This window comes from Pseudomonas sp. ASL4, assembly GCF_056680395.1.
The window spans coordinates 6605559-6662562 of record NZ_CM155280.1 but is presented as its reverse complement, the minus strand read 5'-3'; the positions used below and the strand labels follow the sequence as shown (position 1 = coordinate 6662562).

At 56.2% G+C, this 57004-nt stretch carries 55 protein-coding genes, 1 tRNA gene and 1 riboswitch (1 of these 57 running past the window's edge); of the genes, 30 read left to right on the top strand and 26 right to left on the bottom strand.

From position 1 onward, the window contains the following. Positions 1-122: 122 nt before the first annotated feature. From AC1MEW_RS30450 to AC1MEW_RS30385, 14 genes are all read left to right on the top strand, one after another. Complete coding sequence (locus tag AC1MEW_RS30450) at positions 123-1415, top strand: ABC transporter transmembrane domain-containing protein (protein WP_480424698.1); 1293 nt, start codon at positions 123-125, stop codon at positions 1413-1415. A gap of 53 nt (positions 1416-1468) precedes the next feature. Further along, positions 1469-1918, top strand: coding sequence for a beta-barrel domain-containing protein (locus AC1MEW_RS30445; protein ID WP_480424697.1), 450 nt, complete (start codon positions 1469-1471; stop codon positions 1916-1918). Between the two features lie 101 nt (positions 1919-2019). Continuing rightward, positions 2020-2844 carry a hypothetical protein gene (locus AC1MEW_RS30440; RefSeq protein WP_201255980.1) on the top strand — a complete coding sequence of 275 codons (825 nt, stop codon included), beginning with the start codon at positions 2020-2022 and terminating at the stop codon, positions 2842-2844. A 122-nt stretch (positions 2845-2966) separates the two neighbouring features. Beyond that, on the top strand, positions 2967-3485 hold the full coding sequence (locus AC1MEW_RS30435) for a hypothetical protein (RefSeq protein WP_201255981.1): 519 nt from the start codon (positions 2967-2969) through the stop codon (positions 3483-3485). 349 nt (positions 3486-3834) lie between these two features. Further along, the gene (locus tag AC1MEW_RS30430) at positions 3835-4251 is read left to right on the top strand and encodes a hypothetical protein (RefSeq protein ID WP_322270725.1); all 417 of its coding nucleotides are present in this window, start codon (positions 3835-3837) and stop codon (positions 4249-4251) included. Positions 4252-4511: 260 nt separating this feature from the next. Further along, positions 4512-4925, top strand: coding sequence for a hypothetical protein (locus AC1MEW_RS30425; RefSeq protein ID WP_480424695.1), 414 nt, complete (start codon positions 4512-4514; stop codon positions 4923-4925). Between the two features lie 300 nt (positions 4926-5225). Then, positions 5226-5546 carry a hypothetical protein gene (locus AC1MEW_RS30420; protein WP_323570567.1) on the top strand — a complete coding sequence of 107 codons (321 nt, stop codon included), beginning with the start codon at positions 5226-5228 and terminating at the stop codon, positions 5544-5546. A gap of 191 nt (positions 5547-5737) precedes the next feature. Then, positions 5738-7249: a hypothetical protein gene (locus AC1MEW_RS30415; protein WP_480424694.1), complete on the top strand. Its 1512-nt coding sequence runs from the start codon at positions 5738-5740 to the stop codon at positions 7247-7249. Between the two features lie 127 nt (positions 7250-7376). Then, entirely contained in the window at positions 7377-8102 is a 726-nt protein-coding gene (locus AC1MEW_RS30410) for a PA3715 family protein (RefSeq protein ID WP_323570566.1), read from the top strand. Between the two features lie 6 nt (positions 8103-8108). Continuing rightward, positions 8109-8525 carry a fosfomycin resistance glutathione transferase gene (gene fos / locus AC1MEW_RS30405; RefSeq protein WP_480424692.1) on the top strand — a complete coding sequence of 139 codons (417 nt, stop codon included), beginning with the start codon at positions 8109-8111 and terminating at the stop codon, positions 8523-8525. Between the two features lie 65 nt (positions 8526-8590). After that, positions 8591-9229, top strand: a complete 639-nt coding sequence (locus tag AC1MEW_RS30400; protein WP_201201413.1) for a LysE family translocator — start codon at positions 8591-8593, stop codon at positions 9227-9229. 90 nt (positions 9230-9319) lie between these two features. Beyond that, a complete protein-coding gene (locus AC1MEW_RS30395; RefSeq protein WP_201201421.1) occupies positions 9320-10669 on the top strand; it encodes a sensor domain-containing protein in 1350 nt (449 codons plus the stop codon). A 116-nt stretch (positions 10670-10785) separates the two neighbouring features. After that, entirely contained in the window at positions 10786-10944 is a 159-nt protein-coding gene (locus AC1MEW_RS30390) for a KGG domain-containing protein (RefSeq protein ID WP_082356627.1), read from the top strand. A gap of 74 nt (positions 10945-11018) precedes the next feature. Then, positions 11019-11522 carry a DUF4142 domain-containing protein gene (locus AC1MEW_RS30385; RefSeq protein WP_201195290.1) on the top strand — a complete coding sequence of 168 codons (504 nt, stop codon included), beginning with the start codon at positions 11019-11021 and terminating at the stop codon, positions 11520-11522. A gap of 48 nt (positions 11523-11570) precedes the next feature. Here AC1MEW_RS30385 and AC1MEW_RS30380 read toward each other — a convergent pair whose 3' ends face one another. After that, positions 11571-11981, bottom strand: a complete 411-nt coding sequence (locus AC1MEW_RS30380) for a low affinity iron permease family protein (protein WP_322270731.1) — start codon at positions 11979-11981, stop codon at positions 11571-11573. Positions 11982-12285: 304 nt separating this feature from the next. Here AC1MEW_RS30380 and AC1MEW_RS30375 point away from each other — a divergent pair, with 304 nt between their 5' ends. Beyond that, on the top strand, positions 12286-13371 hold the full coding sequence (locus AC1MEW_RS30375; protein WP_322270732.1) for a type I restriction endonuclease: 1086 nt from the start codon (positions 12286-12288) through the stop codon (positions 13369-13371). Between the two features lie 51 nt (positions 13372-13422). On the opposite strand, the gene AC1MEW_RS30370 is transcribed toward AC1MEW_RS30375, so the two are convergent. Both AC1MEW_RS30370 and AC1MEW_RS30365 read right to left on the bottom strand, forming a co-directional pair. Beyond that, complete coding sequence (locus AC1MEW_RS30370) at positions 13423-13962, bottom strand: AidA/PixA family protein (protein WP_322270852.1); 540 nt, start codon at positions 13960-13962, stop codon at positions 13423-13425. Between the two features lie 123 nt (positions 13963-14085). After that, positions 14086-14589, bottom strand: a complete 504-nt coding sequence (locus AC1MEW_RS30365) for an inclusion body family protein (RefSeq protein WP_201201424.1) — start codon at positions 14587-14589, stop codon at positions 14086-14088. A 427-nt stretch (positions 14590-15016) separates the two neighbouring features. Between AC1MEW_RS30365 and AC1MEW_RS30360 the strand changes: the two genes are divergently transcribed. Both AC1MEW_RS30360 and tam read left to right on the top strand, forming a co-directional pair. Continuing rightward, on the top strand, positions 15017-15346 hold the full coding sequence (locus AC1MEW_RS30360; RefSeq protein ID WP_322270733.1) for a hypothetical protein: 330 nt from the start codon (positions 15017-15019) through the stop codon (positions 15344-15346). 96 nt (positions 15347-15442) lie between these two features. Next, positions 15443-16213, top strand: a complete 771-nt coding sequence (tam, locus tag AC1MEW_RS30355; protein WP_480424689.1) for a trans-aconitate 2-methyltransferase — start codon at positions 15443-15445, stop codon at positions 16211-16213. A 239-nt stretch (positions 16214-16452) separates the two neighbouring features. Here the strand turns inward: tam and AC1MEW_RS30350 are convergent, their stop codons facing one another. Continuing rightward, positions 16453-17181, bottom strand: coding sequence for a class I SAM-dependent methyltransferase (locus AC1MEW_RS30350; protein ID WP_480424687.1), 729 nt, complete (start codon positions 17179-17181; stop codon positions 16453-16455). A 406-nt stretch (positions 17182-17587) separates the two neighbouring features. Continuing rightward, positions 17588-17851, bottom strand: coding sequence for a short-chain dehydrogenase (locus tag AC1MEW_RS30345; protein WP_480424685.1), 264 nt, complete (start codon positions 17849-17851; stop codon positions 17588-17590). A 498-nt stretch (positions 17852-18349) separates the two neighbouring features. Here AC1MEW_RS30345 and AC1MEW_RS30340 point away from each other — a divergent pair, with 498 nt between their 5' ends. Beyond that, the gene (locus AC1MEW_RS30340; RefSeq protein WP_480424684.1) at positions 18350-18808 is read left to right on the top strand and encodes a hypothetical protein; all 459 of its coding nucleotides are present in this window, start codon (positions 18350-18352) and stop codon (positions 18806-18808) included. Positions 18809-18912: 104 nt separating this feature from the next. Here AC1MEW_RS30340 and AC1MEW_RS30335 read toward each other — a convergent pair. The 12 genes from AC1MEW_RS30335 to AC1MEW_RS30280 all read right to left on the bottom strand — a co-directional run bounded on the left by AC1MEW_RS30335 (position 18913) and on the right by AC1MEW_RS30280 (position 32870). After that, positions 18913-18986 (bottom strand) — tRNA-Gly (locus tag AC1MEW_RS30335). A 180-nt stretch (positions 18987-19166) separates the two neighbouring features. Then, positions 19167-20051, bottom strand: coding sequence for an alpha/beta fold hydrolase (locus AC1MEW_RS30330; protein WP_201201449.1), 885 nt, complete (start codon positions 20049-20051; stop codon positions 19167-19169). Between the two features lie 311 nt (positions 20052-20362). After that, complete coding sequence (locus AC1MEW_RS30325) at positions 20363-21055, bottom strand: pseudouridine synthase (protein ID WP_201201450.1); 693 nt, start codon at positions 21053-21055, stop codon at positions 20363-20365. A 33-nt stretch (positions 21056-21088) separates the two neighbouring features. Then, a complete protein-coding gene (locus tag AC1MEW_RS30320; protein WP_201201452.1) occupies positions 21089-21316 on the bottom strand; it encodes a cysteine-rich CWC family protein in 228 nt (75 codons plus the stop codon). A gap of 10 nt (positions 21317-21326) precedes the next feature. Further along, a complete protein-coding gene (locus AC1MEW_RS30315) occupies positions 21327-22814 on the bottom strand; it encodes a sensor domain-containing diguanylate cyclase (protein ID WP_480424682.1) in 1488 nt (495 codons plus the stop codon). A gap of 205 nt (positions 22815-23019) precedes the next feature. Continuing rightward, positions 23020-24798, bottom strand: coding sequence for an allophanate hydrolase (atzF, locus tag AC1MEW_RS30310; RefSeq protein ID WP_480424680.1), 1779 nt, complete (start codon positions 24796-24798; stop codon positions 23020-23022). A 24-nt stretch (positions 24799-24822) separates the two neighbouring features. After that, positions 24823-28461 carry an urea carboxylase gene (gene uca / locus AC1MEW_RS30305; protein ID WP_480424679.1) on the bottom strand — a complete coding sequence of 1213 codons (3639 nt, stop codon included), beginning with the start codon at positions 28459-28461 and terminating at the stop codon, positions 24823-24825. A gap of 331 nt (positions 28462-28792) precedes the next feature. Continuing rightward, on the bottom strand, positions 28793-29434 hold the full coding sequence (locus AC1MEW_RS30300) for an urea amidolyase associated protein UAAP2 (RefSeq protein WP_480424677.1): 642 nt from the start codon (positions 29432-29434) through the stop codon (positions 28793-28795). A gap of 11 nt (positions 29435-29445) precedes the next feature. Further along, positions 29446-30171 carry an urea amidolyase associated protein UAAP1 gene (locus tag AC1MEW_RS30295; protein ID WP_201255626.1) on the bottom strand — a complete coding sequence of 242 codons (726 nt, stop codon included), beginning with the start codon at positions 30169-30171 and terminating at the stop codon, positions 29446-29448. A 13-nt stretch (positions 30172-30184) separates the two neighbouring features. Next, positions 30185-30973, bottom strand: a complete 789-nt coding sequence (locus AC1MEW_RS30290; RefSeq protein ID WP_322270739.1) for an ABC transporter ATP-binding protein — start codon at positions 30971-30973, stop codon at positions 30185-30187. Further along, positions 30970-31785, bottom strand: coding sequence for an ABC transporter permease (locus tag AC1MEW_RS30285; RefSeq protein ID WP_480424676.1), 816 nt, complete (start codon positions 31783-31785; stop codon positions 30970-30972). Before AC1MEW_RS30285 ends, AC1MEW_RS30290 begins: the two co-directional genes overlap by 4 nt. Before the next feature lie 17 nt (positions 31786-31802). Continuing rightward, positions 31803-32870: a putative urea ABC transporter substrate-binding protein gene (locus AC1MEW_RS30280; RefSeq protein ID WP_201255629.1), complete on the bottom strand. Its 1068-nt coding sequence runs from the start codon at positions 32868-32870 to the stop codon at positions 31803-31805. A gap of 62 nt (positions 32871-32932) precedes the next feature. Next, positions 32933-33033: riboswitch (guanidine-I (ykkC/yxkD leader) on the bottom strand. A gap of 282 nt (positions 33034-33315) precedes the next feature. Here AC1MEW_RS30280 and AC1MEW_RS30275 point away from each other — a divergent pair. The 6 genes from AC1MEW_RS30275 (at position 33316) to AC1MEW_RS30250 (ending at position 42106) form a co-directional block, all read left to right on the top strand. Next, a complete protein-coding gene (locus AC1MEW_RS30275) occupies positions 33316-33591 on the top strand; it encodes a hypothetical protein (protein ID WP_201255630.1) in 276 nt (91 codons plus the stop codon). Positions 33592-33801: 210 nt separating this feature from the next. Further along, positions 33802-34206 carry a hypothetical protein gene (locus AC1MEW_RS30270; protein WP_201255631.1) on the top strand — a complete coding sequence of 135 codons (405 nt, stop codon included), beginning with the start codon at positions 33802-33804 and terminating at the stop codon, positions 34204-34206. Between the two features lie 189 nt (positions 34207-34395). Next, positions 34396-35610, top strand: coding sequence for a glycosyltransferase family 4 protein (locus tag AC1MEW_RS30265; RefSeq protein ID WP_480424673.1), 1215 nt, complete (start codon positions 34396-34398; stop codon positions 35608-35610). A 37-nt stretch (positions 35611-35647) separates the two neighbouring features. After that, a complete protein-coding gene (locus AC1MEW_RS30260) occupies positions 35648-36505 on the top strand; it encodes a hypothetical protein (protein WP_322270745.1) in 858 nt (285 codons plus the stop codon). A 2-nt stretch (positions 36506-36507) separates the two neighbouring features. Continuing rightward, a complete protein-coding gene (locus AC1MEW_RS30255; protein WP_480424672.1) occupies positions 36508-37071 on the top strand; it encodes a hypothetical protein in 564 nt (187 codons plus the stop codon). Then, positions 37019-42106: a calcium-binding protein gene (locus tag AC1MEW_RS30250; RefSeq protein WP_480424670.1), complete on the top strand. Its 5088-nt coding sequence runs from the start codon at positions 37019-37021 to the stop codon at positions 42104-42106. The genes AC1MEW_RS30255 and AC1MEW_RS30250 overlap by 53 nt, the downstream gene beginning before the upstream one ends. Before the next feature lie 82 nt (positions 42107-42188). Here the strand turns inward: AC1MEW_RS30250 and AC1MEW_RS30245 are convergent, their stop codons facing one another. Then, complete coding sequence (locus AC1MEW_RS30245; protein ID WP_480424669.1) at positions 42189-43301, bottom strand: enoyl-CoA hydratase/isomerase family protein; 1113 nt, start codon at positions 43299-43301, stop codon at positions 42189-42191. 132 nt (positions 43302-43433) lie between these two features. Here AC1MEW_RS30245 and ung point away from each other — a divergent pair, with 132 nt between their 5' ends. Continuing rightward, on the top strand, positions 43434-44126 hold the full coding sequence (ung, locus tag AC1MEW_RS30240) for a uracil-DNA glycosylase (protein WP_201201459.1): 693 nt from the start codon (positions 43434-43436) through the stop codon (positions 44124-44126). Between the two features lie 182 nt (positions 44127-44308). Here ung and AC1MEW_RS30235 read toward each other — a convergent pair whose 3' ends face one another. From AC1MEW_RS30235 to AC1MEW_RS30215, 5 genes are all read right to left on the bottom strand, one after another. Continuing rightward, entirely contained in the window at positions 44309-45346 is a 1038-nt protein-coding gene (locus AC1MEW_RS30235; RefSeq protein ID WP_480424667.1) for an AbrB family transcriptional regulator, read from the bottom strand. Further along, positions 45339-46853: a tripartite tricarboxylate transporter permease gene (locus AC1MEW_RS30230; RefSeq protein WP_201201463.1), complete on the bottom strand. Its 1515-nt coding sequence runs from the start codon at positions 46851-46853 to the stop codon at positions 45339-45341. Before AC1MEW_RS30230 ends, AC1MEW_RS30235 begins: the two co-directional genes overlap by 8 nt. A gap of 1 nt (position 46854) precedes the next feature. Then, on the bottom strand, positions 46855-47313 hold the full coding sequence (locus AC1MEW_RS30225; RefSeq protein ID WP_201201465.1) for a tripartite tricarboxylate transporter TctB family protein: 459 nt from the start codon (positions 47311-47313) through the stop codon (positions 46855-46857). A 59-nt stretch (positions 47314-47372) separates the two neighbouring features. Further along, on the bottom strand, positions 47373-48350 hold the full coding sequence (locus AC1MEW_RS30220) for a Bug family tripartite tricarboxylate transporter substrate binding protein (protein WP_201201472.1): 978 nt from the start codon (positions 48348-48350) through the stop codon (positions 47373-47375). 86 nt (positions 48351-48436) lie between these two features. Continuing rightward, the gene (locus tag AC1MEW_RS30215) at positions 48437-49729 is read right to left on the bottom strand and encodes an OprD family porin (RefSeq protein ID WP_201255636.1); all 1293 of its coding nucleotides are present in this window, start codon (positions 49727-49729) and stop codon (positions 48437-48439) included. 235 nt (positions 49730-49964) lie between these two features. Here AC1MEW_RS30215 and AC1MEW_RS30210 point away from each other — a divergent pair, with 235 nt between their 5' ends. Together AC1MEW_RS30210 and AC1MEW_RS30205 are read left to right on the top strand one after the other, a co-directional pair. Beyond that, positions 49965-50636 carry a response regulator gene (locus AC1MEW_RS30210; RefSeq protein WP_054046730.1) on the top strand — a complete coding sequence of 224 codons (672 nt, stop codon included), beginning with the start codon at positions 49965-49967 and terminating at the stop codon, positions 50634-50636. After that, positions 50629-52017, top strand: a complete 1389-nt coding sequence (locus AC1MEW_RS30205; RefSeq protein ID WP_480424664.1) for a sensor histidine kinase N-terminal domain-containing protein — start codon at positions 50629-50631, stop codon at positions 52015-52017. Before AC1MEW_RS30210 ends, AC1MEW_RS30205 begins: the two co-directional genes overlap by 8 nt. A gap of 177 nt (positions 52018-52194) precedes the next feature. On the opposite strand, the gene AC1MEW_RS30200 is transcribed toward AC1MEW_RS30205, so the two are convergent. Further along, positions 52195-53016 (bottom strand): HDOD domain-containing protein, encoded by an 822-nt coding sequence (locus tag AC1MEW_RS30200; protein WP_201201478.1) that lies wholly within the window; start codon positions 53014-53016, stop codon positions 52195-52197. Between the two features lie 36 nt (positions 53017-53052). After that, positions 53053-53994, bottom strand: coding sequence for a CAF17-like 4Fe-4S cluster assembly/insertion protein YgfZ (ygfZ, locus tag AC1MEW_RS30195; protein WP_201201480.1), 942 nt, complete (start codon positions 53992-53994; stop codon positions 53053-53055). Positions 53995-54143: 149 nt separating this feature from the next. On the opposite strand from ygfZ, the gene AC1MEW_RS30190 reads away from it, so the two are divergent. Then, positions 54144-54398 (top strand): FAD assembly factor SdhE, encoded by a 255-nt coding sequence (locus AC1MEW_RS30190; protein ID WP_007944081.1) that lies wholly within the window; start codon positions 54144-54146, stop codon positions 54396-54398. Further along, positions 54382-54834, top strand: a complete 453-nt coding sequence (locus tag AC1MEW_RS30185) for a protein YgfX (RefSeq protein WP_480424663.1) — start codon at positions 54382-54384, stop codon at positions 54832-54834. Before AC1MEW_RS30190 ends, AC1MEW_RS30185 begins: the two co-directional genes overlap by 17 nt. Here AC1MEW_RS30185 and nadB read toward each other — a convergent pair. Further along, positions 54803-56419: an L-aspartate oxidase gene (gene nadB, locus AC1MEW_RS30180; RefSeq protein WP_201201483.1), complete on the bottom strand. Its 1617-nt coding sequence runs from the start codon at positions 56417-56419 to the stop codon at positions 54803-54805. The two genes, AC1MEW_RS30185 and nadB, sit on opposite strands and share 32 nt — an antisense overlap. Before the next feature lie 558 nt (positions 56420-56977). On the opposite strand from nadB, the gene rpoE reads away from it, so the two are divergent. Then, on the top strand, positions 56978-57004 hold the 5' portion of the coding sequence (rpoE, locus tag AC1MEW_RS30175) for an RNA polymerase sigma factor RpoE/AlgU (RefSeq protein ID WP_007944079.1). 555 nt of this gene lie beyond the right edge of the window; only the first 27 of its 582 coding nucleotides appear in the window; the start codon lies at positions 56978-56980; its stop codon lies beyond the right edge, outside the window.

The following is a 57004-nucleotide window of genomic DNA, read 5'->3' as shown; positions in this document are numbered from 1 at the left end:
GCTGACAAGTCGCTCGTTTAGCGGCAACGCTTTTTAAATGTATTCGCCCGCTTAAGATTGGTTCGACGCGCTTGATGTAAGCACGACGCGCTTTCATCATTCGTTAATGCCGTTGAGTTGCTATGCCTGACCCTAACGCAAGGACCCGCGTTTCGCCCGAAACGCCACAACACAATGGAAGTGAAGACAGTGGCATTGCGTCACTCGTCGTCATTGCCCAGTTGTCCGGCGTCGCCATCAGCGCCGACCGCCTCAAACACCTGTCAGGCATGTCCCGGCCTATCGATGCCTTGACGTTGGTGCGTCTGGCCCGGCAGGTCGCGCTCAAGGCCCGCTCTACCACCAGCCACATCAGTCGTATTGCGCAGACGCCGCTTCCCGCTATCGCCGAACTTCGGGACGGACGCTTTCTGGTCGTGGCCAAGTGTGCGAACGACAACGTCTTGCTGCACGATGAAGTGCAACAGCGCACCTTTCAACTCACCTTGGCCGAGTTTGAACAAATCTGGTCCGGTCGTTTAATCCTGATTACTTCCCGCGCCATCCTGGCACAAGGCGGCGGCAAGTTTGATATGTCGTGGTTCATTCCGTCGATTGTCAAATATCGCAAACAATTTCTGGAAGTGTTGGCTGGCTCGTTTTTCCTGCAACTATTCGGTTTGATTTCGCCGTTATTTATGCAGGTCGTGATTGATAAAGTGCTGGTGCACAAATCAATGTCGACCCTGGATGTATTGGCGTTCGGCCTGATTACCATCTCCGTATTCGAAGCATTACTGGGTGGATTGCGCACTTACGTGTTCAGCCATACCACCAATCGGGTCGATGTCGAACTGGGTGCGCGCCTGTTCAATCACTTGCTGGGGCTGCCGCTGGCGTATTTCCAGGCGCGGCGCGTGGGCGACAGTGTGGCGCGGGTGCGTGAACTGGAAAATATCCGCAACTTCCTCACCGGTAACGCGCTGACGGTGGCTATGGATATGTTCTTCACCCTGGTGTTCTTCGCGGTGATGTTGACCTATTCGCCCATGCTGACCTTGATCGTGTTTATCTCGTTGCCGTGCTACATCGCCTTGTCGGTCATCGTGACGCCAGTGCTCAAGGCCCGACTCGATGAGAAATTTCGCCGTAGCTCGGAAAACCAATCGTTCCTGGTGGAGTCGGTGACTGGCATCGAAACCATCAAGTCGATGGCCGTCGAACCCTTGATGCAGCGTCGCTGGGAAGAACAGTTGGCCGGCTACGTGTCCAGCGCCTTCAAGGCTTCCAGCCTTTCCAGTTCGGCCAATCAAGTGGCGTCCCTGATCAGTAAGCTCACCACGGCGGCCTTGTTGTGGTTTGGCGCCAGGCTGGTGCCATCGCGCAATTTCGCCGCGAACAACTCGACGCCCTCAATCAGGCGCAACAGCAACTGACCCAGGACCAGGGCGACGAAACCAAGTCCCGATAACGTCAATCGCAAACCCATTTGACCGCCCCGGTGGGCGGCACCGTTCAGGAACTGGCCGTGCACACGATTGGCGGCGTCGTCACCCCGGCGCAAGCCCTGCTGGTGATTGTGCCGGACGACGCCGGACTGGAAATTGAAGCGCAGATTCTCAATCGGGATATCGGTTTTGTCCGCTCGGGGCAGGACGCCGAAATCAAGCTGGATGCCTTTCCGTATACCCACTACGGGACGATTGCCGGCAAGGTCATGTCGATTTCCCAAGACGCGGTCAAGGACGACAAGTTGGGGTTGGTCTACCCGGTACGGATTCAACTGGGCGCGCATTTGATTGTGGCGGATGGCAAAAGTATTCAACTGGAACCCGGCATGTCGAGTTCGGTGGAGATCAAGACCGAGCAGCGGCGGATTATTGAGTATCTGTTGACGCCGATGTTGAAGTATCAGAGTGAGGCGCTGAGAGAGCGGTGACCCGTAGTCTGAAGAGTATATAAAGAATTTTGGCCAGTCGCGGCCTTCATGGCCGTTTGCGGTCAGTTGATTGTTGTAACTTTTAAACTTAGGGGGATAGATTGAACATCAACGAGATGGCAGTTTTTGCAGCTGCTGCAGCTTTGTGCACAACGGCATTCGCCGGAACAGACGATATAAAAGCATCGAATAATCAGTTTGAAGTCCAGGCCATTTCCACGAAAGTCGATTATAAGGAAACCAACGATGGGAGATTAGGCTCTCGTGCCGGAAAGTTGGATACGGAAAACGGCCATGTCCCCGGCTTTGCGTTATCTTTTTCCATGATGAAGGACGACTTGCTGGACAACGAATACTTTCAATATCAGTACAGTAAAAACGACGGACATACCGGGTATACAGGCGCATTCCAGTCGGGAGGAAGTTTCGGTTCTGTGGTCAGACAGTCTGACGCAACCATTTCCGACTACAGTCTGCGTTGGGGCAAAGGTTTTGCGCTTGACGGGGCGTTCATGATCACTCCCTACGGCGAGCTTGGCCATCATGAATGGCAGCGCGGCATTAATGCAGGCGAAACCTACACCCATAGCTGGTATGGCGCCGGCACGCTTGTCCAATACTCGCCCTTTTCCCGTCTGGTATTTACCGCCAATGCCTTGGTTGGACGCACGTTCGCAGCAGACATTGACGTGAATGGCCCCCATGGCTTTTCTGGTTCGCTCGGAAATTCCAATCTGTATAAAGCCGGGTTATCTACAGATTATGCATTCACGAAAAGATTCCATGGCAATGTGGGCGTCGATTACACGTCCTTTAAATATGGCGCCAGTGCTACGCAAAGAGTTTCGAGCAGATTGGTGTCATGGGAGCCGGACAGTGAGACCAACTACACGACTTTAAAGATTGGGGTTGGCTACGCTTTTTGAGCATGTAGTCCGAAAGGGTACGGTTTTATTAATTAGAAAGGTGTGCTGATAAAATAAATCTGTCCCCTTTCTCGTTTGAGATAGGGTAGTTGCTTTTGAAATTTTAGATGAGGGGAAGGGCAATGAAGAGTGGCGGTAGTTTTATGCGTAGTCGTTATGGTTTGCTTCTACTTGCACTGATAGTCCTTGGCGTTTTGATTTTTTATAAATTTAGGAAGGATGATACTCCTGTAGATACGGGGGGCAGCGAGCTTCAAATACGTGGCAAGCAATTCAGAGCTGAAGTGGACAGCACTTTTTTGAAAATGAGTAAAGTGAGTGCGCAGCGCACATACGACTTAACCGATGTGTGTAAAAAATACTTCCCCACTGCTACTACGTTCTCTGACGTTAAAGTGATTATGCTTGCTGCGGGAACGATCCCTTCAAAGCCTGATGGATTGATTTTAGTCCCGGATTACAATCATAGTCTTCCTGTTGATAGTCCAGACAGGAATGATCTGGGGAGCGGATTTCTTCTCGGAAAGTCATTGATGTCAAATGCGATATTTGAAATCACTTTTAGACCTCTGGATGCAAATGAAACCCCAGAGAAAATAGGTAAAGTCATGTGGTGTTTTGTTAGGGTTACCAATCTTTAGTTTTTTGGATCGCTTTAAAGTGCCAAATTCAGCGTCTTCAATATCGGTTTCAATAGTCCCTGTTAAGTCGCTTTTTGGAGTGGTGACATATCACGAAACTCTCATATACACATCTGCGGATGGGTCATATTATATATCTGTAGAGCCCACTACTTCGCGTGCGAAAGGGGACAGATTTATTTTTAGAACCGTGCGCCAAGAAAACAAATCTGTCCAATTTTTTTGTTTTGAGGGGAAGGTGAGATAGTATAAAATTTTTTTTGTTAGGGTGTTTCTATTGTACAGGTTCCAAAATTTTAGGTTTTTAGTTGCTGCGATGAGCAAGGATTACATATTAAGGAGAGCTGAAATGTCTTTTGTTTATGAGCGGATTGGTATGGATGAAGCAGAAAATAAAATACGCTGGAAAACGCATCCAGAATATCAAAACCTATGGAAGGCTCATCCGGATTTTTGGGTGATAGATCGTGATCTTGATGTTTTTATTTGGCGTGTTCAAGGACGTATGCCTGAATCGCCTAATGAGATTTTCGGGTTGTACTGGAAAGAAAATGGGGAGGGGCGGGTAGAAATAATTAAGACGCTAAAGGTAAGCCCAGGTACAGATAAAAAATTATGCGATGTTTTTTTTGACGTTATACGAATCAAACTTCCCGCGTCACTCGAGTTGGAACGGGGACAGGTTGAGAATGCTCTTAAAGATGCTTTAGAGACTTTTGCAAGTCACGACAGAGGTATTGGGGATGTTCGGGTGTCTATTCGCTAATCAACAAATTAACTGATTTGTTTATTGAGGTTTATATCATGGTGAACTGAATGGCTAGTTATTCATTGTTTGCGGCATTAAACGTTTAAAGCAACTGTCAACGTATGATGAGTATAAACAAAAACGGGACAGATTTATTTTTTAGAATCGTGCGCCAAGAAAATAAAGCTGCCCCATTTTTTTCTTTTTTTTGTTAGTGTCGCATGTTGTTGAATTGTTGTCTAAAATTAAAAGAAGTTACTATTGCTGAGGGAAGTGCAATGTCATTCGTAGCTGAATCAATTAGTGAAGAAGATGGGAAAAAAATGCATTGGGAGCAATACCCTGAATATCAAAATCTGTGGAAGGCTCATCCAAGTTATTGGGTGATAGATCGTGAGCTTGATGTTTTTATTTGGAGTGTTAAAGGGCGGATGCCTGAGTGGCCTAATGAGATATTCGGGTTGTACTGGAAAGGGAATGGGGACAGTAGGATAGAGGTAATCAGGACGCTAAAGGTAAGCCCAGGCACAGATGAAAAGTTATGTGATGTTTTTTGGGATGTTATGCGAATTAAACTTCCAGAATCACTCGAGTTGGAGCGGGGGCAGATTGAGAATGCTCTGAAGAATGCATTAGAGGCTTTTTCAAAGCGCGTCGGCGGCATAGGGGATGTCCGGGTATCTATTCGCTAGTCAATAAATAAATTGGTTTATTAATTGATATTTGTATAGTGGTGATCTGAATGGCTGGGTTCTCCTTATTTACTGCATTAAACGTTTTAAAACAACTGTCAATGTATGATGAGTATAAACAAAAACGGGACGGATTTATTTTTTAGAATCGTGCGCCAAGAAAATAAAGCTGTCCCATTTTTTTTTTTGTTAGTTTCGCATGTTGTTGAATTGTTGTCTAAGATTTAAAGAAGTTACTATTGCTGAGGGAAGTGCAATGTCATTCGTAGCTGAATCAATTAGTGAAGAAGATGGAAAAAAATGGATTGGGAGCAATACCCTGAATATCAAAATCTGTGGAAGGCTCATCCAAGTTTCTGGGTGATAGATCGTGAGCTTGATGTTTTTATTTGGAGTGTTAGAGGCCGGATGCCTGAATGGCCTAATGAAGTTTTCGGGTTGTACTGGAAAGGGAATGGGGGCGGTAGGGTTGAAGTGATTGAGACGCTAAAGGAAAACCCAGGCACAGATGAGAAGTTATGCGATGTTTTTTTTGATGTTGTACGTATCAAACTTCCCGCGTCGCTCGAGTTGGAGCGGAAACAGATTGAGAATGTTCTTGAAGAAGCTTTTGAGGCTTAGTAATTGATCCTTTTGCCTCGTCAACCGATAACGGTCATCTAACTGGCCAGAATTTAACGGATTTTCAGCTGGGCGAGTCGTCGCTTAGTACGGTCGCTGCAGATGGGATCACGTTTGAATCCCTTGCCGGCAAGGATCTCACCGCTCTGGGCGTTGTTGCGATTGGCTACTCATTCTATGAGGCTGAGCAAATGGCTCAACAGCAAGCGGCGAGAGGAAATAGTGCTGCGGCTGAAAAGACCATGATGGATTGGACTGTCAGTACGGAAGGTGGAATAACCGGAGGTGCGTTGGCGGCAGAAAATGCTGCACCACTCCTGCTTGGAGGTCCTGCTGGATGGATTGGCTACAGTGCGCTGGTACTCGGCGGAGGAATAGCTGGCAGTATTGCACCTAGCGCAACGCAGCATTTACTCGATGCGCTTACAGACTCTTCAAGTCCTGTCGCCACCTCCCAAACTACCAATGCGGATGGTAGTTTTTGGAATACGCTAACGTATACGAATGGGATTCAGGCGTCACAACTAACATACTCACCACCCGGTCTAACCCCGCTATACCAAGATACTGTAAAAGTCCTCGATGGCAATGGTGGTTATACCGAGGTTTCAGCGTCGATTTCAAGTACCGGCATAGATACGAAAACAAGCGTTTACGCGTTGGCCAATGGGCAGTCAGCATTGCAAAGCACTACTACACTTTCTGCTGATGCTTTAGGTAATACCCAGGAAGTTATCTCCAATGGGGCAGGTAATCCTACAGAAATAATTTACGACGCCCCACAAAATAGTGGCGGAGATACACAAACCCAATCGATTTTTAATAGCAGTGGTCAAGTTGAAAACTCACAAAGTATCAATACACAAACCAGTGGTTTGGTCTTTGACTCCATTTCTGGTATTGGTGCCGTTGCTAACCTTAACAGTGCTGGGGTTTCTTTGGCTGACGGATCCAGTGCGACGGTAATTGGCTCCAATAACAGCGTTAATGTTGGCGCAGGAAGTCAAGCCACCATCAATGGCTCGGACAATAACATCACTGGCGCAACTAACGCTTCAGTAGATCTGGCAAGCGGATCGAGCTGGGACGTCGTGACGATGATGAAAAATGGCGAAGTAATCATCGCTAGCGCAGACACCGGAACAACTATCAACGCCAGCAATAGCACCGTGGCCATCGGCGCAGATACCAGCGTCTCAATTAACGGCAGCGCTGACAAAGTCACTGGAGGCATTGGTGATACGGTCATCACCCTGGGAACGGGAGAAAACGTCACACTGGGGACAGGAAGTACGCTGGCCATGACCGGCACCAATGAAGAAGCCAATCTGTCGAACGGCACCGTTTGGCTGGGTGCCAACACGACCTTGACCGGTAGTGGATTGACCGGCTCCAACGACACACTGGGCGGCAGCGCCAGCGACTCGGTTGTCGAGTACGGCAACAATGACGTTACGTCATTGGGGCTGGGAAGCACGCTGGCCATGACCGGCACCAACGAAGAAGCGAACCTGTCGAACGGCACCGTTTGGCTGGGTGCGAAGGGTGTGACCGGTATCCTTGAGGTCATCACGACCCAGACGGCATTGGCCAACGCGCTGCAACAGCAGATCAGCGCGCTGGCTGGCTGGCAGAACGCACGCATTCAATTGGCGTCGAGCTTGGGGAGCCTGGATTTGCAAAGTCTTTACTCGACGCCTTGAAGTCCGCTCGGCGTATCCGTACCGTTTTGGTTGGTTTTTTTTCCACGAAAAGCGACTAGCCAGTAGCAATACAAGGCGAATGCAATTAAACACTGAGCACCGTTCGTGCTGATCAGGGAAGAACATGATGACTACAAAGAAACTGCTGAGCTCGATGGTCGTTCTCGGCTTCATGACTGCTGCCGGACAGGTGCAAGCAGGTTGCGAGGATGCACCTTTCGGCACGCAATCGTTCACCATTTGCAAAGTCTGGCCGGCGTATGACGACCAGACGATTGTCGCAACATCGACATTCAAGCCCGATTCCGCCGATGCCAACAATGATGGCGGTAATGTCGATCTCGAGTTGGGGCTCATCCAGTCTTCCAGCTCGAAACGCCTGGCCAGCTACCGTAAAAAAGACGCCTATTATTCGGACGCTGTGGCGTATGAAGGGCTGGCGATTGATACGGCGCGCTACAAGTTGACGCCGGACGATCGCGCGTTTGGCATTCGCTCGAATTTTGAACACAGCTCAAGCGTCGCCCCGTACCACAAAACCGAACTGGCGCTGTATCTCAAGCAGGGCGATACATTGCGTCCAGTGTTGGAAGGGCTGGTCATTTCCACGGGCCGGGGCGAGTGGGACGGTCACTGCGCGGGACAGGGCGAGGAAACTCAAAGAACCGTCGATATCGGCAAAACACTGCATAACGGCTTTGCGGATCTTGTGGTCAGTTCAACGGTGACGGTGACTGAAAACTTCGTCGTTGGTGAAGAGTGTCAGGACACGTCTAAAACGTCGAAAACAACCCGTGTCACCCTGAGCTACGACGGTAAACACTACGTCGTGCCAGAAGCACTCAAAGGTTAATCCCCCATGCTCACCGGCCTCAACCACCTGACCCTTGCCGTCACCGACCTGAACCGCAGCGTGGCGTTCTACCAAGGCTTGCTGCAACTACGCCTCGACGCGAGTTGGGACGCCGGCGCCTATCTCTCGCTGTCGGGTCTGTGGTTGTGCCTGTCACTCGATCCACTGCGCAAACCCGAACCCGCCGCTGACTACACCCATTACGCGTTCACCGTCAGTGCGGCGGACTTCCCTGTGTTCGTTGAAAAGCTGCGCTCGGCCCAGGTTCAGGAATGGCGCGACAACCGCAGCGAAGGTGCGTCGTTCTACTTCCTCGACCCGGACGGCCACAAGCTTGAAGCCCATGTCGGTGACCTGGCCTCACGCCTGGCAGCCTGTCGACAGCGCCCATATGCCGGAATGAAGTTCTTCGACGATCAGTAAGTCGATCCCCGAAAACCTGAGATAGACTTGCGTCCATTCGCCCAAACGCTTCAACAGGACTTCCCATGACCCCATCGCTGCTAATGGCCGTGCTCGCTTCCGGTTTTATCTACGGCATCACACCCGGGCCGGGCGTGCTGGCGGTGTTCGGGATTGGCGCGGCCCGTGGTCGGCGCGCGGGGGCGGGGTTCTTGTGCGGGCATTTGCTCGGGGATGTGGTTTGGTGCAGCACCGCGTTGATCGCGATTGTCGGCGCCCGGGAAATCGGCAGTACCGCGTTCGATGTGTTGGGCGTGCTCAGCGGCCTGTATTTGTTCTGGCTCGGCCTGCGCGCGGTTCGCGCTCGTCGCAGCAGCGCCGAAGCACCGCAAGGGCCGGCGCGGCAGCCGTTCTGGCACGGTATTTTGTTTGGCCTGACCAATCCGAAAGCCTATCCGGTGGCGGTGGCGACCTTCACCGCGCTGTTGTCCAGCCGCGCCGAATTGCTCCATTGGTCGATGCTGCCGTGGCTGATTGCCCTGAGCTTTGTGGGCGGATTGCTGGCGTACGCTATCCTCATTGGCATTGTCGGTGCGCGGCGGGTGCGCACCTTGTATCAACGCCATGAACTGTTGATCACCCGGTTGTGCGGGGTGATGTTTATCGGTTTCGCCATCAATGCCCTCGCGCATGCATTGCCGGGGTTGGTGACGAACAAGGCTTGAGGCTGATTGCAGGGAGGCGTCAGTGACACAGTCATAACGGTCAAGGACGGTTTTTTTATCGCTGCATTCTCCGGACACGCTCCCTGCACCATGGCCACCAGAAATTCCGCGCCTTTGGCGAGTTACATTGACCTGTTGCTGGACGCCGTTTGTGCGGTGGATAAACAAGGTCGCTTTGTATTTGTCAGTGCAGCCTGCGAGCGTATTTTCGGTTACACCCCTGACGAACTGATCGGCCAGCCGATGATCGACCTGGTGCACCCCGCCGACCGTCAGCGCACCCTCGATGCCGCGCGGGAAATCATGGGCGGCGAGCCCAAGCTCAACTTCGAAAACCGTTACCTGCGCAAGGACGGCCGCGTGGCGCATATCCTCTGGTCGGCACGTTGGTCGGAAGTCGATCAACTGCGCATCGCCGTGGCCCGGGACATCACCGAACGCAAACAGGCCGAGTCACGACAAGCGGCGTTGTATGCGATTTCCGAAGCAGCCCATGCAGCGGAAGATTTGCTGGCGCTGTTCAAACGCATCCACTCGATCATCGGCGAATGGTTGCCGGCGCTGAATTTCTCCGTCGCGCTGTACGACGAACACTGTGCGCAGCTGAACTTTCCCTATCACGTCGACGACCGCGAACATCAGCCCGAACTGCCGGGCACCGTCACCGGACGCTTGTGCGCCGAGGTGATTCGCAGCGGTCAGCCGATCCTGTTGACGCCGGACCAGGATGACCCACCCGAGGGCTTCGAAGTGTTGGTGGCGGGGCAGGACTCACCGTGCTGGCTCGGCGTGCCACTGAACTCGCAAAACGGCACCATCGGCGCGCTGATCGTCAAAAGCGTGGCCGGTGGCGAGCGCTACACCGAGCAAGACAAAGAACTGCTGCAATACGTCTGCGCCCAAGTGGCGACTGCCATCGAACGCAAGCAATTGCACGCGCGGCTGCAGCGCATGGCCCAGTACGATCAACTGACCCAGTTGCCGAACCGCGAATTACTCCGCGACCGGCTCAAGGCGTCGCTGGCGCGGGCCCGTTTGGAGGGCGGACGGATGGCGTTGCTGTACGTTGATCTCGACCGTTTCAAACAGGTCAACGACACCCACGGCCATGCGGTCGGCGACATGCTGCTGCAAGCGGTGGCCAATCGGCTCAAGGGTTGCGTGCGCGATAGCGACACGGTGGCACGCATCGGCGGGGATGAGTTCGTGGTGCTGCTGCACAGCATTCATGCGGCCGAAGACGCCGCCAGCGTCGCCGCAAAAATCCGTCAGGTGCTGGTGCAGCCTTTGCGCCTGGACGGCCACAGCCTGAACATCGAACCCAGCATCGGTGCAGCGCTCTATCCCGAGCACGGCACAGAAGAAAAGCAGTTGTTCCGCTACGCCGATGAGGCCATGTACGCAGTCAAACGCCTGCGTCACCCGCCGCTTGAGGTCTGAACGTTCGCTGCCGTTCGTCGCAGCATCCCCAGCTTTTCTAAACCTTTGGGCGGATCTGAATTCAGATTCTTTGCGAGTGTTTGCTCGCCGAAATCATCACCAAGAGGAAGAGAATCATGCCTACTTCAAGAAACTCGAACTCGGGAAACTTCGCCAACGATCGAACGAAGGCATCTGAAGCCGGTCGCAAAGGTGGGAAAACCACCACCACGACTGTCGAGAAAGACCCTGCGAAAACCGATATGGGCCGCAAAGGTGGTCAGAAGTCTCGGTAGTGGTGAAGGATGTTTTGATTGAGCGGCGGGGGCGAAAGCCCCCGTTTGAATTTTTTCAGAAGGAGGGCGCGACCATGAGCCGGATGGCCACCCATTTACGCAACGCCAGTTTTGCCACGCTACTGGGCCTGTGTGCCACCAGCGCCTTTGCGCAGTCGCCTGCCGACTTCATCAACGATGCGTCCGCCAAAGGCATGGCCGACATCGAAGCCAGCCGTCTGGCGCATCAGAAAACTGAATCCAAAGAGGTTAAGGACTACACCATCGTGGTCATCAACGACCTGACCACCGCCAACCAGCACCTGGCGAAAATCGCCAAGAAGCTCGACCTGCCGGTGGCGCCTCGCGAGGACGTGATCGACAAGTCCAAAGCGCTGATTCCGCAAGTTAAGGAAGACGCGGCCTTCGATCAGGCTTATGTCGCCAGTCAGGTGAAAACCACCCAAGAAGCCATCGCGCAGATCCAGCAAGAAGCGCAGACCACCGACGTGCCGGAAATCAAAGCGTTTGCCGAAGAAACCCTGCCAAAACTGCAAAACCACCTGCAGATGGCCAAGGCGTTGCAAGCCAGCCGCTAGGCTGTTCATGTGTTTCGCGAGTGGCCTGAGCCACTCGCGAATACTCATTTAGCACTGATCCAGATTTGGTTTGCGTTTGTCATCGGCAGCCGCGCTTTCCAGTGAAATCGTCTCGTTCTCGCCAATCGCCCGATACATCGCCCTGAGTTCTTCCAGTTCCTTGAGGCTCTTGCCATCCAGTCCGAGCATCGCGTTCTGGGCGTCAGTGGTGGCGCGCAGCAGTTCATCAATTTTCAGATGCAAAATATCGTTGTCGCGGTTCTGGGTGTTTTGAATCACAAACACCATCAGGAACGTGATGATCGTCGTCGACGTATTGATGATCAGCTGCCAGGTATCGTTGTAATGAAACATCGGCCCGGTCATTGCCCAAATAACGATCAGCGCCACCGCGACCACAAACGTCTTCGGACTGCCTGCCCACATCGAAAGAGCCTGAGACATTTTTGCGAATTTCATTGCCGTTTTCCTTATAGAGGATGCGTCTGAATTTCAGACAGCGACGGCTTGTTGAAATTTCTTTTTACAATTCAATCGAAGTGAACGCTAAAAGATCGCAGCCTTCGGCAGCTCCTACGTGGAATGCGATTGGCGTAGGAGCTGCCGAAGGCTGCGATCTTGATGGTCTGGAGGAGGATTGTCCCTCGCCCACGACGCTGTTCCTGAACGGAATCTTTCTTTGTGCCGGTTTGTGTCTAGTATCAATGGCAGTCAAATCGCCAGCATGCGAAATCACGGATCGAAACCAAGTAAGAGGCTACTCATGGAATTCTTTGAAAAGTTAACAAGCCTAGCTGCCAAAGTTCGTTTGCAAAGCGCTGCAATCAAGACCGAAGAGGCGACCAAGAACGCCTTTGTGATGCCCTTTATCAGCACAGTGCTTGGCTACGATGTCTTCGATCCGACCGAAGTAACGCCTGAGTTCGTGTGCGATATCGGAACGAAAAAGGGCGAGAAAATTGACTACGCGATCATGAAGGAGGGCGAAGTTCAGATTCTGATCGAGTGCAAAAAAATCGGCGAGCCACTGCACATCAATCATGCCTCTCAGCTCTTCCGTTATTTCCATGTCACCAGTGCCCGCATCTCTATCCTGACCAACGGCCAGGTCTACAAGTTCTTCACCGACCTGGATGCGCCGAACAAGATGGACGAGAAGCCGTTTCTCGAACTTGATCTGCTGGATATCGATGAGTACTCCGTTCCTGAACTGGTCAAACTCACCAAGTCTGCATTCGATGTCGATTCGATCATCAGCGCTGCCGGTGAGCTGAAGTACGTCAGCCAAATCAAAAAGGTCATTGCCGCGCAGGTCATCAAGCCGGATGACGACTTTGTGAAAGTGTTCGCGTCCCGCGTGTACGACGGGGTGATTACGCAAAAAGTCCGTGAACAGTTTCATGAACTGACGAGAAAAGCGGTTGTGCAGTTCCTGAATGACCAAATCAATGACCGGCTCAAATCGGCCATGAGTGGTGTCATTCAACCTGCGTTGGCTTCTCTACCAGTTTCCTCCAGCGGCGCTGAACAGCCTGATGTGCGAGATGAGTCAGAGGACAAGGTTTTGACAACACTGGAGGAACTCGAGGGCTATCACATCGTCCGTGCCGTGGTTCGTTCTGTTGTAGATGCCAAGCGGATCGTTCAACGAGACACCCAGAGTTATTTCGGCATTTTGCTCGACGACAACAACCGCAAACCGATTTGCCGCCTCCATTTCAATCGCTCACAAAAATACATCGGGATCTTCGACGAAGAGAAAAATGAAACCCGGCATCCAATCGGTTCGATCGACGATATCTACAACTATTCGGATCATTTGAAAAAGACAGTCGGCTATTACGATTAACACAGCGCACAAAAAAACCGGCCCTTTAGGCCGGTTTTTTATGGGATCCGTTCAAGCAGAAAGCTTCGCTTCAACCTTCCAGCTGAAATACCCCACCACCTCGCAACTCTTGTCGACCAGCATGAAGCTCAGTTCGCAGTCGGCTACGCCCGGGCTCAGTTGCGAGCACTCCCAATAGTGATCGTCGGCCTGGTGGCTGCCCGGTTGGGTCGGGTTTGTAGCGTCAGGGGCCGGTACGGTGAGGCCGGCGTGCACCACCAGTTTCGGTGGTGAAAGTGCTTGGGTATCGCCCACGGCCATGTCGTAGAACACCACGCTGTGCTCAGCGATCAGGCTTACGGTTCTACCGCGGATATGAAAGGTTTTTCCGTTGCTGGCGGTCAGGGTTAATTGGCTGTCATTTTTAATACTTTGTGCTGCGTGCACCCCATTGATGACAACGATAAATCCATCGCTGATAGTCGTCGGGTTTTCGGCCTCCAGACTAGGAGTTGGGTACTTGGCGAGCAGCGATTCGGCATCGACGACCAGCAGAACATTGTTGGCCGTCGCGACACTGGATGAAGGCGATTTGATCGGTTCGGAAGTCATCATGGATTCCTTTCATGATGTTGGCACAAGACGGCAGCCGCTTCGGTTCATGCAAGACATCCTGTTCCCGACGAAACGGCAACGATTTGGGAAGGCCCCTTGTTGCCAAGGGGCCAGCCTTCGTCAGTTGCTGATGGTGATGAACGGATCCCACGAGCAGCAGCCGACGATTTTGCAGTCGCGATCAACGATCAGGAAATGGAAGTGATAGGTCACGCTACCGCACGAAAGTGTTTCCGAAGACCAGTAATGGTTATCGACTTTCTGGCAGCTCGGCACCGATGGGTTGCTGGTGTTAGGGACGGCGACGCAGGCCGTAGCCTTGCGTGGCGAAGGCGGGGTGATCAACTCGTTGCCGACGTTGCCAATGAACTTGTAGAAAATCACAGCCTTCTCGAAGCTTTGTGACAGGCTGGTTTCACGCCAGCGAATCATATCGCCCACGCTGGCTTTCACGTTGAGCTCGCCACCGGCCTGGCCATTTATCACGTTGTCCCGGTTTGTCACCATGTACACATGATTAACGTCGATCATCGTTGGCGAAGCGGGGTTTTTGCTGATGTTCGGATAGTTTTTCAGAATGGTTTCAGTGTCGATAGTGACCAGCACATCCGTGAATCGAGACATAGTAAAGCTCCTTGTTCATAGTGAGTGCCTGGCATCTTTCCAGGCGCGACAACGCTTGCTTGCCTTGCGGCCGTTGTTGAAACACTACGGGCGGAACCCACCGATCTCGGGGCATGAACTGGCCTTGCTCCCTGCGTGTAAATTGACAGGTCGGGTTCCTTCCGACTGGCCGCGAGTAGGACTATAGATGCGATATGTAGGCTGTCAAAATTGCTTTACCAATCGCTCGGCGAACGGTCGATTTGGTTATGACTTCCGATGATTTGGCGATTAAAAAGCTGCCTTCTAATCCTCAGGGTTTTGCAGAGGTGAATCGAATCGAGTTCAGGCAATAGACAGATAGGACCTGTTACAAAATCAATTAGCCAGGCAGGAGCATGGCTGTAACAGGGGGCATTTTTTTGCTGGTTCACTCGATGGAGGCAGCATGTTGATACGTTATATGGCGTTGTTGGCGGTGGTTGTCGCCGCTTCTGGTTGCGTGCAAGAGCGGGTCGTTCATGACCGGCGCCCGGTGCAACGCGAATACGTAGAAGTCGTCGCGCCGCAGCCGCCACCGGAGCGCGTTATTGAAGTCGAGCCAGTGGGGCGGCAGGGTTACGTTTGGTCTCACGGCTACTGGCGTTGGGACGGTGGGCGTTATGTCGCCGTTCATGGCCATTGGGAGCCGGAACGTCGGGGTTATCGCTATGTGCATCCGCATTGGGAACAGCATCGCGATGGCTGGCACTGGCAGCAGGGCGGTTGGGTCAACTGACGATACATAAGTCGGATTGGGCAGATGCATCGGTCGGAGTATTGTAGCCAACCGGTTGTCTGCCCAGGCCTGACAACGTACCGCCAGGAGAACGCAATGAGTTGGTCCGCCAAACAATACGTCGCTTTTGAAGATGAACGCACCCGCCCGGCCCGCGACCTGCTCGCGGCCATCCCGCCCATAGACGCGCGCTCGGCCATCGACATCGGCTGCGGCCCTGGCAACTCAACCGAGCTGCTGGTTGAACGCTTCGGCAATGCCATCGTGCGTGGTGTGGACAGTTCGGCCGACATGATCGAAGCCGCCCGCAAGCGCCTGCCTGAAGTGCAGTTCGATACCGTAGACATCGGAACCTGGAACGATAGCGGCCCGTTCGACGTGATCTTCGCCAACGCGGTGTTGCAGTGGCTGCCCGATCACGCAACGTTACTGCCGTCGTTGGCCTCTCGATTGACCAAGGGCGGCAGCCTGGCCATCCAGATGCCCGACAACCTCAACGAACCGTCCCATCGCCTGATGCGCGAAGTCGCCGCCAATGGCCCGTGGGCCAGCAAACTGGCGGACGCCGCCGGGCAACGCACGGAAATGGCCAGTGCCAGCGCTTACTACTCGATGCTGCGGCCGCACTGCAAGCGCGTCGATGTGTGGCGCACGACCTACCACCATCCGCTGGCGGGCGGTGCTTCGGGCGTGGTGGAGTGGTTCAAGGGCAGTGGGTTGCGGCCGTTTCTCGATCCGCTGGATGAGGGCGAGCGGGCGCAGTATCTGAAGCAGTATCTGGCGGAAATTGAACAGGCTTATCCGGCGTTGGAGGATGGGACCGTGTTGTTGCCGTTTCCGCGGTTGTTCATTGTTGCGACCCTGTGAGGGCTGAATGAAAAGGGGCAGGCGACTGCAAATGAATAGGGTGTGGTGAACACAAAACCTGTGGCGAGGGGGCTTGCCCCCGTTGGGGCGCGAAGCGGCCCCAAAACCAGCAACCGAGATGTAACGGGTTCACCGCATGCGATGATTTCACGACTGCTTCGCAGCCGAGCGGGGGCAAGCCCCCTCGCCACAGGTTGAGTCACGCTTAACTGACAGGCGTTAGCCACAGGGTTCCGATTTCAGCGCTCAACCCCCACCAACATCATCATCGGCCGCTCACGCTCCTCAGCCAGCGCCAGCTGCGCGGCGACCTGCGCATCACTCGGCCCCCATTCATTGACATGCCGAATCGCGAACCCCGCCGCAATCAACGTATTCAACAAAGTCCCCACCGTGCGGTGCTGCTTGATCACGCCTTCAGCCAGCCAATGAGTCACCCGCTCGCCTTCCAGTTGATAACTGTCCAGCGGCCAACGCTTGCGACCTTCGCCATCAATCAACCACCCCGGATTACGCGGCGCCATGAAGATCGGATGCTCAATGGAAAACACAAAGCGCGAACCGGGCTTCAGAGCCGAGTGGATATTGGCGAACAGCCCCGGAAGATCTTTGATGTAGTGCAGCGCCAGAGAGCTGTAGGCCAGATCGAAACTTCCCTTGGGCAAGTCGAGATGTTCAAGGTCGGCGCGGGCGTATTGGATGTTGGCGGCAGAAGTCGTGTTGCGCGCCTGTTCCAGCATCTTCTCCGACACATCGAGACCGAGCACGCTTTCAGCACCTTGCTCACTGGCCCAACGGCTGAACCAGCCGTAACCGCAGCCTAGGTCCACCACCTTCAAACCTTTCATCGGCGGCAGCATGGACTGAAGCGCTGGCCATTCCGGCGCGGCGTTTAGTCCGCCAATGGAACGGCCCATCTGGCTATAGCCCTGGAAAAATTCCGGATTGTCGTAAATGTTTTGCGTCATGTTCGGGTTGCTCTGTTGAGTTCGTCACGGGCCACACCGGTGGTGCAGCCGATTGGTTTCCCTCGAATAGTTGTGGCGCGTATTCATTGATGGCCGCGCAGGGGGAGGGTGGTTGGCGATGGGGGAGATGCTAGCGGGTTGGGCGAGGCGGGGAAATGGGATGTGCGTTATGGATGTGTAAGCGCAGTCCGACCATTCAGGGGCATGCCAGTCACTTAGGCGTGACACTGAACCTGTGGCGAGGGAGCTTGCTCCCGCTGGGCTGCGAAGCGGCCCCAAAAGATGGAACTGCTACGCAGTTCAACGGGAGCAAGCTCCCTCGCCACAGTGATACGTCGCTCGTGCTATCGCTAGCAGGCTATGAGCTCAAAGGGCGCCCCGAAAGGCGCCCGATCTAACGTCAGAACTATTCCGCATCCAGCCGTCGAGCAATCACGTCCAGCACATCGCAACCATCGCGCAAGGGCACGCAGCAGAGCAATGCAAAATCGCTGAGGATCACCGAATCAGACGTGATGTCGCCTCGCATCGCGAGATTTTCAAGAAGCTGCGTCACAGCCCGGATTCTGTAACTGGCCGTGCTGAGCAGGGAGTGCAGCGGTTGAGTGGTGTTGACGAACAGGGAAGGTAAATCGTCGGCGTTGCTGGTTAAAGCCATGTATTCGTTCATAAATAATCACCATGTAGTTAAAAGGCCGCTACCACTCAATTTGTCGCCAAACAAATGGGTGGCAGCTGTACGCGGGTTGGCGAACCGGACATGGTAAAACCGGCAGATCCTAAGATCTCCCACGCACAGCTACCAAAAAACAGGCAGCTAAGTGCGCCCAGAAGCGCTCCGAAATTGCATAGGAAGCTTCTGCACCATGTCGCCGAGTCGCCAAACCCGACACGCCATTTTGGCGTTGGGTGACTATAGGCTTCATGGTGAAAACGCAGCAATGCGCAAGTCTACGGACAATTCCTAGAGTAGTGTAGGACGTTGCTTTTTTGAAAAAAACGACTGAGAAAGAGGGAGCGGAGTAGGGGAGGAGGGTGCGAACCGTGAGTAAAAAATTACAGAGTTTTATAAAGACCTGAGCATTCTATTCACTGGCGTGGAGAGCTCTCAAACGCTTCACCCACCCAGGTCCAGCGGTGCATATTCAGGATTCAATTGAGTAACGCTATGAAGATTGAATTTCGAACAAAAATCTACCTTGGAGTGGCCCTGCTGATGTTTTCCACGGCAGTCCTTGCCGAGTCCTGTGAAACGATCCTTGCGGCACTCAAGGAGGAGCGTCACTTAACGCAAATAAAACAGGCAGTAGATAAACAAAATACTGAATATCGAGATGGCCCGAATATCACGCTGTCCGTAAATTGCGCGCTCGGTAAGCCAAATGTGTACGTATTGTGGGACGGCCCAAATCCCGATCAGCAGTTCTATGAGTTGGTCGGTCGCGTTGGCAGTCTGGTTTCGTCGCGATCTGCGGCTGACGTCGTTAAGTTTTCGAAGCAATGCCGTCAGCAGGCAATCAAGGATAGTGGAGAGATCGCATCGGTTGAACAGAGAGGGTTGGCGATTGAATGCCAGGCGTTTGCCCGAGACGGTGGCGGAACGAATATCTCGGTGTTTGCTGAGTAACGCTCCCCAAATCCCAGACACAAAAAAACCGGCCACTTGGACCGGTTTTTTTCTGTCTCTACATCCCCCGTCAAAAAACCTTCAACGTGAGACCAAAATTCGATTGGAGCGGGTGAAGGGAATCGAACCCTCGTTATCAGCTTGGGAAGCTGGAGTAATGCCATTATACGACACCCGCTCAGAGCGGCTGACTTTGTACCAGATGTGCGCGCGGATTTGAAGTTTTTCTTTATGTGCGCTGCATTTAGCATGGGTGACACGCAGGCATGGACCGTGTGGCGGTCGTTCGCGGGCAAGCCTCGCTCCTACAGGAATGCGTTAGCTCTGTAGGGCGGGGCTTGCTCGCGATGACGTTGTTTCAGATTGCCAGTGCATGTTGGTCCTGGACGTAGTGGTAACGCGGTCGGCTGGTGTGTTGCGCCGGTTTCAGGAAGCCCAGCAGTGCGTTTTGGCTGTCTCGGCAGGCGGCTTTGTGTTCCATGTCGAGAAAGTGCCCGGTGGCTTGCAAGGTGCTGAAGGTGGCGTGTTGCACGTGGTTGGCGAATAGCCGGGCGCCTTCGGCGGCGGTGTATTCGTCCCATTCGCCGTTCATGAACAGCACCGGCACGTTGATTTTTTCGGCAGCCTTGAGGAAGCACTGGCGGTCGCTGTGCAGCAGGTCGCTGATGTGGAAGTGCATCTGCCCGTATTCGTGTTCAGCCAGGCTGCTCACGTGGCGATAGTTGAAGCGCTTGAACAGCGACGGCAAGTGTTTGCCGATGGTGCTGTTCACCAGGTTGCCGACCCGGTCGCCGTCCCGGCTGCCGAGGTAATCGACGCCGCGTTCCAGGTAGTCGCGCATGTGCTCGTTGATCTCCGGGGAGAACGAGCTGATCACGGCTTTTTCAATGCGCCGTGGCTGGTGGGCGAGGGCGACCAGGGTCGCGGCGCCACCCCAGGAAAACGACAGCACGTGTTCAGCGGCGAAGTGGTCGATCAGCTCCAGCAAGATCTGCCCTTCGACTTCCTTGGTCAGCAATTTCTCATGCAGGTTGTGGGCTTTTGACTTGCCCGCGTAGGGCTGGTCGTAGCAAACCACGTTGAACTGCGGGTGTAGGTTTTTCACGGTCTGAGCAAACGACGCAGTCGTGGCCATCGAGCCGTTGACGAGAATAATGGTCTTCTCTGCGGCGTCTGCGCGATAGAACTCCGTGTAAACCCGATACTGACCCTGTATATCCAGCACAGCGATTTCTGGCCTCATGTCATAAGACTCCTGGGCAAGCGGGTATGCGCGCAAATGAGATTGCACGAGATTTGTGACAGTAGGCATACGCCTGGAATTTGGAGCCCATGTCGATCCATTGAAGGCCGGTCGACGGGTTTTATTATTGGCGGGCAATCTGCCGGTGGAATGCAGAACCTGAGGGTTCTTGGCCGGCAAAAGATTTCTTAGAGGTATGTTGTGACTCGTCGGTCACATTTCGGCCGACGTCCTGATTCAAGCAGGGGTCACGCTATCGCGCAAGTGTCATTGGTAAATTGTTCGACAACTTCTGCTGAGCGGTCGCCTGCTTAGATCAATTGGATCTCTTCGGTGCGCAACGCACGGTACTCGCCCGGTTTTAGCGCGTTATCGAGCAGCAGCGGGCCCATGCTTTCGCGGTGCAGGTGCAGCACCTTGTTGTCAAAGTGGCCGAACATGCGCTTCACCTGGTGATACCGGCCTTCGACGATGCCCAGCCGCGCGGACTTTGGCCCCAGCAGGACCAGTTCAGCGGGTTGGGTGGTGAGATCCTCGAAGGCGAAATACAGACCCTCGGTGAACTTGATCGCATACTCCGGGCCAATGTCCTGTTCGGTCTCGACGTAATAGACCTTCGGTAGTTTGGTCTGGGGTTGGGTCAGGCGGCGCGACCAGCTGCCGTCGTTGGTGATGATCATCAGGCCGGTGGTGTTGAAGTCCAGGCGACCGGCGATGTGCAGGTCGTCCTTGTCCGGCTCATGGATCAGGTCGAGCACAGTCGGGTGTTGCGGATCGCGGGTGGCGCTGACGCAGCCGGGCGGCTTGTTCAGCATGAAGTAGCGCGCCGGTTTACCGACTTGCAGCACTTCATCGTCGACTTCCACACGACTGAACTCCAGCACCTCGGCATGCGGGTCGCTGACGACTTTTGCGTCGATCCGCACGCGTTTTTCCACCAGCAACAGACGAACCTGCTTACGGTTGAAGCGCGGCAGGTTGCTGAGGAAACGGTCGACACGCATGGCTAGACGTCGGAGGGAAAAGGGCCGCGCATCTTACGTGATCGGCCGGGCCGCTGCTTGCAACTGCACCTCGACCTGCGCGCAGCGTGGGCACAGGCAGGAAATATCGCGCAACTCGGCCGGCAGCGCTTCGAGTACCGCCGGGTCGATGCTCACGCCGTAGCACCAGCAGGCGCGGTCGGCGGTTCGCGGGTTGGCCAGGCTGCAGTCGTTGGGGGCGCCGCAGGCCGGGCAGAGGTCAGGTTTCTTATTCAGCTTCATATTCAGCTTCTTATTCATAAGCGGAGTGAGGCATTTCCACGCAGGTGCGGTTGCGGCCGGCTTGTTTGGCCCGGTACATCGCATGATCGGCCCGGGACAGCAGCGTGTGCAAGGTTTCATCCGGTTGCAGGGTGGTCAGGCCGATGCTCACCGTCAGTTGCAGCTCCTTGCCGTTGTAGGCATAACGCTGTTTTTCCACATGCTGACGGATTTTCTCGGCGATTTTCTGACCGGTCTCACCGTCGGTGTCCTTGAGCAGCACGATAAATTCCTCACCGCCCCAACGGCAGACGATGTCGGAATGGCGCAGGCAACTCTCCAGATCCCGGGCGAAACCGATCAGCACCTGATCGCCGGCCAAGTGGCCGTAGGTGTCGTTCAATACCTTGAAATGGTCCAGGTCCAGCAGCAACGCGGTCAGCGGTTTCGGTTCGCGCCGGGCTTCGTGCATCGCTTGTGCAGCCAGCAGGTCGAAGCCCCGGCGGTTGGGTAGTTCGGTCAGGCTGTCGAGGGTGGCTTGAGCCTGAATTTTGCTCTGATAGCGTTTGATTACCCGGTAGAGCAGGGCCAGCACAATCAGCGTGACGACCAGGCAGATCAGCAGGTTGAGGTACAGCGATTGGCGGATTTCGCTGAGGGCGCCGTCTTCGCGTTTGTCGACGAACAGGTACCAGTTCAGCTCGGGAATGAATCGCACGTTGAGGAAATGGCCCTGACCCTGGACGGAATATTCGTAGCTGCCGCTGTGGGGTTTGGGCAATTGGCTGACCAGGCCTTTCATGCTGTCGAGTTCACCCAGGCTTTGGCCAGCCCGCGCACCTTGCGGGCCACCGTCGGCCCCCGTGAGCACCAGCCGGCCGAAGGTGTCGACGAAGTACACGCTGCGCTGATAGCGCTGCTGGTACTTGTCGATCAGCTTGATCACCGCATCGACTGTCAGACCAACGCCCGCAGCGCCGATGAACTGGTCCTTGTAGTCATAGACCTTGTAGTTGATGAAGAACGTCAGGTTGTCCTTGTTGGCCATGTCCGGATCGACGTTGATCTCGTAGGGCTCTTTCATGTCGCGAACGCGGAAGTACCAGGCGTCCCGCGGTTCGTCGGCTTTGATCTGCTTGAGTACGCCTTTGGCGTGGTAGTAGGTCAGGCTGCTATTGGAGACGAAAAACGCGGTGTAGGCGCCGTAGTGGGTCATGACCTCGTTGAGGTAGCGAGTCATCTGGTCCGGGTCGTGCTCGCCGTTTACGACCCAGTCGCGCATGAAGGTGTCGCGGGACATCATCGAGGAAATCAGGATAGGTCTGACGAGGTCTTTCTGGATTTCCGAGTAGACCGTGTCGGATGTCAGCGGCAATTCGGTGTTAACGATGTTGTCGCGGATTGACGCTCGCGAGGCGTAGTAGCTGAGGAAGGACGTGGCGAGGAAACCGGCGCCCAGCAACGCAATCAGCGTGAGGACCAACGAACGTTGGGAATACAGCGGCGAGCGAAGCGGCATGGTGGTTCCGTTGGCAGTGACCCGATGGCAGCATTCTAGTGGCACTGCGCGCAAATAACTGCTCCAAATGATCGTTCCCACGCTCCACGAAAATTGCACCGTACATTGTGGGAGCGAGCTCGCTCGCGATAGCGCCAGTACATTCACCTTTGATGTCGACTGATGCATCGCCATCGTGAGCAAGCTCGCTCCCACAGGATTTGTGTCAGCCAAGGCTTTTCAGATAAGCACGCCACCCACCCAAACGACTGATATCCACCGCACCCTCCAGCCCATACCCCTCACAAATAAACCCACTCTCCCAACGCCCATCCGCGAGCTGCACCTTGCCCAACCCCAGCGGCGCCGGAATCCCGGTCAAGAACGACCCCAACTCACTGCTCGGCAATTCCCAAACCTCCACCGCAATCGCCACGCCACCCTCCTTCACCCGCACCATCCCCGGACGAAACGGCGGACCGCCGGCCAGTGCATACAGTTGATAGTTCGGCGAACTGAACGTCGATTCGATCAACCGTCCCCCACGCTGCTTCAGTTGCCAGTTCAACGCCAGCCCCTCCAGATGCGCGCCACACACCACCAGCCTTGCGCGATCATTGCGGGCAATCACTGTCGGCGTCGGCGCAGCCAAACCTTGCAGACGCTGCAACCCATCCGCCACGCTCAACAGATACTGATCGGTAAACGCCCGGCCAAACAGCGTGACACCCCACGGCAAACCATTGCCCATGAAACCGCTGGGCACGGCGACGGCGGCGTAGTCGAGCAGGTTCATGAAGTTGGTGTAGTAGCCCAACTCCGAATTGCGCAGCACCGGCTCGGCGGCCAGTTCCGCCAACGTCACCGGGCGACCGATGGTCGGTGTCAGCACGCAATCGAGGCCTTCCAGTGCCTGGTCGCACAGCGCCTTCAAGGTTTGCAGTCGATACTGCGCGCGGAAAGTCTGCACGCCGCTCACCGCCGGGGCCTTGGCCAGCACCGCGCGAATCACCGGGAGCACCGCTTCCGGGTTTTGCTCCATCAATTCGCCGGCCACGCTGTAGCGCTCGGCCACCCACGGACCTTCATAGAGCAATCGCGCCGCTTCCAGGAATGGCGACAGATCCAACTCCACCGCTTCACCGCCCAAGACTTTGAGTTGGTCGATGGCATCGCCGAACAACAGCGGGCCTTCAGGGCAACCGAAAAACTCCAGGTCCTGGGCACGGGGCACGCCGAAACGAAACGGACGCGGCGCACCGAATGCCGAGCAATCATTCCATGACGGATTGCTGCGACTGTAGGCGTCCCGTGGATCGAGGTGCGCCGTCAGCGCCAGCAACTGACTGGCCTCCCGAGCCGTGGCGGTGAAGGTCGTGACGCAATCAAGCGTGCGACACGCCGGCACCACGCCGCCCGTGGAGATCAGTCCTTTGGTGGCTTTCAAACCGACCAGATTATTCAGCGCCGCCGGCACCCGGCCCGAGCCCGCGGTGTCCGTCCCGAGGGAAAAACTCGCCACACCCAACGCCACTGCCAACGAAGATCCGGCACTGGAACCGCCCGACGGATACTCCGGCAACACGCTGTTCGGGCAGGCGCCATAAGGTGAGCGACTGCCATTCAGCCCCGTGGCGAACTGGTCGAGATTGGTCTTGCCCAGCGGAATTGCCCCCAGCGCCAGCAACTGCTCGACGATGGTTGCCGAACGCTCCGGCACATAGGCAAACGCCGGGCACGCCGCCGTGGTCGGAATGCCTGCCAGATCGATGTTGTCCTTGATCGCGAACGGCACGCCGTACAGCGGCAGGCTGTCGACATCGCAACCGTCGAGCGCGGCGAGGTACGGCTCCAGTTCCTCGACACTGAGCAAGTGGATGAACAGGTGATAATCCGGGTTCAGCGCCGCGGCTTTGTCCCGCAGGCTCAGCAACAGTTGCCGAGGCGTGGTGTGGCGGTCGCGATAGGCGCTACGCAGGGCGTCGAGTTGCAGATTGAAGTTCATGGCTTGATCCTTTTCAAAATGAGTTCAGTCGAGGTCCAGCACCACGACCCGCTGCCCGGCGCGCACCGCCGAACCCGGTTGCACACGAATCTCGCGCACGACGCCGGCCATCGGCGCGAGCAGCGGGATTTCCATCTTCATCGACTCCAGAATCACCAGCACATCCCCGGCGGCCACGCGGCTGCCGACCTCAACCGACACCTGCCAGAGGTTGCCGGCGATGTGGCTGTCGATGCTTTGTTGACCGCAGGCCAGCGGTGCGTCTTCGGTGGCTTCCGGGATCAGTTCCTTGCTGTCGAAATGCGCTTGTCCGCTGGCGATCCAGCGTTCGCGCTCGGCGTTGAACGCGCCTTTTTGCTGATCCCGAAACGCCGCAATGCTCTCGGCTTCCTTCGCCAAAAACGCCTGGTAATCCGCCAGGTTCAACTGGCTGTGTTCGATGTTCAGTTCGAAGCGCCCGAGGGGAAAATCCCGTCGAATGCGCAGCAATTCGTCAGCGCTCACCGGGTAGAAACGGATCTGATCGAAGAACCTCAGCAACCACGGTTTGCCATCGAACGCGGCAACCTCGCGATAGCGATTCCACATCTGCAATGTGCGCCCGACAAACTGATAACCGCCGGGGCCTTCCATGCCGTACACGCACAGGTAGGCGCCACCGATGCCCACCGAATTCTCGGCAGTCCAGGTACGAGCCGGGTTGTATTTGGTGGTCACCAGCCGATGGCGCGGGTCGAGCGGGGTGGCGACCGGTGCGCCGAGGTAGACGTCACCGAGGCCCATCACCAGATAGCTGGCGTCGAACACCGTGCGCTGTACTTCGTCGAGGTTCGGCAGGTCGTTGATGCGGCGGATAAACTCCAGATTGCTCGGGCACCACGGCGCGTCTTTGCGCACGGTGGTCATGTACTTTTCGATTGCCAATTGGCACGCCGGATCGTCCCAGGACAACGGCAGATGGACGATGCGCGAAGGTACTTGCAGGTCCTTGGCGGCGCACACGGCGTCCCATTCACCGGCGATGATGCCGAGCAGATCGGCCAGCGGCAGTTGCTCCGGTTGGTAGTGCACCTGCAGTGAGCGGATGCCCGGCGTCAGGTCGATTACGCCGTGCAGGTGTTTGCTTTCCAGTGCCTGCATCAAGGCGTGGGCGCGGAAGCGCAGAACCAGATCAAGTTCAGGTGCGCCGATTTCCAATAGCAGATGAGTGTCGCCCGACAACCTCGCGACTAGCCTCGTATCTGACTGCCCGATATCCAATACCACAGGCGGCTCAACCCCCTGTGGGAGCGGGCTTGCTCGCGAAGAGGGCGTGTCAGTCGGTGTTAATGTGTCTGATACACCGCTTTCGCGAGCAAGCCCGCTCCCACAGGGATCCCATTCCAAGGCAAGTGAGCGGGCCGTCTTGAGATCGACTGGGTGGAACTGAACCTTATCCCCAGCCTTCAACTGACCCAACTGCCAAAGATCCGCTTCTATCACCGTCACCGGGCAAACAAACCCGCCCAGGCTCGGCCCGTCAGGCCCAAGGATCACCGGCATATCCCCGGTAAAATCCACCGCCCCAATCGCGTACGGATTGTCATGAATATTCGATGGATGCAATCCGGCTTCACCACCATCCGCCCGTACCCATTCCGGCTTCGGCCCGATCAACCGCACGCCGGTACGGCTGGAATTGAAATGCACTTCCCACTCAGTGGCGAAGAAGATGCCGATGTAGTTTTCGGTGAAGTATTGCGGTGCACCATGCGGACCATAGATCACCCGAATCTGCCGCACCGCAGGCAGCTCTGCGATTTGAGACAGTTGCCCTCCGACACTGCGATCACTCAACGCCGGCACATGCAACACATCCCCGGCCCGCAGCGCTCGACCGCCATGCCCGCCAAACTGCCCGAGGGTGAAAGTGCTTTTGCTGCCCAGATAGTCCGGCACTTGCAGGCCACCGCGCAGGCACAAATAGCTACGGGCGCCGGCCCCGGCAATCGTGCCGAGGCTCAACGTAGCGCCCGCCGGGATCAGCAACGCGGTGTTCATCGGCACCGCTTCACCGTTCAACGTCAGCGCAATCACCGCTCCCGTCACCGCGACCACCGCCTCGCAGTTGAAGCGCAGCAACGGTCCGCTCATGGTGATTTCCAGCGCCGCAAGGCCTTCGTCATTCCCCAGCAGACGATTGCCCAAGCGCAACGCCCGACTGTCCATCGGTCCCGACGGCGGCACGCCCACCGCCCAGTAACCGAGGCGACCTGGATAATCCTGAACGCTGGTTTGCGTGCCGGCGCTGAGCACTTCAAAGGTGTTGGCCTGATACGCCAGACCTTCCAGGCAACGAGTCCACGGCTGACCGCTGGCGAAAGGCGTATCGAGCAGAATCTGCCGCAGGTAATCGCGGTTGGTTTCTACGCCGTAGAGCAGGCTGTCACCCAGCGCCTGGTGCAGATCCGCACGCGCCTGTTCGCGGGTCGGCGCCCAACTGATGACTTTGGCGATCATCGGATCGAAGTACGGCGGGATCTCGCAACCGGCCTCGACCCACGTGTCGATGCGCAGCTTTTTTCCATCGCAAACCGGGAAATTCACCGCCGTCAGCAAACCAGGACTCGGCTGGAAATCCCGGCCCGGATCTTCGGCATACAGCCGCGCCTGAATCGCATGACCGTGCGCTTTCAAGCCTCGGCTCAACTCGCTCAGCGGCGGCAAATCACCGGCCGCCAGTTCGACCATCCAGCCCACCAGGTCCACGCCCCACACCTGTTCGGTGACGCCGTGCTCCACCTGCAACCGGGTGTTCACTTCCAGAAAGTAGAAGCGCTGGTCCTCGCTGTCGAAGACAAATTCCACCGTGCCGGCACTTCGGTAATTCACTGCTTTGGCCAGTTTGATCGCCGCTGCGCACAGCTCATCGGCCATGCCTTCGGGCAGGTTCGGCGCCGGGGTTTCTTCGAGGACTTTCTGATTGCGTCGCTGCACCGAGCAGTCGCGCACGCCGAGGGCAATAACCTCGCCGCGACCATTGCCGAACACCTGCACTTCCAGGTGACGGGCGCGCTGGATGTACTTCTCGATGAACACCCCGGCGTCGCTGAAGTTGTTCTGACCGAGGCGTTTGACCGCTTCAAAGGATTCGCTCAACTCGGCAGCGCTGCGGCACACGCGCATGCCGATGCCGCCACCGCCCGCAGTGCTTTTCAGCATCACTGGATAGCCGACCTGTTCGCCGGCAATCAACGCCGCTTCGAGGCTGTCGAGCAACTCCGTGCCTTCGAGCATCGGCACGCCGTGTTGTTTGGCCAAGGCGCGGGCGGTGTGCTTGAGGCCGAACACTCGCAGCTGCTCCGGCGTCGGGCCGATGAAGGCGATGTTCGCCGCTTCACAGGCTTCGGCGAATGCGGCGTTTTCCGAGAGAAAACCGTAGCCGGGATGGATCGCCGTGGCGCCAGTGGCGTGGGCGATGGCGAGGATTTTATCCACCGCCAGATAAGTGCCGGCGGCAGCACCTTCACCGAGGCTGTGGGCTTCGTCGGCTTGCAAGATGTGCAAACTCGCGGCATCGGCTTGGGAGTAAACGGCGACGCCCTTGACCTGCAATTCACGCAGTGTGCGCAGGATGCGGCAGGCAATCGCGCCACGGTTGGCAATCAGGACTTTTTCGAACATGGCAAAACCCCCGGAGGCGATCAAGCATCAGCCTCGACCTGGGATGCGGGCCGTCCCGCAGTTTTTCGAAATGCACCCGGGCCGTCCCGGATGAACGAATTTCGCGCTTTTTGTGGCGAGGGAGCTTGCTCCCGCTCGGCTGCGTAGCAGTCGCAAAACCAGCCGCCACGGTGTATCAGGCTCAGCCGTGTTGCCGGGTTTGGGGCCGCTTCGCGACCCAGCGGGAGCAAGCTCCCTCGCCACAAGGTTTAGCGGTGCTCTCGCTGTTGCAGGCACTGCCCGGATCGGGCCTGGCACAGGGCAAACAACCACCGCCGCAACCGCGCCATTTTCAGTTCCATACCAGTAACTCCGCAGGTGTCGGGTTGTAGGCATTGCACGGATTGTTCAATTGCGGGCAATTCGAAATCAGCACAATCACGTCCATCTCCGCCCGCAAATCAACGTATTTGCCCGGCGCCGAAATCCCGTCTTCAAAGGTCAGCCCACCGTCGGCGGTGACCGGCACGTTCATGAAGAAGTTGATGTTCGGTCCGATGTCGCCCTTACCGAGTCGCCCGTCGTGGACGCAGGCCCGCAGGTAGTTGTCGCGGCAGCTGTGCATGTAGCGTTTCTCCAACGCATAACGCACGGTGTTGCTCTCTTGGGCGCAGGCGCCGCCGAGGGTGTCGTGGCGCCCGCAAGTGTCGGCGACGAGGGTCAGCATCGGTTTGCCGAGGTTGGAATAGAGCACGCTGCCGGTGCTGAGGTAGACGCTGTTTTGCTGGCGCAGCGTGCGTTGCACGTCGTAGCGTTCCTTCGGATTGGCGACGCTGTAGAACAAGGTATCGACCGCTTGATTGCCTTCCAGGTCGAGGATGCGCAAGGTCTGGCCGGCCTTGACCTCCATCAGCCAGGGTTCCCCGGCGGGGATGGTGGCGCGGTAGATCGCAGTTTCTGGCAGCTGATGAGTGGTAGCGATGGCGAGTGACATGGCAGCGATCCTCAGGCGAACAAACGGTCGGTGTTGATAAAGCCGCGCTCGTTTTCCGGGCGCGAGGTGCGGCAATGTTCGGCGACACTGGCGTCTGCGTTCATCCAGCTCAGCTTCAGTGGTTTCGGCGCGTAGTCCGGCGACGGGTCCATCGGATGTTGCAGCGCGGTGAGCACCACCAGCGTGTCCATCGGCGCATACAGCTCGATGTAGTCGCCAGCCTTGGAATTGCCTTCGACGAAGTGGAAACGCCCGGCCTCATCGACGTTCACCCGGCTGAACAGGTTGAGGGTCATCAGCAAGTCCGACAGGCCCAGACCCCACTTGCCCAGTTCCACCAGCAGGTTGTCAGTGCCGTTGCGGAAAAAGCCGTTGCGCAGCTCCTGATAACGGCCCTGGCCGTATTTTTCTGCGACTTCTTCAGCACACAAAACACCACCGAGGCTGTCACTCCAGCCGCACGTGTCGGCGGTGATCGCCGCCAGCACCCGGCCCATGTCCGAGTACAAACAATGGCCGCTGGTGAGCTTGGCGGTGTGTTGGCATTTGAGGCTGTCGGGCAGGTTCAGGCGTTCGGTTTTTTCATTGGCGTTGAGCAGCGTCAGGCTGACATTTGCACCGCCGCGCAGGTCGGTCAGGCGCAGCAATTGGCCGCGCTTCAAAACGAAGGAACGATGGCCGCCGCCAGGGAGCATTTCCTCGGCGAAGGGCGGGAACAGTCGGGTCGAATCAGTCATGTGCAAAATCCTCTTAAGCGGTGCGAAGCGTGCCTGCCAATTCAATCGGCAAGGCATCGACGGCGGCGCGATGGGCGCGGCGGTCGCTGTTCAAAGGGATGTCGTAGGTGATGCGCGCGCCATAGGCGCCGGGGGCGTGCGGGTCGATGCGGACCTTGTCGAACACCAGCAGCCGCGTGCCGAGGGTGAAGCCTTCGGACAGGTCATGGGTGACCATGAACACCGTCAGTTGCGTCTCGCGCCACAGCTCCAGCAGCAACTGATGCATGTCTTTGCGGATGCCCGGATCGAGGGCGCCGAACGGTTCGTCGAGCAGCAACACGCGCGGCTTCATGATCAACGCCTGGGCGATGGCCAGCCGTTGCTGCATGCCGCCGGAGAGCTGCGCTGGGTACTTGTCCAGCGAGTGGCCGAGGCCGACCTTGTGCAGCAACACTGAAGCCTGTTCGCGGGCGTCTTTTTTAGCGCTGCCGAACAAGCGCCCGAGCAGTGGCGAGCGCGGCAGTTCGAGGCCGAGGGCGACGTTGTCCAGCACGCTCAGGTGCGGGAACACCGAGTAGCGCTGGAACACCACGCCACGGCTTGAGTCCGGTTCGCCGGCCAGGGCTTGGCCGTCCAACAAAATCTCGCCGCGACTGGCTTTTTCCTGACCCAGCAGCAAGCGCAGGAAGGTCGACTTGCCGCAACCCGAAGCGCCGACCAAGGTGCAGAACTCACCCTCGTTGACGTTCAGGTTCAGCCCTTCGAGGACGACCTGATCGGCGTACTGCTGCCAGACGTTTTTCACGGTGATGAAGCTCATGCTCGCGCTCCTTCATACCAAGGAAACGCACGCTGAGTCAGGCGCTTCAGGCCCCAATCCATCAGCCAGGCGAGCAGGGTGATCCAGACCACATACGGCAGGATCACGTCCATCGCCAGGTAACGGCGCACCAGAAAAATCCGGTAGCCGAGGCCGTCAGTGGAGGCGATCGCTTCGGCGGCGATCAGGAACAACCATGCCGAACCGAGCATCAGCCGCAGCGAAATGAGCAGGCGCGGCAGCAATTGCGGCAGGATCACTCGCAGCATCAGCGTCCAGGTCGAGGCGCCGAGGGTCTGGGCCTTGATCAGCAACTCGACGGGGATTTCCCGGGCGCGTTGTTCCAGATCCCGAGCCAGCGCCGGGGTGATGCCGATCACGATCAGCATCACTTTCGACAACTCGCCCAAGCCGAAGACGATGAACAGAATCGGCAGGATCGCCAGTGGCGGCACCATCGACAGCACCGTCAGCAATGGCGATAACGGTGCGCCGAACAACGGCAAAGTCCCGGCCGCCATGCCCAGGCATAACCCGGCCAAGGCACTGATGCCCAGTCCAATGGCCAGCCGTCGCAGGCTGGAGGCGCTGTCTTGCCAGAGCACGTATTCACCGGTGCGGGTGTCGGCGACGAAGGCCAGGCGTTTGACCGCGTCGGTCATCTGCACGGCGCTCGGCAGCAGTTTGTCGTTGGGGTTGTCCGTCAGCCGCTCGGCCGAGCCTAAAAAGTAGGCGAGCAGCACCAGGGCGAACGGCAGGATCACCAACAACAGGCGACTCGGGCGATCCGGGTGACGATTGATCAGGCGCATGGCCAGGTCCTCCTTTATTACAGCTTGGAGTCAGCAGCCATCTGCACGTAGCTCGGGTCGAAGCGCAGCTTGAGGTTGCCCTTGTCGCCGCTGGTCACGCCGTTGGCGAAAGCCATACCGACGGCGCTGGTGTCCTTGGCGCCTTCACCGAGCAAGCCGTGTTGGAACGAAAACTCGGCAACTTTGCGCATGGTGTCCGGCAGTTGCTTGCTGTTAGAGAACGCCAGGGCTTCCTGCGGGGTGGCGAACAATTTGGTGGTGTCGAGTTGCGACTGGAAACCGGCCAGGTCGGTGCCCGAGGCTTTGGCCATGTGTTCCAGCGCCGCTTTGCTCGCGGCGTTTTTCGCGTTCATCAACTCGACCACTTCGAACCAGGCACCGGTGAGTGCTTTGCCCAGGGCCGGGTTGTCTTTGAGGGTGGCGCTGTTGACCACCATCATGTCCATGATTTCGCCAGGCACCTGGCTTGAGTTGAAGACTTCGGTCACGCCGGGTTTGGCCTTGATGTCCGAGAGCATCGGGTTCCAGGTGGTGACGGCTTTGACTTGATCGGTATTGAAGGCCGCCGAGATGTCGGCGTCGGAGGTGTTGACCACTTTCAGGTCTTTCTCGGTGAGATCGACTGAATCGAGGGCGCGGGCCAGCAGGTAATGGGAAACCGAGAGTTCCACCAGATTGACGTCCATGCCCTTGAGGTCGGCGACTTTCTTGCCTTCGCCCTTGAGCACAATGCCGTCGTTGCCGTTCGAGAAGTCGCTGACGATCAGCGCGGTGCTGTCGACGCCACCGGCCGCCGGAATGGTCAGCGCGTCCATGTTGGTCATGGTGCAGCCATCGAACTGGCCGGCGGTGTATTGATTGATCGACTCGACGTAGTCGTTGAGCTGCACCACATCGATTTTGATGCCGTACTTTTTCGCCCATTTGTCGACGATGCCTTGGCTGCCGGCGTATTCCCAGGGCATCCAACCGGCATAGATAGTCCAGCAAACGCTGAAGTGGTCTTTTTGTGCGGCTTGGGACGAGACGCTCACGAGGGCGGCGAACGCAGCGGCGAGCAGGGCGGGTAAACGTAGTCGGGACATGGGATGGTTCTCCAGTTGATGATGGGCGGACAGGAAGGCAGCAGCACCGTAAACGGTGGCTTGTCTCCCGGGCTTTTGTCCCGCCGTGTAACCTCAACTGGAGGTCGCCAACTCTCGGACCAGCCACTCGCCTAAGCGAGCCGGAACCCTAGTCAGCCATTGCAAATTGTGGTGCCGCGAACCTGTGATGACTCCTGCACGCTTTTACTAAAGCGAGAGCCGTGCCAAGTCGGCGTAAGCCTTCTAGTCGGGGCATTGCGGGTTTTGTGCCCGTGGCTGCAGGTGCCGTGGCGCATTGTGATGGTGCGGCTGCGCACTGTTATGGGACGGGTTGGCCGCTGATCTGAAGGTTGGCGCCAAGGCGCACTTGTCGAGGGTTTTCGAGTCAAAGCTTATGTAGGCCGGCCTGTGCCGACTGCCGCCGTTGGTCTTCCAGGAGGCCGCCATGTTCCGTCGAAAAACGCTTCTTCGATGCCTGCTCAGCGCATCGATCGGATTGGGTCTATCAGCTTGTTATTACTACCCGGCACCTGCTGCGGTATACACCGACCCTTACTACTCACCCGGTTATTACTCGCCCTACTACTACGGTGGCTATTACTCGCCCTGGTACTTCGGCGGTTACTACGGTCCACGTTTTTACGGTGGTTACCACGCCTATTACCACGGTGGCTACGGCTCTCGTTATTCCCGCGGCGGATACCACTACGGGCACCATTAATCAGCGGATGAATACGGCGGCGTCTCCGGTTTTCTGGAGGCGCCGTTTTTTATGGGCGGATGAAAAACCTCTCATCGGCGACTTGTATCAATGTGTTTCATAAACGCACCAGATTCCGAAATCGATGTCTGATCTTTCGACAGTCGCCAATAATGAGCTGTCGCCTGCCAGCGTCGCTGGTGTGGCTCACTCGCGGTCCAGGAGGCCGCTATGTATCGCCGAATTCTTATGCTGGTCGTGTTGAGTTTGTCCCTTGGTGCATGCGCTCCCTATTCCTACGGAGATGGAGGATCCAGCTACTACAGCTCAGAGGTCTACACGTCCCCCGCGCCGGCTTACTACTCGGGCGGTGGCAGCTATTACGCAGCCCCACGCTACTATCAGCCAGCACCGCGTTACTACCAACCGGCCCCTCGTTACTATTCGGCGCCGCGTTATTACCAGGCGCAACCGCGCTACTACCAGTCCCAGAACCGTGGCTGGCAAGGGCATGACCGAGGTGGTTGGGACGGCCACAATCGCGGCAATTGGGACAATGACCGCCGTGGTCATGATGGTCGAGGAGACCACCGAGGTGGACGTGGCGATCACGACGGTCGCGATGGCCACCGTTAAGCAGCTACAAAAAAGCGGCGCATTAAGCGCCGCTTTTTTTTGCCCGGGTAAATTGCACCTTCTCCTAGGAAGTTCTCGGAACCCTCCTACAGTTTTATTTCTGCGTATTTGTTAGCGTTTGTATATTCATATTGATGTTGAAAAATCTCAATTTAATGGAGGTATCTAAGGAAGGACACCGGCTGGATCATGGATTTACTTATTGTTCATCAAAACTTTCCCGGTCAGTTTCGACATGTTGCGTTGGCGGCGTTGAATCGACCGGGTATCACCGTTACCGCGATAGGGCGAGACACCGCTCCCGGCATTTCTGGCATAAAGCTGTTTCGTTATAGACCTGTGAGAAAAACATCGAGTTTAGCTCATCCCTATTTGTATAAATATGAAGAGGCGATAGTTGATGGGCAGCAAGTTTTTAGAATATTGATGAAGCTTAAGCAGGAAGGTTATCGCCCGGATGTGATTCTCGCTCATCCAGGATGGGGTGAAACACTGTTCGCCAAGGATGTGTATCCAGATTCTCCTCTGATTCATTTTTGTGAATATTATTATCATTCAAAGAAAACGGATATGGATTTTGATCCGGAGTTTCCGTGTGCCACTGGTGCTGCTTCAAGCCTTCGCCCGCTGAATTCAATGCACCTTTTGAATCTTGAACAATGCGATGTTGGAATTGCGCCTACCCATTGGCAGCGAAGCCTGTTTCCCTTGAGTTATCAATCTAAAATTCACGTTATTCATGAGGGTATTCCTTTTCAATTGCCTGACGCTGTACAGGTCAACTCTGTGACGCTACCCAGTGGGTATGTGATAAGTGCAGGCCAACCCATCGTGACGTATGTTGCCCGGAATCTTGAGCCCTATCGTGGGTTTCATAGTTTCATGAGATCCATTCCTTATATTCAGGCCCAGTGTCCGAACGCCAACATCGTGATAGTGGGAGGCGATAGCGTAAGTTATGGGCGAAAGCCCGTAGGGTATGAAAGTTGGCGCAGCAAAATGATGGCTGAGTTGGATGTTGATCTGTCAAATATTCATTTTACGGGCAGACTGCCTTATGAAACTTATAGAGCTGTTCTGCAACTTTCAGTGGTACATGTTTATTTGACGTATCCCTTCGTGTTGTCTTGGTCGATGTTAGAGGCGATGGCGTCTGGGTGTGTCGTGATCGGGTCCGATACCGCACCGGTTAAGGAGGTGGTTATTGACGGAGTCAATGGGTTGCTGGTGGACTTTTTTGACAGTAAGGAGATTTCGCGAAAAGTGTGCGGTGTTTTGAAGTCAGGCGGAGACTTTGGCTTGATTAGAGACTCAGCTAGATCGACGGCAATCAGGTTCGATATCAAACATGAGGTGAAGGCGTATTTTGATATTTTTGACCGTGCGATTTCAGATTGTTGCTAAAAAACAAACTGTATGATCATTTAAAAGGGAGCTTTAAATGCTTAAGTTTTTTCGCAAAGGTATGTCTAGGTGGTGTGGGAAGATACTGAAGTACGGATTGTTTTTGGCTTTTTGCTATTGGTCTGTAGGGTTCTACATTGAATGGGAGGAAATGGCGGAATACCGGGAGCGTAGCCGCAAGGAGTCAGAAGCATGCAGTAAAAAAATTGGCGATTTGGATCATATTCCAATTTTCGGTGGAAGCTTTATTGATAGAGCTCGGTTAACTGGATTACGCCTAGGTACTTCCGTGAGGAATGGGCAATGTGTTGCAGATCTACTAGAGGGGGGCTTTTGGTGGACGGGGACTGAACTTCGCCCAGTCTATGTGGAGAAAATGATAGAACCGGAACCCCACTGGGGACATTTCTATGTGACGGCCAGGTTGTATACAAGAAAGGCATCCACTGGGTCATATGCTGTGGGGTATAAAACTACCGATTGGCCTAGAGGGCTTATTGTAAAACTAAAAAATTATCCAGGCTTGGAGCTCTGGCTTAATGCGCTGCCTCCTAGTACTGAGAATTATTTTTCAGTTAAGGATTTTGTGATTAGTGATTGGCGCCGAGGTGACGGAACACCACGTGCAATAGCGTGTGATGGCCTGGACTCTCCATGGGAGCATATTTTAAAAAGTGGAGTGAGTCGTGCCGATCTTTTGAAGTTTAATAAAACACAATTGGAAAATGTAGATTTTGGTGATTTAACAGTCCATTGCACGGTCGGATTGCATGATTTCGATTTTGCAGGAGGGGCTGCTCGTGTAGGGACCTCGACTAAATCGTTATTGGGTGCACCCGAAGCGCTTCAGAAGATTAATGAATATCTTTCTAACTCCATAATTACAGGGAAGTAATAATGAGCTACGTTTTTAATGATTCAGAGAAAAGAAGAATTTTCGATGCTGTCAGTGTATGTGATGGGATGACGCTTGGGCTGAATAGAGAGTCATATGAACCGGTCGCGATAGAGGGGCGAAATTGCGTGCCGTTTTACCAGGCTCTATCAGATATTATTGGCGAGAAGCTTTCTGGAAGAATTATTTTTGATAGCGAAGTCGAGCTAACTCTAAAGAGTGCCAAACTCTGGTTGGATGTGGCGATTGATGCAAATGGAGGGCGTGGTGCCTACTCTGCTTTGATTCGTGCTTATACGGTACACCAAGGTCAATTGAGACTGAATGAAACGTTCAGTGCGGGGTTTATACAGCGGTCATCTAATGGAGTGGCAATCAATTTCGTAAACTCTCTAATACACGGATCACCAATAGATCATTTAGATCCATGGACGGTACCATTAATTCATCAAATCGCTTCCATTGATGCAAGAGCCGTTGGTGAAATATTGTTCATGCCGAAGATCGGCGATCTTGGACACTGCTTCAATTCAAAATTCAGGATGGTCAGGAACAATCGCGTTTAGTCTGTTGGGCGGGGAATCGCCTTATGAAACCTGGAGGTTGATCTACGCAGGAGACCCAGAGTCAGAAATCAAAGGCAATCACACAAAAGCAAAAGTCAATAGACTCGACGATTTCAAGAATATCCTGTTTGCCATAGACTCATACAATGTGGCCATTAAAGCGGTAATCAAGAACTTCGGCTGGAATACGTTGGCCAGCTTGTTCTCTCTCGTACCAGAGCAGATCAATGTGGCACTCAGTAGTGGTAGCGTTAATCCATTAATTCAGTATGTGGTCAAAGGTACACCTATTTCGCCTGCAGTTGATTTGATCTTGAGATATGGCATTAACGCCTTCTTTGATATGTTCAGGCGCACATACGAAGGTGATATCGCTGTAGTGTCGACTACGGATGAAACATTTGCCGAAAATGCTTATACATTTTTTTCGAAGTTTTCATCGGTTCAATCCCAAAGCATCGTAGCCAAGACCATTGGGGAATACGGCAGCACTTCCCAGTGGGCAGTATTAGCCGCCAAGGAAACTCCGGTAGGGCAAGCGTTACGCAACTCTCTTAACTGTCTCAGTGAAATAGTTATAGAAAGAGAAGATGGTTTTCCTGGGCGAGAACTGGAACTCTACGACACGAAAACTGGCGAAGGCTTTATCACCGAACAATGGCTTATTGATCGCGCGGATATGTTAGGTCGCTTGATAGCCAGGACCAGCGGATCATTCGGAGAAAACACGATTCAGGCCCATTCCTACTCGGATCTTGCATCAGGCAAACAAGCGCCTATGGCTACCGGTGTTTCAAATCCTCTGGTTATGTTTGGGGATGATGGAGGCCGTTCGCTCAGCGGCGGACCCAATAGCGACCATCTTTATGGTGACGCAGGTAATGACACGGTCATCGGTCTCGAAGGTAATGATTACATTGAAGGTGGTCAGGGGCGTGATTCGTTAACGGGCGGAGTTGGCAGGGACTCGCTACACGGCATGTCTGGGGATGATGTATTAGTCGGCGGTCAAGGTAACGATATTCTGATTGGAGGTGTCGGTAGTGATCGGTACGAGTTTTCGAGTGGCGATGGCGTCGATCAGATTGTCGACTTTGATGTTGATGGCCAAATACTTATAAATGGTTTATCTATTCCTGCCCTTAAGCGTAGTGCTCCTCTGAGCAATACTTGGATTACGGAAGATGGGGCTATAGCTTTAACGCTGATCGAAGGGCTTTCTGAAAAAACGCTTCATATCAAATACGGCCAGAATGATCTGGTTGTTATCAGGCACTTCGCGCCAGGCATGTTGGGCATCCAGCTCCCGGATTACCAAAGCCAAGATTTTTCAGGGGCTGATCTAACCGTCGTGGGCGACTGGAAAGCAAAAGACGCCGACCCCACTGTTCCCGGTGATCAGCTCGCTTATGATGAATTGGGCAACGTTATCGTGCGCAAGGTGAAGCAGAGAAATAAGGCAGATGTGCTTCATGGATCGCCGAACGACGACGTCCTCATCGGTCTGGGTGGTTCCGATCAGTTATTCGGTAAAGCCGGAAATGACCGGTTGTTTGCAGATCAGCAGTTAACAATCGAACAAGCGATGGCTGCTGGAGCTGATCCCGGCAAGACAAGTCGTGGCGATTGGCTTGATGGGGGGCAGGGTGAGGATCTACTCGTGGGCACTGGGGCCCGAGACGTGCTGCTCGGTGGTGACGGAGCAGATACGCTAATTGGCGGAGCCGGCGACGACAACTTGTCCGGTGATGATGTGACCGGGATGCTGGAAAAAACCTGGAATTTCAAGAGGGTTGACGTCCCCATTGGTGACGGTGTCGTTAGCAGGCGTAACGTCTTTGCCCGTGCCTCTCTCAGCGCTCCTGCGGAAGGTGGCAATGACATTCTTTTTGGTCAGGGTGGTAGTGACTTTATCACTGGCGGCTGGGGCGATGATTTACTCGATGGTGGAACTGAAAACGATGTTTTGAGTGGCGACGGGGGGAACGACACTCTTCACGGTGGCAGCGATAACGACATTTTGCTGGGAGACAACCTGGATTGGGGAGGCGGTCTGCAAAGTCGGCACCACGGCAACGATTTGTTGGATGGTGGCGACGGTGATGATGCCCTGGCCGGTAATGGTGGTAGCGATGTGTTGTACGGCGGTCCCGGTAACGATGACCTGACGGGCGATGATTTTGTATTGCAGGGCGTTGAGGGTAACGCCGCGAATTATTTCGGTAGTGATTTTCTGGATGGTGGGGCGGGTAACGACACGCTTCAAGGTGGTGGTGCCGACGATTCACTTTATGGTGGTGCAGGTAATGATGTTCTATCCGGTGATTATGTCGACCATCCGATTCGGTACCACGGGAATGATTTTCTAGATGGTGGTAGTGGTGATGACACACTTCGAGGCATGGGTGGTTCCGACACTCTAATTGGCGGACAAGGGGCAGACGCCCTGGATGGAGATGAGCACAACCTTGCGTCGGGAGGAACAAATGATGACTACATTCAAGGAGATACGGGAAACGATACGATCTGGGGAGGCTTAGGCGCCGATACACTTTATGGCGGTGCTGATGATGACTTTTTAATAGGCGATTATGAGCAAACACCGGAAGCGGAACAGGGAGCGGATTATCTTGATGGTGGTTCAGGAAACGACACGCTGATAGGTGGTGGTGGAAACGACACACTATATGGCGGGGGAGGTGTCGATTATCTTCGCGGCGGATCTGGTAATAATGTTTTTAGCGGAGGCACTGGCAACGATTATCTTGAAGGTCAAGACGGCGATGATACTTTCAATTTTAGTGTCGGAGATGGCCTTGATGTAATTGCAGATGCTGGTGGAAACAATATCATAAAATTCGGGCCAGGGTTTACCCTTGGTAACTTAAAAGCTGAAATTACTGTTATTGATGTCGGCCGGGTATTACGACTGTCGAATGGTTTGAGCGATGCAGTTTTTCTACGGGATCATGAAAAATGGAAGAATTCGTCATTTAGGTTTGCTGACGGAACTGTTTTGAGTTTTCAGGATGTTATGAAGATAGAGCAGGGTCTGATAGGTGTCGGCGAGTTAACTCCGGTAAAAGTTACACTGGGAGATAGCACAAACAAAGAGGACGACGAGTTGACAGGTCCGGCTATTGTTGTCGAACAGCCTGATGTTCATGATAAGTCTAGCGGGGCGACGGGTGAAAGCAACGTCGCGAAGGAGGTTCTACGTCCAGAAACTATCAGCGGTAAGGTGTGGGAGGAGGAGTTTCTTAAGAGGTTTAAGGAACGGCGCGCTGCACGTAGATTGGCAGCGGGGTTTGTGCTAAATAGCCAGGGTGCTTGGGTTGCTATCTATACTACTGATGATGAGTTTAGCTACAGCGAACGAACTGATTTAATTGATGATAGCTTCCACACAGGAGTGCTCTCGGAAACTACTCCGCAGTCGATTAGCTCTATTTTTGGTAGAGCCGTTTTCACCGATAGATCTTTAAGTTCTACTCCCCGTTCTGATTACAGGCCTGTCGTGGACGGGTTGAAATATTCATCGACGCAAAAACCGCAATACCATTCATCCGGCTCAAGCTATAGCGGGTTCTCTTTAAAAACGGGTGATATTGTCGTAGAGGATAAGGACGACTCAGGTGGTATTAAGGGTTGGAATGTTTATCCGGCAGGCAGTTTTAACAGTAATGAAATCACCTACAAGAAATTTAGCTGGGAGGTGGTGACTGACAAGGTGTGGCATCAAATCGTTCAAGGCGACGACACAGGTGGCAGGGTAAATCTTGAAGTTGGAAATATTTTTTATGGCGGTGCGGGAGATGACTTGATAGTCACTTATAAGAATTCCGTGGTTAACTATGGTTCCTATGAAGATAGTATTCCCGGGGCGTTTCTTTCAGGCGGGGCAGGAAACGATACGTTGCTAGGGGCCGAGGGTGCAGATTATTTAGTGAGTGGTTCAGGAGAAGATTGGCTTTATGGCGAAAGCGGTCCAGACACTTATATAATCGGAACTCATGCTGGGGCGACGACCATTGTTGCGGATATAGTAAGCCCTGTTTTTCGCCGTTCGGAAGTTGGAGCCGCAGGGTGGCAAGCCGAGTTCGGGTTGGTCGATACAGATACTGTTATGCTTCCGGAAGGCGTTGCCCTGAAGCAATTGCAATTAAGCTGGGGCGCCGCATTAATTGAGGCGGTGAATATAGAGTTGGCGCCGAACACGCCACGCGGCACCTATCGTAATCCGCCTCGTGGGCAAATGCTGTACTCAACGCTTGATATCTCTTGGGGCAAAGATCAAAAGGTTCGTATTGTTTTGCCGAATGCCAGTGATCTGGATGGTTCTGGTGTCGAGCTTATAAAGTTTGCAGATGGGTCGAGCGTTAGCCTGGAAGATCTTGTAGCCAATAGTAAGCTAGCTCCTGCTCCTGATGTTTATCGCCATGGTGTCCTGATCAATAGTGCTCGGGTGGTAACTTCTGCTCGGGATAACAAATTACTCCCTCTCGTTGGTGGGCGAGGTAATGATACTTTGAGTGGCGCTGGTGAAATACGCGGTATGCGGGGAGATGACTATATCTCGGGCGGTGTAGGAGATGATGTTTTGTGGGGCGGCCTGGGTGACGATACTTTGTCCGGCGGCGCAGGTAATGATATCTACAAATATGACGGGTTGGGCAGAGATGTCATTGTCAATACATATGGAGGTGTTGATGGTGTCGATTTTTCAGAGTTTGGTGTATCTATCAATCAGCTGAAATTTCATCGAGATAATGATGATCTGGTCATTGTGGTTAATTATGGCGCGTCTCCAAAAATTCGTATTTCTAATCACTTCCTCGGCGGAGATGCTGCTATAGGTTTTGTAAGAGTTCAAGGGGCGGATCGAGTGGTTCAAGACTACGCCGCGAGCCAAATAATCGACCTTCTGCATCCTTCACCCCCGCTGAGAGACGTTGAAGACATACTGTTGCGTAATGACGATGCTGCGATGCGGGCAATGGTAGAAATAATTAAGTTTTATCAACTTCAAGGTTGATCAAACCCCCCAGTACCGAGTGCGAAGATGGCTTGCCCGCGATAGCCATCATGAAATGGTTGTCGCGGGCAACGCCCGGATTTTAGTACTCCGACAAATCCGCCAACGGATGCCGTCCTTCCCAAACCTTATGAAAATGCGCCTCCACCACCGCATCCGGCACATTGTTGATATCCGGCCAGTGCCAGTGCGGCTTCTGATCCTTGTCGATCAGCCGCGCCCGCACCCCTTCACTGAATTCCGGGTGACGGCAGCAGTTGAGGCTCAGGGTGTATTCCATCTGAAAGACTTCAGCCAATGACAGATGCCGGGCCCGGGCGATTTGTTCCCAGACCAGATGAGCGGTCAGGGGCGAGCCCTCGGTCATGGTCTTAGCCGCGCGGCTGAGCAGCGGATCGGTGTGACCCCGCAAATGGCTGATTGCCTTCCAGGCACAGCGCACATCGCTGACATCCAGCAGTTCGTCGATCTGCTGGCGACGCGGCAGCCATTGCGCTTCAGGCGACTGCGCGACGGCTTCCTGTTGCAATGCCTTGAGCAGGCTGTTGAGTTGCATCGAGGTCTGTTCCTGCCAGTTCAATTGCAGCAAGCCTTCGACCAGTTCTTCCTGCTGTTCTTCAAGCAGGAACCGGTCCGCCAGATCCAGATCGATCGCATCACGGGCATTCATGTGCGCGCCGGTCAGGCCGAGGAACAACCCGAGCTTGCCGGGCAGTCGTGACAGAAACCAACTGGCGCCGACATCCGGGTACAAGCCGATGCTGATCTCCGGCATCGCCAGGCGGCTGGTTGGCGTGACAATCCGGATGCTCGCCCCTTGCAGCAGTCCCATGCCGCCGCCGAGCACGTAACCGTGACCCCAGCAGATCAGCGGTTTTGGGTAGGTGTGCAGCATGAAGTCCAGGCGATATTCCGCGGCGAAGAATTGCGCGGCCAGCGGTGGTACTTCGCCGGGATGGTTGCGGCAGGCTTCGACCAGGCTGCGTACTTCGCCACCGGCACAGAAGGCTTTGGCGCCGTTGCCCCGCAACAGCACGCAGACGATTTGTGGCTCCTTGGCCCAAGCGTCCAGTTGATCGTGCAGGGCATTGATCATCGGCAGGGACAAGGCATTCAGCGACTTTTCGGCGTCCAGGCTGGCGATGCCGATGCGCGCGCCGTCGGTGCCGGTAAGTTCTTCGAAGTGCAAATTCATCGTGACCTCGATCGGGAATTTGAGCGTTCAGTATGATCGCAAAGTAGGAAAGTGCCGGATCTGCGTCAGATCAATTGACAAGGAGGTTGGGGTTTCCTAGGGTTCGCCCCATTGTTTTTGCCGGGTATGACCATGACTGCTGACGACCGTATCAAACTCGAACCGAGCTGGAAGGAGGCACTACGTGCTGAATTCGACCAGCCCTACATGGCAGAGTTGCGCTCATTCCTGCAACAGGAGCGTGCGGCGGGCAAGGAAATCTATCCGCCAGGACCGATGATCTTCAATGCGCTTAACTCCACGCCGCTGGACAAGGTCAAGGTCGTGATCCTCGGGCAGGACCCCTATCACGGCCCCGGCCAGGCCCATGGCTTGTGCTTCTCGGTGCAACCGGGCGTGCCGGCGCCGCCCTCGCTGGTGAACATCTATAAAGAGTTGAAACGCGACCTGAACATCGACATCCCGAGCCACGGCTGCCTGCAAAGCTGGGCTGATCAGGGTGTGTTGATGATCAACACCACCATGACCGTCGAGCGCGCCAACGCCAATGCGCACAAGGACAAGGGCTGGCAGTTTTTCACCGATCGGATCATTGAAGTGGTCAGCGAACATCAGCCGCATCTGGTGTTCATGCTGTGGGGCGCGCATGCCCAGGGCAAGCAGAAGCTGATTGATGCTACGAAGCATCTGGTGCTGACGTCGGTGCATCCTTCGCCGCTGTCCGCTTATCGCGGCTTCCTCGGTTGCGGACACTTCAGCCGGACCAACAAGTTTCTGGAGCAGAATGGCGAAACGCCGATCGAGTGGCGGTTGCCGCCGGTTTGATGGGATGACCGTGAGGGCTTTTGTGGCGAGGGAGCTTGCTGTGGCGAGGGGGCTTTCCCCCGTTGGGTCGAGCAGCGGCCCTGCTTTTTGCCAAACACCGCATTTACAGGTTTTACGACTGCTTCGCAGCCGAACGGGGGCAAGCCCCCTCGCCACAGTCATCACCTGTCACTGGGGCGGTGTCAGGGCTGCTCCGGTTGCCGATTCCAATACTTGAACAACGGTTCCGCCAGAAACAACACAAACAACAACCGCATCACCTGCATCGCGGTTACCAAGGGCACCGACAATTGCAGGGTCTCCGCGGTCAAACTCATTTCTGCAATCCCGCCGGGCATCATGCCCAACGTCAGCGAACGCAGATCCAGGTGGGTCAACGCACTCAACCCCAGCGCCGCCGCCGTGGCGATCAACATGGTCAACACCGTGCCGATCAACGTCCGTCCCATAAATGACGGAGCGCGCCGGAAGAATTGCCGATTGAAGTGACATCCCAAGCCGCTGCCAATCAACCATTGGCCGATCTGGCTACCGCCGTTAGGCAAACCGATGTGCAAATCCCAACTGATACTCACCGCCGCACTCACCAGCAACGGCCCGAACAGCCACGGATTGGGTTGTCGTAAACGCTGCCAGACCCAAGCGAGCAGGGCGCCCGCCGGAAACAACAGCGCCAGCCAACGCCAATCGACGGCCGTGGCGTGGGCGATCGAAGCTCCGTCCCCGAGCAAATACTTGAACGCCGCCGGCACACACAGCACCACCACCAGCACCCGCAAGCTTTGCCCCGCCGCGACCCGGCTGAGCACCGCGCCATTGCGCGCGCCGAGGTTGACCATCTCGCCGGAGCCTCCCGGCATGCTGGAAAAGAACGCGGTGGCGCGATCCTCACCGGTGCGCCGCATCAACCAGAAACCGACCACGGCGGACAGGCTGGTGACCAGCGCCCCAAAGAAGATCAAACCGAAATGACTCAGGACCTGCTCCATCACCACCGGGGTGAAGTGCAGGCCGATACCGATGCCGACGATCCACTGACCGCACTTGCGCCCGCCAGGGATTTCCGCCAATTGCCAGGGTGTCAGGCAGCGCACCAGGATGATCGCCAGCAACGAGCCGACCATCCACGGCAGCGGCCAGCCGATCTGGCTGGCGAGGTAACCGCCAAGCAGACCGACCAGCGGTGTTCCCCACCAGGTTTTGAAGGGACGATCAGACATCGGCAATGGTGCGCCGGGCGACCGAACGTTTGCGCCAGATCCGGATGACCGGCATCAGCAACATGATTGCGGTCAGCACCCAGCAGCCGAAGGTGATCGGGCTGGACCAGAGAATCTCCAGCGCGCCGTTGGAAATCGACAGCGCGCGACGCAGGTTCTGCTCCATCAAGCCGCCGAGGATGAACCCCAGCAGGACCGGCGACAGCGGAAAGTCCATCTTGCGCAGGATGTAACCGAAGATACCGATGCCGATCATCAGGAACAGGTCGAACGTGGTGGCGTGCACCGCGTAGACGCCGATCCCGGTAATGATCGCGATCACCGGCACCAGCGCCCAGTTCGGCACGGCGAGGATGCGGGTGAAGATGCGGATCATCGGGATGTTGAGGATCACCAGCATGATGTTGGCGACGAACAACGAAGCGATCAGGCCCCAGACGATGTCCGGTTGTTGCTGGAACAGCAGCGGCCCCGGCGTGATGTTGTACAGCGACAGCGCGCCAATCATCACCGCCGTGGTGCCCGAACCCGGAACGCCGAGGGTCAGCATCGGCACCAGTGCGCCGCAGGCTGCGCCGCCGATGGCCGTTTCAGGTGCCGCGAGGCCACGCATGTCGCCTTGGCCGAAGGTGCCTTTGGCGCCGGCGATGCGTTTCTCGGTCATGTAGGCCACGGCGCTGGCGAGCGTCGCACCGGCACCCGGCAACACGCCCATGATGAAACCCAACACGCCGCAACGAATGTTCACCACGAACACCGCCGACGCTTCCTTGAAGTTGAACATCATGCGGCCGGTGGCTTTCACCGCTTCCTGACCGTGGTGGGTTTTTTCCAGCAGCAGGAGGATTTCACTGATGGAGAACAGGCCCAGCACCAACACGACGAATTGAATGCCGTCGGTCAGGTGGATGTTGTCCCCGGTGAAACGGTACACGCCGCTGTTGGCATCGATCCCGACGCTCGACAGGAACAGACCGATCAACGCTGCGATAAAAGTTTTCAGCGGCCGATCACCGGCCATGCCGCCCAGGCAGACAATCGCGAATACCATCAGTACAAAGTATTCGGCGGGTCCGAAGGCAATCGCCCATTTCGCCAGCAGCGGGGCGAACAGCACCATGCCGCAGGTGGCGATAAATGCGCCGATGAACGAACTCCACGCCGACAGCGACAGCGCTACACCGGCCAGGCCTTTGCGGGCCATAGGGTAACCGTCGAGGGTGGTCATCACGGTGGAGGCTTCGCCAGGAATGTTCAGCAAAATCGAGCTGATCCGGCCGCCGTATTCGCAACCCAGGTACACCGCCGCCAGCAAGATCAGTGCTGATTCCGGTGGCAGACCGAGGGCGAATGCGATCGGGATCAACAGCGCCACCCCGTTGATCGGGCCCAGGCCCGGCAGCAGGCCGACCACAGTGCCGATGAGCGTGCCGCACAGCGCGGTCACCAGGTTGTACGGGGTCAGCGCAACGCCAAAACCCTGACCCAAATAGCCAAGAGTATCCATATCAGTTCTCCAGAACGTCGAGCACGCCCAAGGGCAGTGGCACGTCCATCAACTTGTCGAACAGCAGATAAAGACCGATCGCCATCAGGCTGATGATCACCGTGCTGGGCAACCAGCGGCCGCCGTACAAGCGCGCCATCGGGATCCCAATCAGGATGCTCGCGACAATGAAACCAAGCGGTTCGAAGGTGCCCGCGAACACCAGCAACAGCACCACGCAGATACCGATTTTGGTCAGGGTCTCGCGGTCCATCGGCGGTTCGTCAGGGTTGTGCTTGATCGGTGCGGGGCGAAACACCATATACAACAGCGCCAGGCCCATCAGCCCGAGCATCAACAGCGGGAAGGCCCGAGGCCCCACCGGTTCGTAGGAAAAAGCCGCTTGATACGGCCACGCCATCAGCGCCAGGCCAATACAGGCCAGCAACAGCACCGAAGCAAAAATGCGTTGTAAGAGCATGGGAAACTCCTGTGCCGCAGTCCCGCGCAAACGGGGCCGCAGCCGCTAGACAGAGGCGATCACTGGATCAGGCCGAACTCTTTGGCCAGCACTTTGTAGTCAGCCACTTGTTTCTTCACGTAGGTGTCCAGCTCCGGGCCGGTCATGGCGAACGGGAACAGTTCACGCTGATCGCGCAGCTTGGCGAAGTCTTCGGACGCCAGCAGTTTGTCGAAGGCGTTTTTCCACCAGGCGTAGTCTTCGTCGCTGACCTTTGGCCCGAGGTAGAAACCGCGAACCACCGGCCAGACGATGTCGTAGCCTTGCTCTTTGGCGGTCGGGATGTCCTTCATTTCCGGCTCGTCCAGACGTTTGTCGGCGAATACCGCCAGCAGACGCATGTCACCGCTCTGGATGTGCGGCATGGAGTCGGAGATGTCGGTGCTGCCGACTTGGATGTGGCCGCCGAGCAGGGCAGTGGCGATTTCACCGCCGCCTTCGAGGGCCACATAACGTAGGTCACGTGGGTTGATCCCGGCGGCCTTGGCGATCAGCGCGGTTTGCATCCAGTCCTGGCTGCCGACGGTGCCGCCGGAGCCGATCACCACTTTGCTCGGATCTTTCTTCAGCGCCTGAACGAGATCGTCCAGATTCTTGTAAGGCGAGTCGCTTTTCACCGCGATGGCGCCGTAGCTGGTGCCGACAGCGGCCAACCAGCGAACGTTGGTCTCATCGAAACGCCCGAACTTGCCTTGGGCCAGGTTCAGTAACGAACCGCTGGACCACGCCACCAGCGTGCCGGCATCGCCCGGACGCTGAGCGACCACCGCGTTGTACGCCACCGCGCCGACGCCGCCGGGCATGTAGGTCACGCGCATCGGTTTGGTCAGGATTTTTTCGTTGATCAGCGCGCTTTGCGCCAGTTTGCAGGTCAGGTCGAAACCACCGCCGGGGGAGGCTGGGGCGATACATTCCGGGCGCTTCGGCTCGGCCATCAGTTGGCCGGCGAACAGCAGGGCGCTGGCGGTGAGAGCAACTTTACGCAGTGACAAATTCATTGGGTTCTCCACAGATTTTTTGTTGTATGGATGTGTGTAGGAGTTGCCGAAGGCTCCGATCTTTTAGCCTTCGGCGGTTCAATCAATTACCAAAGTGCAACGCTATAGCTCACCAGCAGACGCACTTCATCGGCATCGCGAGCGGAGTAGTTGGAACGGTAGGTGGCATTACGCAGGCGCACGGCGACGTCCTTTAGCGCGCCGCTTTGTACTACATATTTGATCTCGGTGTTGCGCTCCCACTCTTTGCCTTCTTCACCGTTCTTGAGCTTGATGTTGTCACCGCTCAGGTAACGGCTCATGAAACTCAGGCCGGGAACGCCCAGTTTGGCGAAGTCAAAGTCGTAGCGCGCTTGCCAGGAATGCTCTTCGGCGCCGGCGAAGTCGTTGATCTGCACGAAGTTGACCAGGTACGGGTCGCTGCCATCGACATACGGGAAGGCACTGTCGCCGGACATGTGCTGATAACCGGCGCTGAATTTATGCCCGCTCAAGGCATAGCTCACCAGGCCGTTGAGGGATTTGTTGTCGATCTTGCCGCCACGGGCCGCGCCCTGGTCGTTACTGATGGCCAGTCGCAGGTCGGTGCCGAACGTGCCGGGGCCGAACGGTTGCGAGGCGACCACGCCGAGGAAGTGCTGGTTGTAGACTTCATCGAGTTGCGCGAAGTGGTAGCTGCCGGTGATTTTGTCGGTGAACTTGTAATCCACGCCGCCAAAGTCGAAGTGCTTGCCAGCGGCTGTGCCGGCAAAACGGCTGTTCTTGTTGTTGAGGGCAATGTCCTCGAAATCGGTGCTGTCGCGGTCTTTGGCTTTATCCAGTCGACCACCGGTGAAGGTCAGGTTCTTGACCTCTTTGGAGGTCAGCATTCCGCCTTCAAAGGTCTGCGGCAGGATGCGCCCGTCGTTGGGCTTGAGGATCGGCAGCTCCGGGATCAGACTGCCGATTTTCAGTTCGGTGGCGGAGATCTTCACTTTGCCGGTCAGGCCAAGTTTGGAGTACTCATTGGCCGCGCGACCGTCATCGTGGGTCGGCAACAGGCCGGTGCCGGTGCGGTCGGGACTCGAATCGAGCTTGACCCCCAGCATGCCCAGCGCATCGACACCAAACCCCACGGTGCCGTCGGTGTAACCCGATTGCAGATTGAGGATGAACCCCTGGGCCCATTCGTCACGCTTGGATTGCTGGGCACTGGTGCCATCGCGAAAGTCGCGGTTGAAATACATGTTGCGGGTTTCAAGTGTTGCCTTACTGTCTTCGAAGAAGGCAGCCTGGCTCAACGGCGAAAAGCCGGCGAAGGCGGCGGCACTGGCAAGGGCGGTCTGGCTGAGGCGGGAAAAACGAACAGGCGGGCGAGCCTGAAGCTGCATGGACAGCATCGTGAAATACTCCGTTATTGTTCTTATTGGCGAAAACGCTTCGAGGCGTTTTTCGTATCGCTGTGTGGCAGCAGCGACGGACAGTCGAAACGGTCCGTGGCTGGACTCTAACGGGCCAACCTTTCGCTAACCTTTCAGCTGACTTTCACGGATTTCGGGCTTCACAGCAGCGGTTGCGGCTGTAAACTCCGCGCCAAAGAATGGCGTCGACCATCCCTGAACGAGGTAAAAATCCATGCGTGTCCTGCTCGTCGAAGACCATCTGCAGCTCGCCGAAAGTGTCGCCCAGGCGCTCAAGAGCACCGGGTTGACCGTGGATGTTTTGCACGATGGCGTGGCGGCCGACCTGGCCTTGAGCAGCGAGGAATACGCCATGGCGATCCTCGATGTCGGCCTGCCGCGCATGGATGGTTTTGAAGTGCTGGCGCGTCTGCGGGCCCGGGGTAAAAATCTGCCGGTGCTGATGCTGACCGCCCGCAGCGACGTCAAGGATCGGGTCCATGGCCTGAACCTTGGTGCAGACGATTACCTCGCCAAACCGTTCGAACTGACCGAACTCGAAGCTCGGGTCAAAGCCTTGCTGCGGCGCAGCGTTTTAGGCGGTGAGCGGCAGCAGCGCTGCGGCGTGCTGGCCTATGATCTGGACACCCGGCGCTTCACCCTCGGCGAAGAATTGCTGACCCTGACTTCTCGCGAACAAGCCGTGCTCGAAGCGCTGATCGCCCGTCCTGGCCGGGTGATGAGCAAGGAACAACTGGCTTCCCAGGTATTTGGCCTGGACGAAGAGGCCAGCCCCGACGCCATCGAAATCTACGTCCACCGTTTGCGCAAGAAACTCGATGGCCAACCGGTGGCAATCGTGACCTTCCGCGGCCTCGGCTACTTGTTGGAAAGCCGCGATGCATAAGCCCAGCAGCCTGCGCTGGCGGTTGCTGTGGAACCTGGCGCTGTTGCTGGTGGTGTTGATGTTGGCCAGTGGTTTGAGCGCGTATTGGAACGGTCGCGAAGCCGCCGACACCGCTTATGACCGCACCTTGCTGGCTTCGGCGCGGACCATTGCCGCCGGCTTGTCCCAGCGTGATGGCAGCCTCAGCGCGAACGTGCCTTACGTCGCCCTCGATACTTTCGCTTACGACAGTGCCGGGCGAATTTATTACCAGGTCAACGACATCCATCAAAAGCTGATCTCCGGCTACGAAAACCTCCCCGGACCGCCGCCGGGAACGCCGCGCACCGACGACTACCCGGCGCTGGCGCGTTTCTACAACGCCACTTACCAAGGGCAGAACGTGCGGGTGGTGAGCCTGCTTAAAGCGGTGATCGAACCGAACATGAACGGCATGGCGGAAATTCGCGTGGCGGAGACCGATGAAGCGCGGGTGCGCATGGCCCGCAGCCTCGCGGCGGATACCTTGCTGCGGCTCGGCATGTTGGCGATTGGCGCACTGATGATCGTCTGGTTTGCGGTCAGCGTGGCGTTGCGCCCATTAGAGCGATTGCGCACCGCAGTGGAAGAGCGCCAGTCCGATGATCTGCGGCCGTTGCCGCTGGTGGAAGTGCAGCGTGAGTTGTGGCCGCTGGTGCGCGCACTCAATCACTTTACCGAACGCTTGCGCGGGCAGTTCGAGCGTCAGGCGCAGTTCATTGCCGATGCGGCCCATGAACTGCGTACACCGCTGGCGGCGCTCAAGGCACGACTGGAATTGGGCTTGCGCGCCAGCGAACCGGAAACCTGGCGCAGCACCCTGGAAACCGCGGCCCAAGGAACGGATCGCCTGACGCATTTGGCCAATCAGTTGCTTTCCCTGGCTCGGGTCGAAAACGGCGCACGGGCGATTGCCGAGGGCGGCGCCCAGTTGCTGGACCTGAGCCAATTGGCCCGGGAACTGGGCATGGCGATGGCCCCGCTGGCCCACGCACGCGGCGTGGCGCTGGCGCTGGAGGCGGACGAGCCGGTGTGGCTGCGCGGTGAGCCGACGCTGTTGAACGAATTGCTGAGCAACCTGGTGGATAACTCATTGGCCCACACACCGCCCGGTGGCAATGTGATCCTTCGCGTGACGGCGCCGGCGGTGCTGGAGGTCGAGGACGATGGCCCCGGGATTCCCCTTGAAGAGCGCGATCGGGTATTTGAGCGCTTTTATCGGCGCAACCAGCAGGTCGCGGGATCAGGGTTGGGCTTGGCGATTGTCGGTGAGATCTGCCGCGCGCACTTGGCGCAGATCAGCCTGCATGACGGGGAGGCCGCGGGGTTGAAGGTTCGGGTGAGTTTTATTGCGGGGGAGTAAACACCAGACCTGTTGCCCCGGAGCTTTTGTGGCGAGGGAGCTTGCTCCCGTTGGGCTGCTAAGCAGCCCCAAAACCTGCAACCTGATTCCTTCTGACACACCGAATGCGTAGGGTTTACGACTGCTACGCAGCCGAACGGGAGCAAGCTCCCTCGCCACAATTATTCGTGTTCACAATCAGTAGAACATCGACCGCGATTCTTCCAGATCCCTGCACATCGCCTCATTCTCGGGATCAATCCCCAGCTTCTTGAACGACGGAACACTGAGCACGTCGATGCGGGCCAGCGGGTGGTCGCTGTCCTTGTGGCAATACAGGCTGGCGATCTGTACCAGGTCGACATAATCGACCCGCCCGGAATCGCGTTTGAAATCCAGGTACTGCCCCGGCAACTTCACCAACATCTCCGGAAATTCCCAGACGCTGAGCAGCTTGTCGCCGAGCAACGGATGAATGCGGTCGATCACATGGTTGAGGCTGACCGGGTCCGAGAGCAGCTCATAGTGGTCTTCGGCGTACGTCAGGATCGGCAGTACACCAATTTGATGCACCAACCCGCCCAGCGCAGCCTGATCCGGTTTGAGCTGGGTGTAACTGCGGCACAGTGCATAACTGACCCCGGCGATTTCCAGGCTTTTGCGCCAGACATCGCGCATCTTCTGTTCCACCACTTCAGAACGGGCGTGGAAAATCTGTTCCATCACCAGACCGATGGCCAGGTTGCTGCTGTAGTTCACGCCCAGCCGGGTGATGGCCGTGTGCAGGTCGGTGACTTCCTGGGTTGCACGCAGCAACGGGCTGTTGACCACTTTGATCAGGCGCGCCGACAGCGCGGTATCGCGGCCGATTACTTTACTCAGGGTGCTTACGCTGATTTCCGGATCTTCAGCGGCCTTGCGAATTTGCAGGGCCACTTCCGGTAATGTTGGCAGAACCAGGTCATCGTTATCGATGGCCTCAACCAAATCCTGTTGGACCTTATCCGCCAGCTCGCTCATTTCTGTTCTCTAGGGTCTTGCAAAAAAATACTGCTGTTAACGCTGGATTTCTTTATCGCGATCCAGCGCGTAGGGCAGGTCGAGCAAGTGCAGGGCAGGGCCTTCTAGCGCTGCCAAGTGAATGTCGCCGCCCTCTGCTGCTTCGGCTTGCAGCACGGCCAGGAGTTCAATATTTTGTTCGCCGCGCGCGGCAATCACCACTTCACCAATAGAGCTGCCGTGGGTCGGGGAAAACAGTTGTGTGCCGGGTTCCGGCAATTCAATGCCATCCAGTTGCAAGCGGTACAGCCGGCGCTTGAGTTTGCCCAGGTACTGCATACGCGCGACGATTTCCTGGCCGGTGTAGCAGCCTTTCTTGAAACTCACGCCGCCAACGGCTTGCAGGTTGAGCATCTGTGGGATGAACAGCTCGCGAGTACTCGGCATGACCTGGCCGATCCCTGCGCGGACCTGGCCCAGCAGCCATTGATTCAGATCGCCTTCGGCCAGCAGGGCGGACAGCTTGCCCTTGATGGCATCGGCTTGATCGGCGGCGGTCCAGAGTTCGGCGCGTCCAGGTGAAACACGAATCGCGATCAGGCCGTCGTTGCGCGCAACGCTGTCGGTGTCGGCCGGCAGCTCAAGACCCAGGCTGCTCAGTGCCGCATCGCCATGATCGAGGCCGAAACGCACCCAGGCAGCGCTTTCATCGGTCAGTTTGGATTTTGAGAACACTGCGTACTTTTTCAGGTCCGCCAGTTGCGGCTCCAGCAGCTCGGTGGCCATGGCCAGGAGAACGCCGTCGCCTTCCAGCAGAATGCGGAAACTCGACTGCATCCGGCCTTTCTGGGTGCAACGGGCGCCGAGGCTGGCCTGGGTGTCGCTCAGGTAGTTGAGGTTGCAGGTCAATTGGCCCTGCAGGAATTTGCCGGCATCCGCGCCGCGGACCGCGAGAACGCCTTCGTGTGACAGGGTGCAGAAAAAAGCAGAATCGGCCATGGGTCATCGCAGGGTAAAGAGTCTGGGAGACATCATAAGGGGACGCCCATGAAATGGGTAGTTCACAAAAGCTCGAGAGGGGCCGACCAAAGCCGACTGTTCGACCGGGCGCGGGGCTGTATACTTGCCGCCTATTTGAGGAGCGCTCCATGGTCGAAGATGTTGAACTGAATCGCCTCTACTGGCACAGCCGCCGCGGCATGCTTGAGCTTGACGTATTGCTGGTGCCGTTCGTGAAAGAGGTCTATCCGCATCTCAATGATGTCGACCGCGATTGCTACCGCAAGCTGCTCGAATGCGAAGATCAGGACATGTTCGGTTGGTTCATGGAACGCGCCGAATCGGAAGATCCGGAGCTTCAGCGCATGGTTCGCATGATCCTGGATCGTGTCCAGCCCAAGTAATGCGTTCGAATGCCGCTGGCATGCCTCACGGCAGTTGCTGGCGGCGTATCTTCTGGCCCAGCTGTTCGCGCTGGGTGCGTTGTTTCTTCTCTCTATACCGCTCTGGGCCAGTTCGCTCGGTGTTTTGCTGTGCCTGGCACACGGCTTTTGGGTATTGCCACGGCAGATTTTGCTGACGCACCCGCAGGCATATTGTGGCTTGCGCCGGGACGCTGATGGTTGGCAGTTGTGGAATCAGGCTCAGGGTTGGCAATCGGTCCAGCTAAGGCCGGACAGTCTGGCGCTACCGTTGGTCGTAATACTGCGGCTTCGTCTGCGCGGCGAGCGACGGGTCAGGACAATTTGTGTGCCTCATGATTCGCAGGCGGCGGATCTGCACCGACGCCTGCGGGTTCGGCTCAGGTTCAGTCGGCGTAGGTGGGCGGCACCAGAATAGTGTCCAGTGCCTCAGGCAACATGTTCGGGTAGTCGAGGGTGTAATGCAGACCGCGACTTTCCTTGCGCTCCATCGCTGACTGGATCATCAGTTCCGCAACTTGGGCCAAGTTGCGCAACTCGATCAAATCCCGGCTGACTTTATAGTTGCTGTAGAACTCGTCGATTTCGTCCAATAGCAGCCGCACACGGTGCTGTGCCCGTTGCAAGCGCTTGTTGGTGCGCACGATGCCCACGTAGTCCCACATGAAACGCCGCAATTCGTCCCAGTTGTGCGCAATGATCACGTCTTCGTCGGAGTCGGTCACCTGGCTCGCATCCCAGACGGGAAGGGCGGTCGGAATCGACACCTGAGGCAACTGCTCGAGAATGTCCGCCGCCGCCGAGCGCGCGTAGACGAAACATTCCAGCAGCGAGTTGCTGGCCATGCGGTTGGCACCGTGCAGCCCGGTGAAGCTGGTCTCGCCAATGGCATACAGGCCGGGCACATCGGTGCGGCCTTGTTGATCGACCATCACGCCGCCGCAGGTGTAGTGCGCCGCCGGAACCACCGGGATCGGTTGCTTGGTGATGTCGATGGAAAACTCGAGGCAGCGTTCGTACATCGTCGGGAAGTGGGTCTTGATGAACGCTTCGGGCTTGTGGCTGATGTCCAGATAGACGCAATCGATGCCCAGGCGCTTCATCTCGTGGTCGATGGCCCTGGCGACGATGTCACGTGGCGCCAGTTCGGCGCGCGGGTCGAAGCGCTGCATGAAGCGTTCGCCGTTGGGCAGCTTCAGGTGCGCACCTTCGCCGCGCAGGGCTTCGGTGATCAGGAAACTCTTGGCCTGTGGGTGATACAGGCACGTGGGGTGGAACTGGTTGAACTCCAGGTTCGCCACCCGGCAGCCCGAACGCCAGGCCATGGCAATGCCATCCCCGCAAGCGCCGTCGGGATTGCTGGTATAGAGATAGACCTTTGCGGCGCCACCGGAAGCGAGGATCACGAAGCGGGCGGCGTAGGTGTCGACTTCACCGGTGGTGCGGTTGAGTACGTAGGCACCGAGGCAACGGTCGCCTTCCAGGCCCAGGCGTTTTTCGGTGATCAGATCGACTGCGACCCGTTGTTCCAGCAGTTCGATGTTCGGCCGTTGTCGGGCCTGGAACAGTAAGGTTCTGAAGATCGCCGCACCGGTGGCATCGGCTGCGTGGATGATGCGCCGATGGCTGTGGCCGCCTTCGCGGGTCAGGTGAAACTCGAAACCGCCGTCCTCCGTGCCAGACTCTTCATCGCGGGTAAACGGAACGCCCTGGTCGATCAGCCACTGGATGGCTTCTTTACTGTGCTCGACGGTAAACCGCACGGCGTCTTCATGGCACAGGCCGCCGCCGGCATTGAGCGTGTCATCGACGTGGGACTCGACGGTGTCGGTATCATCCAGCACGGCAGCGACACCGCCCTGGGCCCAGAAAGTCGAGCCATTGGCGAGGTCGCCTTTGCTCAGTACGGCGATGCGCAGATGACCGGGCAAGGTCAGCGCAAGGCTCAAACCGGCAGCGCCGCTGCCAATGACCAGAACATCGTGTTGAAACTGTTGGCTCATTTCAGGATTCCGCTCAAAGCGACCCGGGTCGGGGTTGGCGCAAGACACCTGGATCGGCGAGTCAGGCAGCCACACAGCCCACTAGTATATAGAGGGGGGGAGCGGCACAATAGCCGGGCCTACATGGCATTGTGAAACTACTGTGACGGAAAAGACCGGACGCTTCGTCGGAAGTTTTTTTCACCGGTTCGGCGACAAGGCGACTGTATCGAGGATTTAACAGTCTTTTTCGCTTCGCAGTCGCACAATGTCGGTTGCACGCAGCTATAAATATTTGGAACTTTTGCCAAAGGCCCAAGATCAATAGCTGGTTGCCTGAATCAAGGGACAGTGTCGGCTTCAGAGCGGGACCTGCTGTTTGGTCCTTGCTGGCGAATCCGATGACAAGATTATTCGCGCAGCCGGGTTATCCCGAGCTGCGCTTTTCGTGCGTGCCAAATCAGAGCCCGCAGGAAACTTGCTTGAAGGGGGAGAACTTTTGCGAAAAGCCCGAGTCTATGTTTGCAAGTCTGGTCGTTTAGTTATGCAAGCCTCCTTCGAGCTTATCGAGGAGTGTTCATGCTAACCCAGGAAGAGGATCAGCAG

Coding starts and splice junctions, on each gene's coding strand:
- AC1MEW_RS30200 (WP_201201478.1), bottom strand. CDS start 53,016: ATGAGCGAGCTGGCGGATAAGGTCCAACAGGATTTGGTTGAGGCCATC.
- AC1MEW_RS30385 (WP_201195290.1), top strand. CDS start 11,019: ATGAGCCGGATGGCCACCCATTTACGCAACGCCAGTTTTGCCACGCTA.
- AC1MEW_RS30325 (WP_201201450.1), bottom strand. CDS start 21,055: ATGCGTGTCGACCGTTTCCTCAGCAACCTGCCGCGCTTCAACCGTAAG.
- tam (WP_480424689.1), top strand. CDS start 15,443: ATGAGTTGGTCCGCCAAACAATACGTCGCTTTTGAAGATGAACGCACC.
- AC1MEW_RS30395 (WP_201201421.1), top strand. CDS start 9,320: ATGGCCACCAGAAATTCCGCGCCTTTGGCGAGTTACATTGACCTGTTG.
- AC1MEW_RS30365 (WP_201201424.1), bottom strand. CDS start 14,589: ATGTCTCGATTCACGGATGTGCTGGTCACTATCGACACTGAAACCATT.
- AC1MEW_RS30420 (WP_323570567.1), top strand. CDS start 5,226: ATGGATTGGGAGCAATACCCTGAATATCAAAATCTGTGGAAGGCTCAT.
- AC1MEW_RS30430 (WP_322270725.1), top strand. CDS start 3,835: ATGTCTTTTGTTTATGAGCGGATTGGTATGGATGAAGCAGAAAATAAA.
- ung (WP_201201459.1), top strand. CDS start 43,434: ATGACTGCTGACGACCGTATCAAACTCGAACCGAGCTGGAAGGAGGCA.
- AC1MEW_RS30330 (WP_201201449.1), bottom strand. CDS start 20,051: ATGAGGCCAGAAATCGCTGTGCTGGATATACAGGGTCAGTATCGGGTT.
- AC1MEW_RS30415 (WP_480424694.1), top strand. CDS start 5,738: ATGGCTCAACAGCAAGCGGCGAGAGGAAATAGTGCTGCGGCTGAAAAG.
- AC1MEW_RS30285 (WP_480424676.1), bottom strand. CDS start 31,785: ATGCGCCTGATCAATCGTCACCCGGATCGCCCGAGTCGCCTGTTGTTG.
- AC1MEW_RS30205 (WP_480424664.1), top strand. CDS start 50,629: ATGCATAAGCCCAGCAGCCTGCGCTGGCGGTTGCTGTGGAACCTGGCG.
- nadB (WP_201201483.1), bottom strand. CDS start 56,419: ATGAGCCAACAGTTTCAACACGATGTTCTGGTCATTGGCAGCGGCGCT.
- uca (WP_480424679.1), bottom strand. CDS start 28,461: ATGTTCGAAAAAGTCCTGATTGCCAACCGTGGCGCGATTGCCTGCCGC.
- AC1MEW_RS30350 (WP_480424687.1), bottom strand. CDS start 17,181: ATGACGCAAAACATTTACGACAATCCGGAATTTTTCCAGGGCTATAGC.
- AC1MEW_RS30255 (WP_480424672.1), top strand. CDS start 36,508: ATGAGCTACGTTTTTAATGATTCAGAGAAAAGAAGAATTTTCGATGCT.
- AC1MEW_RS30390 (WP_082356627.1), top strand. CDS start 10,786: ATGCCTACTTCAAGAAACTCGAACTCGGGAAACTTCGCCAACGATCGA.
- AC1MEW_RS30275 (WP_201255630.1), top strand. CDS start 33,316: ATGTTCCGTCGAAAAACGCTTCTTCGATGCCTGCTCAGCGCATCGATC.
- AC1MEW_RS30225 (WP_201201465.1), bottom strand. CDS start 47,313: ATGCTCTTACAACGCATTTTTGCTTCGGTGCTGTTGCTGGCCTGTATT.
- AC1MEW_RS30345 (WP_480424685.1), bottom strand. CDS start 17,851: ATGAACGAATACATGGCTTTAACCAGCAACGCCGACGATTTACCTTCC.
- AC1MEW_RS30270 (WP_201255631.1), top strand. CDS start 33,802: ATGTATCGCCGAATTCTTATGCTGGTCGTGTTGAGTTTGTCCCTTGGT.
- atzF (WP_480424680.1), bottom strand. CDS start 24,798: ATGAACTTCAATCTGCAACTCGACGCCCTGCGTAGCGCCTATCGCGAC.
- AC1MEW_RS30220 (WP_201201472.1), bottom strand. CDS start 48,350: ATGAATTTGTCACTGCGTAAAGTTGCTCTCACCGCCAGCGCCCTGCTG.
- AC1MEW_RS30320 (WP_201201452.1), bottom strand. CDS start 21,316: ATGAAGCTGAATAAGAAACCTGACCTCTGCCCGGCCTGCGGCGCCCCC.
- AC1MEW_RS30375 (WP_322270732.1), top strand. CDS start 12,286: ATGGAATTCTTTGAAAAGTTAACAAGCCTAGCTGCCAAAGTTCGTTTG.
- AC1MEW_RS30230 (WP_201201463.1), bottom strand. CDS start 46,853: ATGGATACTCTTGGCTATTTGGGTCAGGGTTTTGGCGTTGCGCTGACC.
- AC1MEW_RS30360 (WP_322270733.1), top strand. CDS start 15,017: ATGTTGATACGTTATATGGCGTTGTTGGCGGTGGTTGTCGCCGCTTCT.
- AC1MEW_RS30245 (WP_480424669.1), bottom strand. CDS start 43,301: ATGAATTTGCACTTCGAAGAACTTACCGGCACCGACGGCGCGCGCATC.
- AC1MEW_RS30300 (WP_480424677.1), bottom strand. CDS start 29,434: ATGTCACTCGCCATCGCTACCACTCATCAGCTGCCAGAAACTGCGATC.
- fos (WP_480424692.1), top strand. CDS start 8,109: ATGCTCACCGGCCTCAACCACCTGACCCTTGCCGTCACCGACCTGAAC.
- AC1MEW_RS30265 (WP_480424673.1), top strand. CDS start 34,396: ATGGATTTACTTATTGTTCATCAAAACTTTCCCGGTCAGTTTCGACAT.
- AC1MEW_RS30400 (WP_201201413.1), top strand. CDS start 8,591: ATGACCCCATCGCTGCTAATGGCCGTGCTCGCTTCCGGTTTTATCTAC.
- AC1MEW_RS30215 (WP_201255636.1), bottom strand. CDS start 49,729: ATGCTGTCCATGCAGCTTCAGGCTCGCCCGCCTGTTCGTTTTTCCCGC.
- AC1MEW_RS30295 (WP_201255626.1), bottom strand. CDS start 30,171: ATGACTGATTCGACCCGACTGTTCCCGCCCTTCGCCGAGGAAATGCTC.
- AC1MEW_RS30435 (WP_201255981.1), top strand. CDS start 2,967: ATGAAGAGTGGCGGTAGTTTTATGCGTAGTCGTTATGGTTTGCTTCTA.
- AC1MEW_RS30260 (WP_322270745.1), top strand. CDS start 35,648: ATGCTTAAGTTTTTTCGCAAAGGTATGTCTAGGTGGTGTGGGAAGATA.
- AC1MEW_RS30290 (WP_322270739.1), bottom strand. CDS start 30,973: ATGAGCTTCATCACCGTGAAAAACGTCTGGCAGCAGTACGCCGATCAG.
- AC1MEW_RS30315 (WP_480424682.1), bottom strand. CDS start 22,814: ATGCCGCTTCGCTCGCCGCTGTATTCCCAACGTTCGTTGGTCCTCACG.
- AC1MEW_RS30450 (WP_480424698.1), top strand. CDS start 123: ATGCCTGACCCTAACGCAAGGACCCGCGTTTCGCCCGAAACGCCACAA.
- AC1MEW_RS30380 (WP_322270731.1), bottom strand. CDS start 11,981: ATGAAATTCGCAAAAATGTCTCAGGCTCTTTCGATGTGGGCAGGCAGT.
- AC1MEW_RS30340 (WP_480424684.1), top strand. CDS start 18,350: ATGAAGATTGAATTTCGAACAAAAATCTACCTTGGAGTGGCCCTGCTG.
- AC1MEW_RS30235 (WP_480424667.1), bottom strand. CDS start 45,346: ATGTCTGATCGTCCCTTCAAAACCTGGTGGGGAACACCGCTGGTCGGT.
- AC1MEW_RS30190 (WP_007944081.1), top strand. CDS start 54,144: ATGGTCGAAGATGTTGAACTGAATCGCCTCTACTGGCACAGCCGCCGC.
- AC1MEW_RS30280 (WP_201255629.1), bottom strand. CDS start 32,870: ATGTCCCGACTACGTTTACCCGCCCTGCTCGCCGCTGCGTTCGCCGCC.
- AC1MEW_RS30210 (WP_054046730.1), top strand. CDS start 49,965: ATGCGTGTCCTGCTCGTCGAAGACCATCTGCAGCTCGCCGAAAGTGTC.
- AC1MEW_RS30370 (WP_322270852.1), bottom strand. CDS start 13,962: ATGACTTCCGAACCGATCAAATCGCCTTCATCCAGTGTCGCGACGGCC.
- ygfZ (WP_201201480.1), bottom strand. CDS start 53,994: ATGGCCGATTCTGCTTTTTTCTGCACCCTGTCACACGAAGGCGTTCTC.
- AC1MEW_RS30410 (WP_323570566.1), top strand. CDS start 7,377: ATGACTACAAAGAAACTGCTGAGCTCGATGGTCGTTCTCGGCTTCATG.
- AC1MEW_RS30425 (WP_480424695.1), top strand. CDS start 4,512: ATGTCATTCGTAGCTGAATCAATTAGTGAAGAAGATGGGAAAAAAATG.